This window comes from Roseateles sp. GW835-FHT13E02 (genome assembly GCF_058794035.1).
In genome coordinates this window covers 53,816-100,370 of the sequence record NZ_JBXAGJ010000023.1, presented here as the reverse complement: position 1 = coordinate 100,370, position 46,555 = coordinate 53,816, and the positions used below count along the sequence as shown (strand labels likewise).

Sequence of the window (46,555 nt, the reverse complement as noted above, 5' to 3'; positions counted from 1 at the left end):
CCATCGTCACCGCGCTGGTCAGGCCGCGACCGCCTGACTTAAACCAACAGGCCTCCTCGGAACCCGGGGCGATTCAGAAGTACTGGTTGGGTTCCGGCAGGCCAGCAGCTGACTCCGCCTGTCTAACGGCGGCAGTGCATCGGTTCTTGCCGATTAGGAGCAATTGCAGTCGAGTTCCAGCGGCAATCTCGCGACTCGCCATCAAGATCGTTGACGAACGACCGGTGATTGAGTGAAGCAGTCGGTCGAAGCCGCCGATCTTCAGTGACCAATGCTGGTGGAAACGTTCAATCAGGACCCTGGCCGCGCCTGACTCAGTTCAGCCTAGTGCTGAAGTTCGACGAACTTCGGCTTTGGGCACATTGCTGCCCCACGATTGCCAAATCCGACCAACTGCAATCAACCCGAAGCGAACCTCGCGGCGCCAGCCTTCACCTCCCCCCGACTCCTCGGGCTCTCCGCTGCCCGATGAGATGCAGCAGGCACTGGGAATGTATGCATACCGGGGTGGGTGCGTGCTCAGCCTCGGCTGGGGCCTTGAGTTGAAAAGCCCAACTCGTCAGCTCTGGGAGAAACGGCTTCTTGCAACGGCGATGTACGCGGCACCGCGAGGCATGACACCCAAGATGCCCGTTGATGAAGGGGCAACGCGCAGACCAGCTAGCCCCAAGGACGCAGGGCTCGCTGCATGCCCGACGTGGCCCACACGGTTTGGTCGGGGTAGACCAGCAAGGCCTGCAATTCAGGAGTGCGCCCCAGATAGTCGCGGCTGTAGCCGTGCCCGCCCAGCATGAAGGCCGCACCGAGGCCGTTGACCTGGTCCACATCGCGCGCCCACAAGCTGACGCCACAAGCGCCTTGGCTGGGGCGGCCGGAGCGGGGGCTGAGAATATGGTGCTGCCGCTGGCCGTCTGCGATGAAGTAGCGCTCGTAGTCGCCACTGGCCGCCAGCACGCCCTGGCCTTGCAAATCGAGCACGCCGAGCACTTGCTGCGGCCGCCGCGGATCGCGCAATCCAACCCGCCAAGGGCGACCTTGGTTGCCGCCGCGGTAGAGCACATCGCCGCCGCCATTGATCAAGGCGTTCGCCACACCCCAGTCTTGCAAGCGGCGCATACCGGCCGCCAAGATCGGCAGCTTGGCCACGCCGCCCAAATCCAGCGCCATGCCGGGCCGCAGCAAATGCGCGCGGCCTGCAGCAGGATCCAGGCGCAGGCCCGCGGCATCCACCAAGCTGCGCTCCTGCGCCAAGATGCCTTCATTCGGCACCGCTCCATGCCGACCCGGTTCGAAGCGCCAGCTCTTGAGCGCGCCAACGGTCATGTCGAACCAGCCCTCGGTGCGCCGATGCAGCGCAAGGCCGGTCTGGAGCACGGCCATCAGCTCGCCGGGCACCGCCACGGCGCTGCGCCCCGCGGCCTGGTTGATGCGGCTGAGCGCGCTCTCGGGCTCGTAGCGGCTCATCATGGCGCTCAGCCGCGCCATCTCGCCGAAGGCGCTGTCCATGGCCTCGGCCAGGAAGGCGGCCGAGCCGCCCTCGGCCACCATGTCCACCCGGGTTCCGAGCAGAGGGCGCGAATCGCGGCGCTGCGTGGCCATGGCTCGCGCCGGCTGTGGCAGGGCTGCCGCCGAGGCCAGCAGCGGCAAGGCCCAGGCCAGAGCGCAGCGCCGCGACAGGGCGGCGCCGGAGGGGGCCGGTCGCTTCATGGTCGGATCCTCACTGGGACAAGGCCACCATATGGTCGACCGCGGCCTTGACGTCCTCGTCGCTGAGCGAAGCACCGCCGCCGCGGGCCGGCATCATGCCCTTGGCACCGGTGAAGCCTTCCAGCGCATGCTTGTAGAGCAGGTCCTTGCCCTGGGCGATGCGCGGGCCCCAGTCGGCTTTGTCGCCGGGCTTGGGTGCACCGGCCACGCCGGCCGCATGGCACATGGCGCAGGTCTTGCCATAGATGCTCTTGCCGACGGTGTTCTCGGCCACGGCCGGCGCACTAGGCACCGGTGCCGCCGCGACGGCGGGCGTGGTCGTTGGCGTCGGTTCGGCGGCCTCTTCTTTCTTGCCGCAGGCGCTCAGCAGCACGAGCAGTCCGGCCAGCGCCAGTGTGGTTTTGACAAACTTGGACATAACTAATCTTTCAGGTGGCACCAAAGCGGTGTTCTGCGCAGATTCTAGGAAGCGCGCAGCGCCGGGAGAAGGCCCGGCCAGCGATATCTGCAGCCAAGCCCGCTCTATTTGCTTTTCTTGAACCAGTTCAAGGCGTACAGCGACCCGGGTCGGGATCATCGCTGCAAGCTTTCTGATGCCCAACGCGATCCCCTCCGCCCCATGTGCTCCGCCACCCTCGTCCCCACCTTCAGCCGAACGCTGCGCCGCTGCGCGCTCGGCTGGCTGCTGCTGGCGATGGCGGCGGCCTGGGCGGCACCGCTGATCGAGCACGGCAGGCTGGACCTGGTCTGCTCGGGCTCCGGGCAGATGCGCCTGGTTCAGCTCGGCGATGACGACGGCGCTGGCGGCAATGCCGGCAGCCCCTCGGGCCTGGACTGTCCTAACTGCCTGTTGCTGGGACCCTTGCCCAGCCCTGGCCTCTGGCAGCCAGCCATGCCGCTTACCGGCCCCGGCCTGGCGGACGCAAGCAGGCCGCCCGCCCCTCTCACCTTCCGCGCCGCGCCGCCCCCGGCACGCGGCCCTCCGAACCCACGATTCCACTGAAGAGGACGTCCTCCATGAACGACAAGAAGAGCAAGACACCGGCCGCCATCGAACAGCCCGCACTGGGCCGCCGCCGCTTCGTCAACAGCGCCGCCTTGGCCGGCCTGACCCTTGGCGCCGTCGCTTGCAGCGACAAGCCTGGCACAACCGCTCCGGCGGCCGCCTCCGGCCCGGCGCCGGGTGGCCATGCCGCGGCAGGCAGCGGCGCCGCCAACGCAGCACATCTGAAGCCCGGTGAGCTGGACAGCTACTACGGACTCTGGAGCGGCGGCCACACCGGCGATATGCGCGTGCTGGGCCTGCCCTCGGGCCGCGAGATCACCCGCATCCCCTGCTTCGTGCCCGATGCCCTGGTCGGCTGGGGCCACACCAACGAATCCAAGAAGGTCATGGGCACCAAGGCCGACGGCAGCCTGAAGTACACCGTCGCCGACACTCACCACACCCATGCCTCCTACAAGGACGGCAACTACGACGGCCGCTACGCCTGGATCAACGACAAGATCAACAGCCGCATCGCCCGCATCCGCCTGGACTACTTCGTCTGCGACAAGATCACCGAGCTGCCCAATGTGCAGGGCTTCCACGGCATCTTCCCCGACAAGGCCGACCCGGTGGACCCGAAGATCAACTACACCACCCGCGTGTTCTGCGGCGGTGAGTTCTCCGTCCCCCTGCCCAACACGGCCGGCAACGAAGACGCGAGCACCTATCACTCGCTGTTCACCTGCGTCGATGCCGAGAGCATGGAGGTCCGCTGGCAAGTGCTGATCGACGGCAACTGCGACCTGACCGCCACCTCCTACGACGGCAAGCTGGCCGCCACCAACCAGTACAACACCGAGATGGGCGCCAAGTACGAGGACATGATGTCCTCCGAGCGCGATGCCTGCCTGTTCTTCAACATCGCCCGCATCGAGGCCGCGGTCAAGGCCGGCAAGTTCAAGACCTATGGCGACTCCAAGGTGCCGGTGGTGGACGGCACGCACGCCGCCAACAAAGACCCCAAGACCGCGCTGACCGCCTACGTCTCGGTGCCCAAGAACCCGCACGGTGTCAATGCCAGCCCGGACGCCAAGTACTTCATCTGCGCCGGCAAGCTCTCGCCCACCGGCACCGTGATCGAGCTGGCCAAGGTGCTCGATTACTTCGACGGCAAGCTGGAGTCGCCGGACAAGGCCATCGTCGCCGAGGTCGAGCTGGGCCTGGGCCCTTTGCACACCGCTTTCGACGGCCGCGGCAATGCCTACACCACGCTCTTCCTGGACAGCCAGGTGGTCAAGTGGAATCTTGAGGCTGCCATCAAGTTCCATGCCGGCGACAAGAGCGCCAAGTACGTGGTCGACCGCATCGATGTGCAGTACCAGCCGGGCCACCTGAACGCCAGCCAGTCGGAGACCCGCGCCGCGGACGGCAAGTACCTGGCCGTCGGTTGCAAATTCTCCAAGGACCGCTTCCTGCCGGTCGGCCCCCTGCACCCGGAGAACGAGCAGCTGATCGACATCTCGGGCGAGAAGATGGTGCTGATGGCCGACCACCCGGTGCGCGGCGAGCCGCATGACTTCATCATCTTCAAGCGCGAATTGCTGAATCCGAAGAAGGTCTACGAACTCGACGAGTTCCCCAATGCGGTCAAGGACCCCAAGGAATCGGGCGTGTTCCGCAAGGGCAACAAGGTCGAGGTCAAGATGACTTCGCAAGCCCCGGCCTTCAGCCTGCGCGAGTTCAAGCTGAAGAAGGGCGATGTGGTGACCCTGACCTTGACCAATCTGGACAAGATCGAGGATCTGACGCACGGCTTTGCCATCCCCAAGTACAACGTCAACTTCATCGTCAACCCACAGGAAACCGCCTCGGTGACCTTCGTGGCTGACAAGCCGGGCGTGTACTGGTGCTACTGCACCCACTTCTGCCATGCCCTGCACCTCGAGATGCGCACGCGGATGATTGTTGAAGCCTGAGCGCGCACAGACCGGCGGACTCGAGCCCCGCCGATCTGAGCCCCGGCGCCCACCTGGACCTCAAACAGGCCCGGGCGCCGGACCCCTGAAAGTGACCATGTTCTCCCGATGCCATCTCTTGGCGGCCACACTGAAGCGCAGCTTCTGTCTGGCCGCGTTTTTGCTTGCTTTCACCGCCCTCCTCACCGGCACCGCCAGCGCGAAAGAAGGTGCCTACGAGGCAGAGCTGCCCGCAGGCCTGGCTCAGGCCCGCGATCTCTGCGCCCTGCTGCCCTGCACCCATGTCTTTCCCGGCGCGCAGAGCTTTTCCGAGCGCATGGGCACGCCGCCCTATGTCGAGGCTTACGGCGCCGCCGATGCCGCCGGCAAGAAGCCGCTGCTGGGCTATGTGATGCTGTCCACCGACATCACCGACACGCCGGCCTACTCCGGCAAGCCGGTGGTCACCCTGATCGGCATGGACCGGGCCGGCCGTTTCGTCGGCACCCAGGTGCTCAAGCATTCCGAGCCCATCCTGTTGCTTGGCATTCCCGAGTCCGCGCTGCTGAACTTCAACAAGCAGTACCTGGGCAAGTCGGTGGCCGACAAGATCGAGGTCGGCCAGTCACGCCCCGATGAAGGCGTGCTGGGCCTGGACGCCATCTCCGGCGCCACCGTCACCGTGATCGCGCAGAACCAGGTCATGATGGCCTCGGGCCAGGCCGTGGCCCGCCAGGTCGGCATCCTGCCGCCCACTCTGCGCGAAGCCGCCCGCTACCAGGCCACCGAACCCGCGGGACAGGCGCTCAGCTGGGCGCAGCTGAAGGCGCTGGGCGCTTTGCAGCGCCTGAGCGTGCGCAGCGAGCAGCTGGGCTTGGCGCACAGCGACCAGCCCTTCATCGAACTCTGGTTTGGTGACCTCAACCACCCCGATGTCGCCCGCAGCCTGCTGGGCGAGCGCGGCCGGCAGCAGCTGCAGGCCTCGCTCAAGCCGGGCGAGCATGCCATCTTCGTGGTGCGCAGCGCCGGCGTGGAGTCCTTCAAGGGCTCGGGCTTTGTGCGCGGCGGTCTCTACGACCGGGTGCAGCTCAAGCAAGGCGCCGATGCCTTCACCTTCCGCGACCTCGACTACCTCAATCTCTACGGCCTGCAGGCCGAAGGCGCGCCGGCCTTTGACGAGTCGGCCATCTTCATCGTCCGCAACAAGAGCTTCTCGCCCGCCTACCCCTGGAAGCTGGCCTTTCTGGGCAACAAGGTCGAGCGCGCCACCGGCACGCGCAGCTTCGTCAATTTCGACGCCCAGGTCTGGCTCGATGATCAGCTGCTGCAGGGTGGCCGCCCGACCCTGCCCGAGGCCGCCGCGCCCTGGGTGCAGGTCTGGAAGAGTCGGGCGCTGGAGATCGCGCTCTTCGTCGTCCTGCTGCTGACGGTGACCGTGGTCTATGCCCTGCGCGAGCGCCTGACCCGCCTGTCCACGCACAAGAACAAATGGCCGGTCAATGGCTTCAAGTACACGGCCTGGGCGCTGAGCATCGCCTTCGTCGGCTTCGGCGCCATGGCCCAGCCCTCCATCACCCAGGTGCTGACCTGGTTCCATGCCTTGCTGTTCCAGTGGACCTGGTCGCTCTTCCTCAGCGACCCCTTCATCTTCTGCTTCTGGATCTTCATCATCGCCACCGTCTTCCTGTTCGGCCGTGGCCTGTTTTGCGGCTGGATGTGCCCCTTCGGTTCGCTGTCCGAGGCGATGTACAAACTGGGCAGCAAGCTGGGCCTGAAGCGCTGGCAAGGCCATCTGCCGCAGCGCTGGCACGACCGGCTCAAATGGCTCAAGTACGGCGTCTTCTTCGGCCTGCTGAGCGTGTCCATGTTCTCCATGGGCCTGGCCGAAAAGCTGGCCGAGGTGGAGCCGTTCAAGACCACCTTTCTGGTCGGCATCAGCCATCGCGCCTGGCCCTACGGCCTCTTCGTTTGCCTGATCCTGGGTGTCTCGCTCTTCATCGAGCGGCCCTATTGCAAATACATCTGCCCGCTCGGCGCGGCCCTGGCCATGCCCAGCACCTTCCGCTGGTTCGGCCTCAAGCGCAAGCAGGACTGCAACAGCTGCAAGGCCTGCGCGGTTGGCTGCGGCTCGCTGGCGATCGACGCGGCCGGCCGCATCGACCACCGCGAATGCCTGCACTGCCTGGACTGCATGATTCTCTACACCGATGCCAAGGGCTGCCCGCCCCTGGCCAAGGAACGCAAGCGGCGCGAGCGCGACGGCCTCTTGATCACGCCGATCGGCCGCGACGGCTATTTCATCCCCATCGACTCGGTGCCGGCGATCTCGGCCAAGGTCGCCGCCGGCCCCGACCCGCGCATGCCCAGCGAGGCCGTAAGCCCCGCGCACAAGGCCGGCCGCAGCGGCCTGGCCTGGCTGGCGCGCGAGCTCTGGGACCATCTCTGGCCCTGGAATGCCGGTGCCTTCGCCAGCCAGCGAGCGCTGCAGATCGCCGGCTTCTCCCTGGCCCTGGCCGCCAGCCTGGCCTGGGTGCTGGCCGGCAGTGGGCGGCTCTCGCAGAGCGCCATCATCGCCTGGTGGTTCGGCTGGAGCGTCTACGAGGTGCTGATCCGCCTGGCCGGCAAACGCTATGTCAAGGACGGCCCCTGGTGGAAAGCCAACTACCGCCGCGCCAGCGTGATGGACATGCTCAGCTATGTCGGCTTCAAGAACCTCTTGATCGGTGCCGTGCTCTTCCTCGCGCTCAAGTCCATGGGCGGGCTGTCGGCATGAGGGCAAGCGCAGCCGCCTGGCTGACCTCCCTGCTCCTGATCGCCAGCACAGCCGGTGCCGCCACCTTGCGCGTGCGCCCCGGTGAATCGCTGCAGCAGGCTTTGGATGGTGCCAGCCCAGGAGACACCGTAGAAGTGGAGCGTGCCCTGTACCGCGGCAATTTCACGGTCGACAAGCCGCTGACCCTGCGCGGCATCGGTCGGCCGACGCTGAGCGGTGCCATGCAGGGCGACACGCTGCGAGTGACAGCCCCCGATGTGACGATCGAGGGCCTGATCGTGCGCGACTCGGGCGACAGCCTCAAGGACCAGAACGCCGGCATCTATCTGCGCCCCGGCGCACACCGGGCCGTGGTTCAGAACTGCGACCTGACGTACAACTTGTTCGGCCTGTGGATCGAGAAGGCCAACGATGTACGCATCGAAGCCAACTTGATCACCGGCAAGCGCGAGTACAACAGCTCGCAGCGCGGCAACGGCATCCAGCTCTACAACACCACCGGCGCCCGCATCATCGGCAACAACATCGGCTTTGTGCGCGACGCGCTCTATGTCGATGTCTCGCACCACGCCGTCTTTCGCGGCAACAAGCTGCACCACAGCCGCTACGGCAGCCACTACATGAACTCCTACTACAACCTGTGGGAGGACAACGACAGCTACTACAACCGCGGTGGCCTGGCCTTGATGGAGGTGCGCGACCAGGTCGTGCGCGGCAACCGTACCTGGGGCAATAGCGACCACGGCATCATGCTGCGCACGCTGCAGGACTCGCTGATCGAGAACAACATCATCGCCGGCAACAACCGCGGCTTCTTCATCTACGACGTCGAGTACGCGACGCTGAAAGGCAATCTGATCGTCGACAACCATGTCGGCGTGCACCTCTCGGCCGGCTCGACCCGCAATGTGGTCGAGGGCAATGACTTCATCGCCAACCGCGAGCAGATCCGCTACATCGGCGCGCGCGACGAGGTCTGGGGTTGCCCCTTGCCCAAAGACCGCAAGGATCGTGGCAAACCGGTCCCGCCCGAGCAGTGCGCCGGCAACCACTGGAGCAACTACCTCGGCTGGGACCGCAATGGCGACGGCCGCGGCGACGTGCCCTACGAGGCCAATGACATGGTGGACCGCCTGAGCTGGCGCTACCCCGGCCTCAAGCTGCTGCTGTCCAGCCCGGCCATCCAGGCCCTGCGCCTGGTCGGCCAGCAGTTCCCGGTGCTGCGCGTGCCCAGCGTGATCGACCCCCGTCCGCAGATGCGGGCGGCCCACAAGCAATGGAGTGAATGGCGTGACAAGCACTATCCCGGCCAATGACGGCAGGTCCGGCGAGGGCGGCAGCCCGGCCATCGAGCTGCGCGGCCTGAGCAAGCAGTACGGCAGCCTGCGCGCGGTCGACGGCGTCGACCTGCGCGTGCAGCGCGGCGAGATCTTCGGCCTGATCGGCCACAACGGCGCCGGCAAGAGCACCTTGTTCAAGATGATGCTGGGCCTGGTCGCGCCCAGCTGCGGCGAGGTGCTGATCCAGGGCCGGCCCATCAGCGGTGGCGACTTCCGCGCCATCCGGCGCGGCCTGGGCTACCTGCCCGAAAACGTGGTGCTGTACGACAACCTCAGCGGACTGGAGACCTTGCAGTTCTTCGCCCGCCTGAAGGGCGCAGCGGCCGCGCAATGCCAGCCGCTGCTGGAGCAGGTCGGTCTGGCCGACGCCGGCCACCGGCCGCTGCGCGAGTACTCCAAAGGCATGCGCCAGCGCCTCGGCTTTGCCCAGGCCTTGCTGGGCCGGCCCCAGCTGCTGTTCCTCGACGAACCGAGCAACGGCCTGGACCCGCAAGCCATCCGCGATTTCTACCGCAGCCTGCAAGCGCTGCGCGAGCAGGGCGTGACGGTGCTGATCACCTCGCACATCCTGGCCGAGCTGCAGGAGCGGGTCGACCGCCTGGCCATCATGGCCGCCGGCCGCATCCAGGCCCTGGGCACCGTGCAGTCACTGCGCGAGCAGCAGCAGGCGCCGCTGCACATCGAGCTGAGCCTGGCCAGCGAGGCCGATGTGCTGTTTGCCGGCCAACTGTTGGACAAGCAGGGCTTGCCCGGCCTGGGCTTGCAGCAGCGCGCCCAGGACTGCAGGCTCAGCCTGAGCTGCCCGCGCGAACACAAGATGGCCGCGCTGGCCCTTGCCACCCAGCTGGGCTCGCGCCTGCTGGACCTGAAGATTCTGGAGCCCTCGCTCGAAGACCTGTTCTTCGGCCTCGGTGACGCCGCCCGGAGGCCCGCCTGATGGAAGCCGCACGACAGATCCTGACCCTCGCTGCCAAGGAGTTCCGCGAACGCATGCGCAACCGCTGGGTGCTGGCCGTGGCCCTGGTGTTCACCTTGTTCTCGCTGGCCATCACCTACTTCGGCGGCTCCGCCCAGGGCCAGATCGGGCCGCGCTCGATCGAGTTCATCATCGCCAGCCTGGTCAGCCTGGTCATCTACCTGATCCCGCTGATCGCCCTGCTGCTGGGTTTCGACGCCGTGGTCGGCGAACGCGAGCGCGGCAGCCTGGACCTGCTGCTGGCCCTGCCCATCACCCGGCTGGAGCTGCTGCTGGGCAAGTACCTGGGCCTGGCCGCCGCCTTGAGCCTGTCCACCCTGAGCGGTTTTGCCCTGGTGGCCGGCCTGCTGTGGCAGCAATTCGGCTGGGCCGGGCTCTACCACTACCTGGGCTTTGTGCTCAGCGCCCTGCTGCTGGGCCTGGCCTTTTTGAGCCTGGCCGTGCTGCTCTCGGTGCTGGCGCGCGAGCGCACCCGGGCCTCAGGCCTGGCCATCGCCCTCTGGTTCTTCTTCGTGCTGGTGTTCGACCTGGTGCTGCTGGGCCTGCTGGTGGCCGGCGCCGGGGGTGGCTGGCTGGCCGGCGACGCCCTGGCCTATGCCTTGCTGCTGAACCCGGCCGATGTGTTTCGCATCCTCAATATCTTTTCGCTGGAGGACATGCGCACGCTCTACGGCCTGGGCACCTTGGTGCCGCCGGCCATGGCCAAGCCCTGGTTGATGGGCCTGGTCATGGGGGTCTGGATCGTGCTGCCGCTGGCCCTGGCACGCTGGAGATTCCGTTCATGAAAACACTGCTTGATTCATCCCCCGTGCTGCCGCGCCGCAGCCTGCTGATCGCCGGCATGGCGGGACTGGCGGGCCTGGGCCTGGCCGCCTGCGGCAAATCGGCCGAGGACAGCCAGCAAGCCCTGGTCCCGGCCGAGATCGACCCACGCAGCACCTGCGACCTCGACGGCATGCTCTTGGCCGACTACCCCGGCCCCAAGGCGCAGATCTTCTACGAGGGCACACCGCAGCCCCTGTTCTTCTGCGACACGGTGGAGCTGTTCAACACCTTGCTGCGGCCCGAGCAGGTGCGCGCCGTGCGCGCCGCCTTTGTGCAGGACATGGGCCTGGCCGACTGGGAACAGCCGCGCGGCCACTGGTTCGAAGCCAAGAACGGCCTCTATGTGTTGGGCAGCAAACGCCATGGTTCCATGGGCCCGACCCTGGCCAGCTTCAGTCGCGAGGACCAGGCCCAGGCTTTCATCAAGAGCTGGGGCGGCCGCCTGCTGCGCTATGCCGAGATCCGCCCCGAGATGGTGGACCTCAGCGGCGGCGCCCTGCATGACAGCCGGATGTAGACATCCATGATGCGCTCGCCCTTCGCGCGGCGCCGCCTGCTGGCGGCCGGCCTCGCGGCAAGCGGCCTGCTGGGCGCCGGCCTGCTCTGGGCGCGCCAGCGCTCGCCGGCCGCGGCAGCAGCCCTGCCGGTGGACGATTTCTGCGTGCTGGCACCGCCGCTGGCCTATGAGCCGAGCTCGGGCCTGGGCCTGCTGCAGGCTCGCCCCATCCCAGGCGATGCGCGCTGCCCGGTCTGCGGCATGTTCCCGGCGCGTGCGCCGGAGTGGGCGGCGCAGCTGATCTTCAGCGACGGCGCTACGCAGTTCTTCGATTCGCCGGTGTCCCTGCTGATCTATCTGCAGGACGTCGGCCGCTATGCGCGTGGCCGCAGTGTCACCGAGGTCGCAGCACGTTATGTCCGTGACGCGGGCGGCAACCGTGCCCAGCCAGGCGCCTGGCTGGACGCCGGGTTGGCCGTCTTCGTCAGCGGTTCCGATGCGCTGGGACCGATGCGGGCCGGCAATCTGCCGGCTTTTGCCGACCGCGCGGCGGCGCTGGCCTTCGCGCAGCGGCGCGGTGGGCAAGCGCTGCGCCTGGCCGAGGTGCCCAACGCACTCTTGCGTCGACTCGACCCAAGAGCCCATCTCGGGCATTGAGGCGCCGGAGCGGGGGAAATTGCAGCCCTGTCATGATGGCTGCCATGACTGTCATCCAGCAGCTACGAAACTGGGCCCGTCGTCTCAAGCGCGATGGCCTGAGCCTGTGGTTCGCCGGCCGCCACCCGGGCACGCCCTGGCATGCCAAGGCCCTGGCGGCCCTGATCGTGGCCTATGCCTTGAGCCCCATCGACCTGATCCCGGACTTCATCCCTGTGCTGGGCTATCTCGACGATTTGCTGCTGTTGCCCATCCTGATCCATCTCGGCCTGCGCCTGCTGCCGCCCGAGGTGCTGGCGGACTGCCGGCGCCTGGCCGAGGACTGGCTGCGCCAGGAAAGACGCAAGCCGGTGTCCTGGCTCGGTGCGGCCCTGGTCCTGCTGGTCTGGCTGGCCGCCACGATGGCGGTCTGGCTTGCCCTGTGGCGTTGAGCGGGAAGCCCCCCATCGATAGCGCTGGCAGCAGAGCCGATTTCCTTGTTCCGGTTCAAGGAAGCGGCTGACATAAGTCCCTAGTCTTGCGGCATCTGCAACAGACCCTGAGGACGGACCATCATGAGCCGAGGCTTCACCAGCCAGATGGCGCGCAATATCTTCTACGGAGGCACCTTGTTCTTCGTGCTGCTGTTCGCCGCGCTGATCTTCGACACCGAGCAAAGAATTCCCAAGCGATCCAATGCCGGCGAACTGACGCCGGCCGTGGTGCGCGGCAAGCACATCTGGGAAACCCGCAACTGCATCGGCTGCCACACCCTGCTCGGCGAAGGCGCCTATTTCGCGCCCGAGCTGGGCAATGTCTACAAGCGCCGCGGCCCTGACTTCATCAAGGCCTGGATCAAGGCCCAGCCGACCGGCGCCCCCGGCCGCCGCCAGATGCCCAACTTCCAGCTCGACGACAAGCAGCTCGATGACCTCGTTGAGTTCCTCAGGTGGACGAACGGTGTCGACACCGAAAAGTGGCCGCCGAATCTGGAAGGCTGAGGAGAAGAAACCATGAAACCCATCACCCTCAAATACAAATCCCAGGCCGTCGCCAAGCTCTACTTCATCGGCGCACTGGCACTCTTTCTTGGCCAGATCGTCTTCGGCATCACCCTGGGCCTGCAGTACCTGATCGGGGACCTGATGTTCCCGGCCATTCCCTTCAATATCGCCCGCATGGTGCACACGAATCTGCTGATCGTGTGGCTGCTGATGGGCTTTATGGGCAGCGCCTATTTCCTGGTGCCCGAGGAGGCGGAGACCGAGCTTTACAGCCCGCTGCTGGCCAAGATCCTGTTCTGGGTCTTCCTGGGCGCCGGCGCGCTGACCATACTCGGCTATCTGCTGGTGCCCTATGCCACGCTGGCCGAGATGACCGGCAACAACCTGCTGGCCACCATGGGGCGCGAATTCCTGGAGCAGCCGCTGCCGACCAAGCTGGGCATCGTCGTCGTCGCCCTGGCTTTTCTCTTCAACATCAGCATGACGGTGCTGAAGGGCCGCAAGACCGCCATCACCCTGGTGCTGCTGATGGGCTTGTGGGGCCTGGCCCTGATGTTCCTGTTCAGCTTCGTCAACCCCAGCAATCTGGTGCGCGACAAGATGTACTGGTGGTTCGTGGTTCACCTCTGGGTGGAAGGCACTTGGGAGCTGATCCTGGGCGCGCTGCTGGCCTTTGTGCTGATCAAGACCACCGGCGTGGACCGTGAAGTGATCGACAAGTGGCTGTACCTGATCGTTACCATGGCCCTGGTCACCGGCATCCTGGGTACCGGCCACCACTTCTTCTTCATCGGTCTGCCAGGCTACTGGCTGTGGGTCGGCAGTGTGTTCAGCGCCCTAGAGCCCATCCCCTTCTTCATGATGACCTTGTTCGCCTTCAATATGGTGCAGCGGCGCAAGCGCGAGCATCCGAACCAGGCGGCCGTGCTCTGGGCCGTGGGCTGCGCGGTGATGGGCTTCCTCGGCGCCGGCGTCTGGGGCTTCCTGCACACCCTGAGCCCGGTCAATTACTACACCCATGGCAGCCAGATCACCGCCGCCCACGGCCACCTGGCCTTCTACGGCGCCTATGTGCTGGTGGTCATTGCAATGATCAGTTATGCCATGCCCCTGCTGCGCGGCCGTGAGGCCAACCCGCGCCGTGCCCAGAGCGTGGAGTTGTGGAGCTTCTGGATCATGACCATAGGCATGGGCGTGATGGTGCTGGCCCTGACCGGCGCCGGCATCCTGCAGGTCTGGCTGCAGCGCATGCCCACCGAGGGCGCGATGAGCTTCATGGCCACGCAAGACCAGCTGCGTTTCTTCTACTGGCTGCGCATGGCCGGCGGCGTGATGTTCCTGCTGGGCCTGCTGGCTTATCTGGCCAGCTTCTTCGTCGGCCCCGGCCGGGTCGAAGATGAAGCCCTGCACGAAAGCGCCCCGCAAAACGGCGCCTTGCCCCGCGCGGCCTGAGCATGGAAATGCACAGTGCCAGGCAGTTGCAACAACTGCCCTTCTATGCGCCCCAAGGCGAGGAATGCCGGCTCTTCGAGCAGGCCCATGCCAGCCGCCTGCCCCTGCTGATCAAGGGCCCGACCGGCTGCGGCAAGACCCGCCTGGTCGAGCATATGGCGGCCCGGCTGGGCCGGCCACTGATCACGGTCAGCTGCCATGACGACCTCAGCGCGGCCGACCTGGTCGGCCGCCACCTGATCCAGGGCGGCGACTCGCGCTGGTGCGACGGCCCGCTGACCCGGGCCGTTCGCGAAGGCGCGATCTGCTATCTGGACGAGGTGGTCGAGGCGCGCAAGGACACCACCGTGGTCCTGCACCCGCTGGCCGATGACCGGCGCCAGCTGGCCATCGAGCGCACCGGCGAGCTGCTGCAGGCTGCGCCCGGCTTCATGCTGGTGATCAGCTACAACCCCGGCTACCAGAACCTGCTCAAGGGCCTGAAGCCCAGCACCCGCCAGCGCTTCGTCGCCCTGGGCCTGGACTACCCGGCGCCGGCCATCGAGCGCGCCATCGTCGCCAGCGAGAGCGGCTGTTCGGACGAGGTGGCCGCCCAGCTAGTTCGCCTGGCCCAGGCCCTGCGCCGCCTGACCGAGCAAGACCTGGAAGAAACCGCCAGCACCCGGCTGCTGGTGATGGCGGCGCGCCTGCATGTGGCCGGCCTGGCCCTGCTGCCCGCCTGCCGCGCGGCCATCGTCGACGCGCTGACGGACGAGGCCGACACCGGCGCCGCCCTGCACGAGGTGCTGCGCGCGGTGATCGGCGATGCCTGATCCTGGCCCCGCGACGGGCTCTTCTGTTCAGCACAGCCAGCGGCAGCAGCGCCGCCGGCGCGCCACGCAGTTGGCCTTCTTCGCCCTCTTCCTGCTGGCGCCGGCCCTGAACCTGCTGCGCTTCGACCTCAACGAAACACAGCTTTGGGTCTTGGGCCAGCGCTGGATTCTGGGCATCAGCGCCCTGCAGCGCGGCGAAGTCAGCGCCGATCAAGCGGCCCTGAGCCTGATCCTGCGCGGCATCCTGCCGGGCCTGGCCCTGGTGGCGCTTTTTCTTGGTGTGGCCTGGCGTTGGGGCCGGCTGTACTGCGGCTGGCTGTGCCCACATTTCTCGCTGGTCGAAGGCCTGAACGCCTTGCTGCACAAGGCCTGCGGCAAATTCAGCCTCTGGGACGAGCAGGCCAGCCTGCGGCCGGGCGAGACCGCGCAGCGCCGCTGGTGGCCGGTCTATGCCTTGAGCTGCGCGGGTTTCGGCTTTCTCTGGGCCATCACCCTGCTGACCTATCTGCTGCCGCCGCAAGCGATCTGGGGCGGCCTGCTGCAAGGCACACTGACCGTCAACCAGAGCCGCTTCATCCTGATTGCCGGCAGCGCCTTCACCCTGGAGCTGCTGTTCGCCCGCCACCTGTTCTGCCGCTTCGGCTGCGCCGTCGGCCTGTTCCAGAGCCTGGCCTGGATGGCCAACCCGCGCGCCCTGGTCGTGGCCTTCAAGCGCGAACGCGCCAGCGACTGCCGGACCTGCAGCACCGAGCGTGCGCCCGAGGGCAGCGCCTGCGACCGCGTCTGCCCGATGCGGCTGCGGCCGCGCCAGATCAAGCGCCTGATGTTCTCCTGCGTGCAATGCGGCCGCTGCGTGGACCAATGCGCCGAGTCGCAACAGGCGCAGCCGCAGCTGCCCCAGCCTCAGCTGGAATGGACAGTGGGCGTGGACGCGCTGCGTGAGACGCTGCGTCAATCGCAAAAAAACAGCAACAGAACCGACCCTTGAAGTAGGAAGTTAGACCATGGAAGAGTGGATCGGCGAACGCTGGCATCGCTTCATCACCGGAGCCGCCGAGCGCGGCCATGCCGGGGCCGCCGTGACGCTGCCCGATGTGCAGCAGGCCGCCGGCCTGCTCTACCGCGCCGCCGGCGGCAGCCACAGCCTGCGCATCGTGCCCGCGGCCGATATGCGCATCGGAGGCCCGCGCCACTGGCTGCAGCGCCTGGCCGGCAGCGGCACGCGCGCCGCCCTGCCGCGCTTGGACAGCGAGACCCTGGCCCTGCCGCCGCGCATCACCCTGTTCGAGCAGGCGGCACTGAACCGCGACCTCTACCTCTGGCTGGCCGCCCTGGCCGCCTGTTTCGAACCCGGTGCCACCGGCAGCTGGGCGGGCGACAACCTGGCCGCTTGCCAGCTGGCCCTGCAGCGCTGCCCGGGCCTGCGGCCGCGCTGGCTGCGCTTGCGCGAGGCCCATTTGGCCCAGCGCCGCGCCGAGGCCGTGGCGCTGCGCACGCCCGAGGCGCGGGCGGCCGAGGCGCGCCTGCAGGACCTGCTGCTGGCCGAGCCCGGGCTGACCAGGATCGATGGCAGCATCGATGGCAGCTTCGATGTGGAGGCCCCGCTGCTGGCCCCGGTCTGGCTGTGGCTGCAGGCCCTGCCTGCGGCTGCGGCGGGAGCGACGGGCCAGGCGCGCAGCGCGGCCGCGGGCGGCGGGCAGCAAGCTCGGCAGGAACAAGAGAAAGCGAAGCGCCGCCGCGTCCGCCCGGCCAAGCCGGCATCGCAGCGGGCACCGCTGCTGCTGGCCTCCAAGGCCGAGTCCCTGCGCAGCTGGAGCGAACATGTGCCCCTGGACCGGGCCAGCGAGGACGAGACCGACGAGGACGAGGCACGCGCCGCGGCCGACGATATGGAGGAGCTGACGCTGGCGCGCGAGGGCTCGGCCAGCGCCGCACGCATCAAGTTCGACCTCGACCTGCCCAGCGCCAGCGCCGACGACCTGCCCCTGGGCGAGGGCGAGTCGCTGCCCGAATGGGACTGGAAGCGGCAATGCCTGCTGCCCGAACATTGCCGGGTGCAGACCCTGGTGGCGCGGCCCGGTGGCCCCGCCTTTGTACCGCCAGTCGCCCTGCGCCAGACCGCCCGCCGCCTGCGCCGCCGCCTCGAAACCCTGCGCAGCGCGCCGCAATGGCAGCGCGGCTGCAACGAGGGTGAGATGCTCGATCTCGATGCCTGGGTGCGGCATCTGGGCGGCCTGCACGCCAGCAGCAGCCCCGAGCCGCAAGTCTGGGCCCGGCGCCAGCGCAGCGAGCGCAGCCTGGCCACCTTGCTGCTGGCCGATCTGTCCCTGTCCACCGATGCCTATGCCAACAACGAGCAGCGCGTGATCGATGTGATCCGCGATGCGCTCTATGTCTTCGGCGAGGCCTTGCATGGCTGCGGCGACCCCTTTGCCATGCTGGGCTTCAGCTCGGTGCGGCGCAGCCAGGTGCGCATCCATCAACTCAAGGGCTTCGAGGAAGCCTGGTCCGGCCCGGTGCAGAGCCGGGTCGGCGCGATCAAGCCTGGCTACTACACCCGCATGGGCGCAGCGATTCGCCTGGCCACACGCCGGCTGCAAGAGCGCCCCGAGCGCCAGCGACTGCTGCTGCTGCTGACCGACGGCAAGCCCAATGACCTCGATGTCTACGAGGGCCGCTGGGGTATCGAGGACACGCGCGAAGCAGTGCGCGAGGCGCGCCGCGCCGGCCTGCAGCCCTTTTGCCTGAGCATCGACGAGCAGGCCCAGGACTATCTGCCCCATCTCTTCGGTCACCAGGGCTGGGCTCGCGTGGCCCGCCCGACCGAGTTGCCGCTGCGCCTCGCCGGGGTCTACAGCAGGTTGACGCGCGGCGTCTGAACTGGGCAGCAGGGGCTGTGGGCTTGAGCGATGTCAAGTGGCCGGGCGCGGGTCGTCTCGACAATCGGGCTCTCGACAAGAACCCCAAGATCGGAGCCAGGCCATGGACATGCGCGCGTTTGATCTACCTCGTTACCTCTCTGTGCTGCCCTTGTTCACCGATCTCAGTGCTCCAGAGCTGGCACGGCTGGCGCAAGGCTGCAGCCTGCGTCGTCTGACGCGCGGCGATCCGGTGTTCCGCGTCGGCCAGCCCTGCGAAGAGTTCCACGTCACCGTCACCGGGCAGGTCAAGCTCTTTGCCATCTCTCCGGCGGGGCAGGAAAAAGTGATCGAACTGGTCGGTCCGGGACACAGCTTCGCGGAGGCGCTGATGTTCACGGGCCGCCCCTACATCATCAATGCCCAGGCCCTGACCGACACCTTGCTGCTCTCGGTGTCCAAGCACGCGGTGCTGACCGAGATCGAGCACGACAGCCGCTTCGCGTTGCGCATGCTGGCGGGCATCTCTCGCCGCCTGCACGGTCTGGTCCATGATGTCCAGGCCTATGCACTGCACAGCGGCGTGCAGCGCGTGATCGGCTACCTGCTGCGCGACCAACTGGCCGAGGACCGTGTCAGCGGCGAGATGGTCACGGTGTCCCTGCCGGTGAGCAAAGCCACCATCGCCTCGCGCCTGAGCCTGACGCCCGAGTACTTCTCTCGCGTGCTGCATGAGCTCGAAGCCGCGGGCTTGATCGAAGTGGACAAGCGCGACATCCGCATTCGAGATGTCGCCAGCTTGGCGGCCTACACCGGCGGCCAGCAAGCGGGCTGATGCAAGCACCCATCGTTCGAAAGGAGTATTGACCATCGTTCCGTAGAACTACTGCGTCAGGCCGCTTGATACAGGTCAAATGAGCACCGTCGGCGCTGAACAGAATGGCCCCCGCAAGCCCTTCTTTCCCAGCTCGACAAGGCTCAAGCCATGCCCACTGCCCATCGTTCTACCGCCTCTGAGCTGCCGCGATACATGGCGGTTCATCCCATGTTCCAGGGCCTGAGTGAAGCGGATCTCGGCCTGATCGTGGACCAAGGCAGCAGCCTGATGCGCCTGCCTCGCGGCCAGGCCCTGTTCAGCAGCGGCGAGACCTGCGAACACTTGATGATCATCATCACGGGGCAGGTCAAGGTGTTTGCCTTGGCCACCCATGGCGGGGAAAAGGTGCTGGAGCTGATCGGGCCCGGACAAACCATCGGCGAGTCGTCGATCTTCAACGACCAGCCCCAGGCATTCAATGCGCAGACCCTGACGGAAACGCTGCTGCTGCGCATCCCCAAGCGCGCCATCACGGCCCAGATCAAGCGCGACCCCGGTTTTGCCCTGCGTCTGCTGGCCGACGCATCGCAACGCATCCGCGGCCTGCAGCACGATGTGGAGAGCTATTGCCTGCGCAGCGGTCTGCAGCGTGTCGTCGGCTTCCTGCTGGAAGACCAGCGGCACAGCCCCGAACGGCGCGCACCCCACACGGTGTCGCTGCCCGTCAGCAAGGCGACGATCGCCTCGCGCCTGAGCTTGACCCCCGAATACTTCTCACGGGTGCTGCGCGAACTGGAGGACGAAGGCCTGATTCAGATTTCGCGGCGCGACATCCACATCCTGCAGCCCGAGGAATTGGCGAGTTACACCCTGCAATGAGCAGCTGCTGTTTCAGCACCGGTGCCGGTTTGTGGCTGCGCCATGGCCTGCTCGCTTGCCTGGGTCTTCTCGCCTTGTTGCCCAGTGCATCTGCGGGCGGCGAGGCCAGTCCGCTCGCCGCGGCCGAATCCAAGGCTGAGGCTCTGAACTGTGCCGACCTGCCGCCCCTGCTCGCCTCCAAGGACCGCCAGCTGGTGCTGGCATCGCGAGACGGATGGGTGGCCGTGTTTGACATGAACCCAAGCAGCCTGCGGCAGGAGCGACGGGTCGCCTCCTCGCTCGAAGCCTTGGCCCTGAGCAGCGATGGCCGCTGGCTGCTGGCCAGCACCGATCAGGCCAGCGCCTTGCAGCTCTTCGATGCACGGCTGCAGCGGGTCAAGACGATTGCCTTGCAAAGCCTGGACGGCCGGCAGCGCACACGCGTCGCAGCCATCCGCGACCTTCCGGAACGCCGCAGCTTTCTGGTTGCACTGCAGGACCTGGCTGAGGTTTGGGAGATTTCATACGACCCGCTGGCAGAGGAAGTCCATGACGGTCTGGTCCATGACTACCGCATGGGCGAAGCCCTAGGCAAGCCGGGATATCTGCATCCGCGACGCACACCGCTGGAAGCGCCCGTGCTGGACTGGCTGATGGGCACAGCCGCCCCTCACATCTGGCTCACGCTGCAGCCCAGGGCGGGCGGCGGGCTGCAGCTGCAACTGCTCCACCTCGATGTTCGCCGTGCCATCGCCAGCATGCCGCTCAGCCGCTCCGTGAAGCTGAGCGCGGGCCTGCTCTTTGAACGACAAGGCCATCCCGTCCTGGCCGTTCCGGCGCAGGACCAGGGTCAGGACCGGTTGGAGTTCATCGACCTGCAGCGCCTTCACCCACCGCTTGGCCTGGACCTGCCCAAGATCGCAAACGCTATGGGCCAGGCCCAGAGCGCGTCGCTGACTGACGCACTGCGAAAGTTGCCGTGGAGCCAGCTGAAAGGGCGCTACCCCAGGCCGACCGTTGTGGCTGATGCGGTGGAACCGGCAGACGCCTGCGTCGGCGGCGATGGAGCGGAATCATGAGCATGGCCTCGCCCTGCTTGCTGAGCGCCAAGCAGCTGAGCTGCCAACGCGGAGGCCGCAGCCTGTTCGAGGAGTTCAGCTTGCAGCTGAACGCGGGCGACATCGTCTGGCTTCAGGGCAGCAATGGCAGCGGCAAGACCACCTTGCTGCGCACGCTTGCGGGCCTGCGGCCGGCTGAGCGAGGCGGCATCCAGCATTCGGCGGCTTTGCGCTTTCTCGGCCACAGCAATGGCCTGAAGCCGGACCTGACCGTGCTGGAGGGCTTGCGCTTTCAGGCCCGCTGGCAAGGCCTGGCGGACGATGAGGCCAGCCTGCTGCAGGCGCTGAAGCACTTCGGGCTGGCGCCCATGCGCAGCCGCCGCAGCGCTCAGCTCAGTCAGGGCCAGCAACGCCGCGCCGCCTTGGCATCGCTGGCCCTGCCGCAGGCGGGTGCTTGCTGGCTGCTGGACGAGCCCTTCGATGCGCTGGACGACGACAGCGTGCAGCAGTTGTGCGCTCTGCTGAGCAGCCATGCGGCCGCAGGCGGTGCGGTGCTGTTCACCAGCCACCAGCATCTGCCTGGGCTGGCCAGCCGCCAGCTGCCACTGAGCGGAGGCCGCCCATGACGCCCACGAGCTGGCTGCTGCTGCAGCGCGAGCTGCGCCTGGCGATGCGCCGGCCCGTCGACGCTGGCCTGCCGGTGGCCTTTTTGCTGCTGGCCGCCTGCCTGTTCCCCCTCGGCCTGGGGCCCGAACCCGAGCAGTTGCGGCGCATGGCGCCGGGCGTGCTGTGGGTGCTGGCCTTGCTGGCCAGTCTCTTGTCCCTGCACAGCCTGTATGCCGCCGATGCCCAGGACGGCAGCCTGGACCAGTTGCTGCTGCCGCCGCACTCGGCCTGGCGCCTGGCCGCCGTCAAGGCCCTGGCGCACTGGCTGAGCCATGGCCTGCCCCTGCTGCTGGCCACGCCGCTGCTGGGCCTGATGTACGGCATGCACAGCGACAGCCTCGGTCTCTTGATGCTGAGCCTGCTGCTGGGCACGCCGACCCTGAGCCTGCTGGGCAATCTGGCCGCCGCCCTGACCCTGGGCCTGCGCAACGGCGCCTTGCTCAATCTGCTGATCGTGCTGCCGCTGGCGGTGCCTGTTCTGATCTTCGGCAGCGGCGCCGTCGGCGCGCTGGAGGCCGGCCTGCCTGTTGACGGCCATCTTTCCCTGCTGGCCGCCCTGCTGATCGGCGCCCTGCTGGCCCTGCCCGCAGCCACCGCCGCGGCCCTGCGCATCGCCCTGATCTGATGGGCATGCTGAGCTCGCCCCCACATCCCATGACACGCACGCACCGCTTCTACACCTATGCCGCGCCCTCGCGTTTTTACGCGCTGGCCGGCCGCCTGTTGCCGGGCCTGTGGCTGCTGGCCGCGGGGCTGGCGGCCCTGGGCCTGTTCCTGGCCTTTTTCAAAGCGCCGACCGACGCCACCCAGGGCCAGGCCTATCGCATCCTCTTCATCCATGTGCCGGCAGCCTGGCTGTCCATGCTGCTCTATCTGGCCCTGGCTTTCTGGGCCGCCATCGGCTGGGCCTTCAAGGCACGCATGGCCTCGCTGCTGGCGCGGGCGATCGCACCGACCGGCGCCGGCTTCACCGTGATTGCCCTGCTCAGCGGCGCGCTATGGGGCCAGCCGAGCTGGGGCAGCTGGTGGGTTTGGGACGCGCGCCTGACCTCGGAGCTGATCCTGCTGTTTCTCTACCTCGGCTATCTGGCCTTGGTGCACGCCATCGAGGACCCGCAGCGGGCCGACCCGGCCGGCGCCCTGCTGGCTCTGGTCGGCGTGGTCAATGTGCCCATCATCTATTTCAGCGTGCGCTGGTGGAACACCTTACACCAGGGTGCCAGCATCAGCCTGACGGCCGCGCCGCGCATGGCCGAGACCATGTTGCAGGCCCTGGCCGTGATGAGCCTGGCCTGCTGGGCCTACGCCTTCGCCGTCATCTTCACCCGCGCCCGCGGCTTGATCCTGGAGCGCGAACAAGGCAAGGCCTGGGTGCAGGCCCTGAGCAAGAAAGGACAAGCCGTATGAACTGGCACAGCGCCGCCGATTTCTTCCATATGGACGGCTACGGTTTTTTTGTCTGGGGCAGCTACGGCTCGGCCCTGCTCTGGATGCTGGTCGAGGTGGGCCTGGCCCGGCGCCGCCACAGCCAGGCCTTGCAGCAACTGTCCGAAGAGGACGGCGCATGAAGATCAAAAAAACCCGCCATCGCCGCCTGCTGCTGATCGCTGCCGGCCTGCTGGCCCTGGGCGCCATCGCGGCCCTGGTCATGAATGCCTTCCGCAGCAATCTGGTCTTCTTCTACACGCCCAGCCAGGTGGCCGCGCAAGAGGCGCCGCAAGGCCGCAGCTTCCGCATTGGCGGCCTGGTGCAGCCGGGCAGCGTCCGGCGCGAAGGCGTGCAGGTGCAGTTCGTGATCAGCGACGGCAGCGAGCAGGTGCCCGTCAGCTTCAGCGGTGCCCTGCCTGACTTGTTCAAAGAGGGCAAGGGCGTGGTCGCACAAGGCCAGTTGCAGGGCCGTCAGTTCCTGGCCCGCGAGGTGCTGGCCAAGCATGACGAGAACTACATGCCGCCCGAGGCCGCCGACGCGCTGCAGCGCAGCCAGCAGGCCCGCGAGCGCGCCGCCCAGCCCCTGAAAGGCAGCACGCCGTGATCCCCGAACTCGGACATCTCGCCCTCTGGCTGGCCCTGGGCGTGGCCCTGCTGCTGGCCGGCATGCCGGTGCTGGGCGCACAGCGCCAACGCGCCGACTGGATGGCGCTGGACCGGCCCTTGACCCTGGCCTTGGCGGCCCTGGTCGGCCTGGGCTATCTGGCCTTGACCCAGGCTTTTGTGGCCAGCGATTTCTCGGTCGCCTATGTGGCCCAGCATTCCAACCGCGAGCTGCCCCTGGCCTACCGCATCGCCGCGGTCTGGGGCGGGCATGAGGGCTCGATGTTGCTGTGGGTGGCGCTGCTGGTGGCCTGGACCTTGGCTGTCGCGGCCGCCGGCCGGCAGCTGCCGGCGCCGCTGCGCGCACGGGTGCTGGGCGTGCTGGGCGCGCTGGCGGCCGGCTTCCTGGTCTTTCTGCTCGTCACCTCCAATCCCTTTGCCCGCCTGGTGCCCGGCCTGCCCGAGGGCCGCGACCTCAACCCGCTGCTGCAGGACCCCGGCATGGTGCTGCACCCACCCATGCTGTATATGGGTTATGTCGGCTTCGCCGTGGCCTTCGCCTTCGCCATCGCGGCCTTGGCCGGCGGCGAGCTCAACGCCACCTGGGCGCGCTTCGCCCGGCCCTGGACCAGCGCCGCCTGGGCCTTTCTGACCCTGGGCATTGCCCTGGGCAGCTGGTGGGCTTACTACGAGCTCGGTTGGGGCGGCTGGTGGTTCTGGGACCCGGTCGAGAACGCCAGCTTCATGCCCTGGCTGGCCGGCACCGCCTTGCTGCACTCGCTGGCCGTCAGCGAAAAGCGCGGTGTCTTCAAGGCCTGGACGGTGCTGCTGGCCATCGTCACCTTCTCGCTGTCCCTGCTGGGCACCTTTCTGGTCCGCTCGGGCGTGCTCAGCTCGGTCCATGCCTTCGCCACCGACCCGCAGCGCGGCCTGGCCATCCTGGTCTTTCTGGTGCTGGTGGTGGGCGGCTCGCTGAGCCTGTATGCGGCACGCGCCGGCGCGGTCGGCCTGGGGCCGCGCTTCCACTGGCGCAGCCGCGAAACCACGCTGCTGGCCAACAATGTGATGCTGCTGGCCGCCTGCGGCGCGGTGCTGCTGGGCACGCTCTACCCAATGGCGCTGGATGCCGTCAGCGGACAGAAGATCTCGGTCGGCCCGCCCTATTTCGAGGCGGTGTTCGTGCCGCTGATGGCGCCGGTGATCCTGCTGATGGGCCTGGGCCCGCTGCTGCGCTGGAAGGGCATGGACAGCGCCGAACTGCTGCGTCGCCTGCGTTGGCCGCTGCTGCTGAGCCCGCTGGCCGCCGGCGCCCATGGCTGGGCCACGGCGCAGCTGAGCCTGGCCGCCTGGGGCGGCCTGCTGCTGGCCTGGTGGGTGCTGGTGTCGGTGGCGCTGGAGCTGGGTGAACGCCTGTGGCCAACGCCGGGCCAGGGCTGGTGGGCGCGCGCGCGCGCCCTGCCACGTTCGGCGGCCGCCATGCTGCTGGCTCATGCCGGCGTCGGCGTCTTCATCATCGGCGTCACCCTGGTCGGCAGCCTGGCCCTGAGCCAGGACCTGCCGCTGCAGCGCGGCGAGAGCGCCCGCCTGGGCGAGCACAGCTTCCGCCTGAGTGAGTTGCGGGCCGTGGACGGCCCCAACTACCGCGCCATGCGCGGCACGGTGGAGGTGACACGCGAGGGCCGGACTGTGGCCACCCTGTACCCCGAGAAGCGGCTCTACCGCAGCCAGGAGATGCCCATGACCGAAGCCGGCATCGCCAGTGGCCTGCTGCGCGACCTCTACGTCTCGCTGAGCGAGCCGATCAATGAGCAGGCCGATGCCTGGATCGTCCACATCACCATCAAGCCCTATGTCAACTGGATCTGGGGCGGCTGCCTGCTGATGGGCTTGGGCGGCCTGCTGGCCGCCAGCGACCGACGCTACCGCAGCAAGGGCCAAGGAGCGAGCGCACGCCCATGAAGCTCAAAGCGCTGATCCCCTTGCTGGGCTTTGCCGTGCTGGCCCTGTTCCTGGCGCGCGGCCTGCAGCTGAAGCCGCGCGAGATCCCCTCGCCGCTGATTGGCAAGCCGGTGCCGGCCTTTGTGCTGACACCCTTGCTGGAGGGCGGCGCGCCGCTGAGCTCGGCTGACATGACGGGAAAAGTCAGCGTGCTCAATGTCTGGGCCTCCTGGTGCGGCCCCTGCCGCGAAGAACACCCGCTGCTGCTGGACCTGGCGCGGCGTCGGCCGGAGTTGCAGCTGCTGGGCCTGAACTACAAGGACGAGCCCGCCCAGGCCACGCGCTGGCTGAAAGAGCTGGGCAACCCCTACCGCGCCATCGGCTCGGACACGCGCGGCCAGGTCGGCATCGACCTGGGCGTCTACGGCGTGCCCGAGACCTTTGTGATCGACCGCCAGGGCCTGATTCGCTACAAGCATGTCGGCCCGCTGACGGCCGAGCTGCTGCGCGACACCCTGGAACCCTTGCTGGACCGACTATGAGACCCCTGCCTGCGTGTCTGCTTGCTTGCCTCATGCTGCTGAGCCTCGGCGCCATGTCTTGCGCCCGGGCCGAGGCCAGCACCGCCGAGCTGGACCGCCGCGCCCAGGCCCTGGCCCAGCAGCTGCGCTGCCTGGTCTGCCAGAACCAGACCATCGCCGACTCCCATGCGCCGCTGGCCATGGACTTGAAGGCCCAGCTGCGCGAGCAGCTTCAGGCCGGCCGCCGGGACGAAGAAATCATCCACTACATGACCGAGCGCTACGGCGACTTCGTGCTCTACAAGCCGCCGCTGCAAGCCAACACCTGGCTGCTATGGGCCGGCCCGGCACTGCTGATGGCCGCCGCCCTGGCCGGCCTGGTGCTGAACCTGCGCCGCCGGGCACGCCAGCCCGATGAGGCCTTTGAGGCGGCGCCCGACGAGGAGGGAGACATCCGATGAGCTGGCCCACGCAAGAACAGCAGCAGGAACTGCAAGCGCTGCGCCGCCAAGGCCTGGCCCTGCAAGCCCAGCTGAACGGCAGCGCCACGGCCGGTGAATCTGCAGGCCAGGCCGCGCTGCAAGCCCGGCTGGACCGGCTGCGCCAGGAGATCGCCGACCAGGTGCTGGCGCCGCCGCCCGCGCCGCTGCCGCGTCTCTCCCAGCGCCTGCTGGCTGCCTGCGTGAGCCTGGTGCTGCTCGTCGGCGCGGGTGGCTATGCCTGGAAGGGTCAGCCCGAGGCCATCTCGCCCGAGGCACCGCCGGACCGCACCGAGGCCATGGTCGCGGGCCTGGCCCGGCGCCTGCAGCAGCAGCCCGAGGACGCCGCCGGCTGGGCCATGTTGGGCCGGTCCTACCTGGTGCTGGGCCGCAGCGAGCCCTCGATCGCCGCCTACCGCCGTGCCCTGGCCCTGCGGCCCGAGGATGCCGACCTGATGGCCGATCTGGCCGATGTCATGGCCAGCGGCCAGCAGGGTTCGCTGGAAGGCGAACCGGCGGCCCTGCTGCAGCGCGCGCTGCAGATCGCGCCAGATCACTTGAAGGCCCTGGCCCTGTCCGGCACCCGTGCCATGCGCCAGGGTGACGCAGCCGGCGCCATCCGCCATTGGCAGCGCCTGCAAGACATCGCCCCAGCCGAGCACCCCTTGCGCGAGCTGGCGGCGCAAGGCCTGGTCGCCGCCCGCGCGCAGGGGCCTCGCGCCCCGGCTGCGCCCCCATCAACCCCGGCCGGTACAGCTTCGGCGCCCCGGCCATGAACAGGAGTTCCCCATGAGTGTTCTCGGCGTGGTGCTGCGCATGCGGCCCGAGCATGTATCCCAAGTGAGCGCTCGGCTCGCGACCCTGCCCGGCGTGGAACTGACACACAACCCGGATGACGGCCGATTGGTCCTGGTGATGGAGGACTGCGAGCAGATCTCCGCCGCGGCCCAGCTCGGTGCCATCGCGCTCTGGCCCGATGTGCTGGGCACCTCCCTGGTGTTCGAGTACAGCGGCCCGGATGCCCCCGCGCCGGCCGGCCACGAGGAGCCGGCACAGGGCTGGCGGACCCGTCTCAGCGAGCTGGACAGCGCAAAAACTTGAAGCAGTTCAAGGCGCAAACGCGCCAATTCCAGGACCATGCTTTTCATCTACATCTTCATTTCACGGGCGCCAGCCAAGACGGCTTGCGGCCACGGGAGCACCTCATGCAAGTCGATCGTCGCGACATCCTGAAACTGCAGGCCGCTGCTGCCGCAGCGGCCGCCGCCGGCATCCCCATCACCGTCCACGGCGCGACTGCCAAGGCGCCGACCAGCAACAGCGCCGTACGCTGGGACAAGGCACCCTGCCGCTTCTGCGGCACGGGCTGCTCCGTTGTCGTGGGCGTGCAGGACAACAAGGTGGTGGCCACCCAGGGCGATATCGAGAGCCCGGTGAACCGAGGCCTGAACTGCATCAAGGGCTACTTCCTGTCCAAGATCATGTACGGAAAGGACCGCCTGACCACGCCGCTGCTGCGCAAGAAGAACGGCGTCTACGACAAGGAAGGCGAGTTCACACCGGTCAGCTGGGACGAAGCCCTGGACCTGATGGCCAGCAAGTGGAAAGAGGCCCTGAAGACCGACGGCCCGAACGGCATCGCCATGTTCGGCTCGGGCCAGTGGACGATCTGGGAAGGCTATGCCGCCGCCAAGCTCTGGAAGGCGGGCTTTCGCTCCAACAACTTGGACCCCAATGCCCGCCACTGCATGGCCAGCGCGGTCACCGGCTTCATGCGCACCTTCGGCATCGACGAGCCCATGGGCTGCTACGACGACATCGAGCAGGCCGATGCCTTTGTGCTCTGGGGCAGCAATATGGCCGAGATGCACCCCATCTTGTGGAGCCGCATCACCGACCGCCGCCTCAGCCACCCGGACACCAAGGTGGCCGTGCTATCGACCTATGAGCACCGCAGCTTCGACCTGGCCGACCAGCCCATCATCTTCAAGCCGCAGACCGATCTGGCGATCCTGAACTACATCGCCCACTACCTGATCAAGAACAACAAGGTCAACAAAGAGTTCATCAAGAACCACGTCAACTTCAAGAAGGGCGCCGATGACATCGGCTACGGCCTGCGCCCGGCCCATGCCTTGGAGAAAGACGCCAAGAGCAATGGCTACCCCGGCGCCGATGGCAAGCCCAAGGGCAATCCGAATGACGCTACGCCGATCAGCTTCGATGAGTTCGCCAAGTTCGTCGCCGACTACACGGCCGAAAAAGTCAGCGCGCTGTCGGGCGTGCCGGTCAAGCAGTTGGAAGACCTGGCCAAGCTCTATGCCGACCCCAAGGTCAAGGTGGTGTCCTTCTGGACCATGGGCTTCAACCAGCACACCCGTGGCACCTGGGCCAACAATATGGTCTACAACATCCACTTGCTCACCGGCAAGATCAGCCAGCCCGGCAACAGCCCCTTCAGCCTGACCGGCCAGCCCAGCGCCTGCGGCACGGCGCGCGAGGTCGGCACCTTTGCCCACCGCCTGCCGGCGGACATGGTGGTCACCAACCCCGAGCACCGCAAGCACACAGAGGAAATCTGGCAGTTGCCCGACGGCACCATCCCTGACAAGGTGGGCCTGCACGCGGTGGCGCAGAGCCGCGCGCTCAAGGACGGCAAGCTCAAGTGCTACTGGGTCACGACCAACAACAATATGCAGGCCGGGCCGAACATCAACGGCGAGATCCTGCCCGGCTGGCGCAACCCCAAGGCTTTCGTGGTGGTCAGCGACCCCTACCCCACCGTCAGCGCCATGGCGGCCGACCTGATCTTGCCCGCCGCCATGTGGGTCGAGAAGGAAGGCGCTTTCGGCAACGCCGAGCGTCGCACCCAGGTCTGGCGCCAGCAGGTCAGCGCACCGGGCGAAGCCAAGAGCGACCTCTGGCAGTTCATCGAGTTCAGCAAGCGCTTCAAGATGGAAGAGGTCTGGCCGGCCGAGCTGCTGGCCAAGAAGCCCGAGTACAAGGGCAAGACGATGTTCGACGTGCTCTTCAAGAACGGCAAGGTCAACAAGTTCCCGCTCGCCGATGTCGGCCGCATCAACGGCAAGTACATCCCCGACTACATGAACAGCGAGTCCAAGGAGCTGGGCTTCTACCTGCAGAAGGGTCTGTTCGAGGAGTACGCCGAATTCGGCCGCGGCCACGGTCATGACCTGGCCCCTTTCGACACCTATCACGAGGTCCGCGGCCTGCGCTGGCCCGTGGTCGACGGCAAGGAAACGCTGTGGCGCTTCCGCGAGGGCTACGACCCCTATGTCAAGAAGGGCGAGGGCGTGAAGTTCTACGGCCACAAGGATGGCAAGGCCGTGATCTTCGCCCTGCCCTACCAGCCGCCGGCCGAGAGCCCAGACAAAGAGTACGACCTCTGGCTGTGCACCGGCCGGGTGCTCGAGCACTGGCACACCGGCAGCATGACGCGGCGCGTGCCCGAGCTGCACCGTGCCGTGCCCGAGGCCCTGCTCTACATCCACCCCGACGATGCCAAGGACCGCGGCCTGCAGCGCGGCATGAAGGTCAAGGTAGCCTCGCGCCGCGGCGAGATCACTTGCGCCGTCGAGACCAAGGGCCGCAACAAGGTGCCGCGAGGCTTGGTCTTTGTGCCCTTCTTCGATGAAGGCCGCCTGGTCAACAAGCTGACCCTGGACGCCACCTGCCCGATCTCCAAGGAAACCGACTTCAAGAAATGCGCGGTCAAGGTCGTCAAGGCCTGAACCCGAGCTGAGCCGAGCCGGAGTGAGCACATGAACCTGAGCCGCCGTGCGCTGCTGCAAGGCGCCAGCACCACCGCCAGCGCCGGCCTTCTGGCCGGGGCGGCGGCCGTGCTCTCGCGCCCGACGCAAGCGCACCCGGCCCAGGCCCTGCGGCCGCCGGGCGCGCTGGCTGAGCCCGACTTCCTGGCCGCCTGTGTGCGCTGCGGCCTGTGCGTGCGCGCCTGCCCGCCGCACAACCTCAAGCTCAGCGAATGGGGTGCCGGCCTGGCTGCCGAGGTGGCGATCGGCACGCCTTTCTTCGAGGCGCGCGAGATCCCTTGCGAGATGTGCGAGGACATCCCCTGCGTCAAAGCTTGTCCGACCGGCGCGCTCGACCCCGGCCTGCAGGACATCGCCGAAGCCCGCATGGGCCTGGCCGTGCTGATCGACCATGAGAGCTGCCTGAACTTCCTCGGCCTGCGCTGCGATGTCTGCTACCGCGTCTGCCCGCTGATCGACAGCGCCATTTCGCTGGAGAAACAAAGCAACCCACGCAGCGACCGCCACGCCATGCTGCTGCCCACGGTGCACGCCGAGGCCTGCACCGGCTGCGGCAAGTGCGAGCGCGCCTGCGTGCTGGAGCAGCCAGCCATCAAGGTGCTGCCGCGCGACTTGGCCCAGGGCGAGCTGGGCCCGCATTACCGCAAGGGCTGGGAAGACCAGAACCACCAGGGCAAGCCCCGCTTCGCCCAGCCCGAGCAGCGACTGCCCGAAGGCGGCAGCGACATCGGCCCGCTGCGCAGCGGTGCCCAGCCTTATGCCCCGGCCTCATCGGAGCCGCAGCGATGAGCGGGCCGACTCACGTCCCCTCGCAGCCCGCACGCAGCCGCTGGGCCGCCCAGCGCTGGCTGATCCTGCGCCGCAGCAGCCAACTGGGCGTGATCGGCCTCTTCCTGCTCGGCCCGCTGTTCGGCCTGTGGTGGGTCAAGGGCAATCTGGCTTCCAGCCTCAGCTTCGATGTGCTGCCGCTGAGCGACCCCTTTGTGCTGGCCCAGAGCCTGCTTGCGGGCCTGCGGCACGGGCTCTGGCCCGCCGCCAGCGCCCTGATCGGCGCGGCCATCGTCCTGGCTTTCTACGGCTTGTTGGCGGGACGGGCCTATTGCGCCTGGGTTTGCCCGGTCAACGCGGTGACCGATGCGGCCGCCTGGCTGCGCCGGCGCTTGAAGATCAGCAGCGGTCGCGCCCCGAGCCGCCAGCTGCGCCGCGCCTTGCTGGCCTGCGTGCTGCTGGCCGCCGCGGCCTTGGGCAGCCCGGTTTGGGAGCAAGTCAACCCGGTGACGCTGACCCAGCGTGCGCTGATCTTCGGCGGCAGCCTGGCCTGGGGCGCGCTGGCCGCCGTCTTCCTGTTCGACCTGCTGGTGGCGCCGCGCGGCTGGTGTGGCCATGTCTGCCCCATGGGCGCGGCCTACGCGCTGATCGGCGCCAAACCGCTGCTGCGCGTCTCGGCCGCCCACAGCGGCCGCTGCAATGATTGCGGCGATTGCTTCGCCGTCTGCCCCGAGCCGCAGATCATCGTCGGCCCACTGAAGGCCAAGCAGGACGCCGGCCCCTTGATCCTGGCGCCCGACTGCACGGCCTGCGGCCGCTGCATCGATGTGTGCGACAGCTCCGTTTTCCGATTCACCCACCGCTTTGACACCCGAAGGGACTGACCATGAAGATCCCCCCCCTGCTTCGCCCCGCCCTGAGCCTGCTGCTGGCGTTTTCCGTGTTGGCCGCCGGGCCGGCGGCGGCTGCCGACAAGGCCGCGCCCGTGAAACTGGAAGGGCTGCGCCAAGGCACGCCCCTGAACCAGGACAACCCGCCCGCCAACAACCGCCAGGAGCGCGACCACCCTGTCGGTGATCGTGACTTCGTGCAGATGCCACCACTGATCCCGCACACCATCAGCGGCTATCAGATCACCAAGAACTTCAACAAATGCATGGACTGCCACGCCTGGCAGAAGACCAAGGAGAGTGGTGCCACCAAGATCAGCGTCACCCACTTCAAGACCCGTGACGGCATTGAGCTCGACTCCGTCAGCCCACGCCGTTACTTCTGCACCCAATGCCATGTGCCGCAGAGTGATGCCAAGCCTTTGGTGGCCAACACCTACGAACGTGCCAAGGGCATGAAGTAAACAGGAGGCTGCCGTGAAGAACCTGATTCGCCGCGCCTGGGCTTTTGCCCACACCAGGCTGTTCTGGCTGCTAAGCCTGACCTTTGCAGGCGGGGTCATTTTCTGGGGCGGTTTCAACACCGCCATGGAGTGGACCAACCGCGAGGCCTTCTGCATCTCCTGCCATGAGATGGAGAAGAACGTCTACGTGGAGTACCGCAACACCATCCATTATCAGAACCGCACCGGCGTGCGCGCCACTTGCCCGGACTGCCATGTGCCCAAGGAATGGGGGCCGAAGATGTGGCGCAAGATCCAGGCCTCCAACGAGGTGCTGCACAAGGTGCTGGGCTCGATCGACACGCCCGAGAAGTTCAATGCCAAGCGCGCCGTCCTGGCCCAGCATGAGTGGGATCGCATGAAGGCCAATGACTCGCAGGAGTGCCGCAACTGCCACAACTTCAGCTATATGGACTATGCGGAGCAGAACAGCCGCGCCGCGACCCGGCACCAGACGGCCTTCTCGGCGGGTCAGACCTGCATCGATTGCCACAAGGGCATCGCGCACACCTTGCCGCCGATTGCCCAGCCGATTGGCGCTCACAAGGCCGGTGAAATCACCCTGCCGCCGGCCAGCGCTGCTTCAGGCTCGGCGCATTGAAACCGCGCCCGAGGGGCAGACCCCGACGCAGGCGCCGCAAGCGGTGCAGGCGCTCGGGCTGACCTCGGGCTGGGCCACGCCACCCAGGCGTGGCCTGAAGCGAATCGCAGCGGCGTCACAGGCCTCACCACAGACCCGGCACTCCACCCCTTGTTGGGCCAGGCATTGCGCGCCGATCTGGGCCTGCCAGTCGCGAAACAGCAGCGGCGGGCGCAGTGCCGACACGGTGCAGGCCGGTATGCAGGCCCCGCAGGCGTCACAGCCGGCGCTCCTGAAGTCCATTTCAGGAAAACCTCCATCGCCGCGCCGGATGACGCCGGCCGGGCAGGCCTTGATGCAGGCGTCGCAGCGTGTACAGCTGGCAAGAAAAGCCGGCTCGGCCACGGCGCCGGGAGGCCTCTGGACGGCGGCGCGCGCCATGGAGGGACGGAACAAAAAACGGCGACCAGGATCCATGCGCGCATTGTGCTGCGCACGCGCTCCCGCCGCCTTATACGAAATCAAGCCGAGCACATTCCCATGACTCTTTGCAGCGAGCATCTCCCATGAAAGTTTTCGGCATCGCCGGCCGCTCCGGCATGGGCAAGACCACCTTGCTGGAACGCCTGATTCCAGCGCTGCGCGCCCGCGGCCTGCGTGTTTCGCTGATCAAGCACAGCCACAAGGACATCGAAGTCGACCGCCCGGGCAAGGACAGCTATCGCCTGCGCGAGGCCGGCTGCCAGGAGGTGCTGCTGCTCGGCCGAACGCGCTGGGCGCTGATGCATGAGCTGCGCGGCGATGCCGAGCCGGATCTGGACTACCTCCTCAGCCGCATCCAGGACTGCGACCTGGTCCTGGTCGAGGGCTTCAAGGGCGGCGACTTCCCCAAGCTGGAGGTCTGGCGTGCGGCCGTGGGCAAGCCCATGCTCTGGCCCGAGTGGCCGGGCATCGTGGCGATGGTGGGCGATGCGCCCGACCTCGCCGACGCGCCGCCCCACTTCAGCGCGGCCGAGCTGGCGCCTCTGGTGGAGCTGGTCGTGCAAGAGGCGCGGGAGGTTGGCGCCTGAGCCGGCTGCAAGCACGAAGAAAATGGGCGCCCATAGCTGGCCATGGGCGCCCATCTGGCTGACTGAGGTCTTGGTCAGCTCATTGCTTGAGGATCCACCCCACCCCATCCTTGAGATCAGCATCGCTGATTTTCTCGGGTGGATTGGGCGGCATGGGGATGGGGCCAAAAACGCCCTTGCCGCCGCTGCGCACCTTCTGCGCCAGCACGGCCGCGGCGTCCTGACCCTTGTATTTGGCGGCAATGTCCTTGAAGGAAGGGCCGACCAGCTTCTTGTCCTTGGCATGGCAGGCCATGCAGCCGGCCTTGGTCAGCGACTCCTCGGGCGTGGCCGCGGCGGCGGGCAGGGTCAGGCCGAGGCCGGCCAGCAGTAGTGCAATCGTGCGCATCAGAAGTTCTCCGTTTCAGGCTCATCGAGTCCCTGGACGTAGCTCCAGGGTTCTTCCAACGAAGCCCGAGGATCCGGCTTTGCCGGGCCTGCGGGCGTGCCAATCGGCAAGCATGCCGATCGTCCCTCGATGGGCGAGGCGCAGTCCGCGGGGAGTGCGCCTGTCCCATCTCGGCCCCCTTGAGGGGGAGGCGCGTCAGCGCCTCGGGGGTGGGTCAATAAACGTCGTGCTGGGTGTTGTAGACGTTGAACTTGCCGGTCGGCGTGATCAGGCGCGGGTCCTTGATCACCGCCTTGAGCTTGAGCGTCTTGTCGTCCACCACAACGATGGCGCTTTGCTTGTCCTTGGCCGACCAGACCGAGAACCAGACCTCATCACCGGCCTTGTTGTACTCAGGCTGGACCACGCGCTTGGCGCCGTCGTCCTTGATACCCGCCCACTCGGCGATCGGCAGCACCTTGAAGCCCTTGTCGAGCGCATTGATGTCGAACACCGCCACCGACTGCGAGATCGCGGCATCAGGATTCAACGGCGTGTCTGAGTACAGATGCTTGGACTTCGGGTGCGTCTTGATGAAAAGCGCGCCGCCGCCCTGACCCTTGATCTGCGCCACTTCCTTGAAGGCGTACTGCTTGTGCTTGACCGGATCGGTGGCGACCAGGGAGATGGCCTCGTCACCCAGGTGGCCGGTGCTCCAGACCGGGCCGAACTTGGGGTGAATGAAGTTGGCACCGCGGCCCGGGTGCGGGATCTTGCTGACCTCGACCAGCTTCACCAGCTTGTCTTCCTTGGCGTCCACCACGGCGATCTTGTTGCTCTGGTTGGCGGCCACCATGAAGTAGCGCTTGGTGCTGTCCCAGCCCCCGTCATGCAAGAAGCGAGCAGTGCCGACCTCGATGGTCTTGAGTGCATTCAGATCGGTGTAGTCCACCATCAAGGTCTTGCCGGTTTCCTTGACGTTGACGATGAACTCGGGCCGGTAGTGGCTGGCCACGATGGAAGCCACGCGCGGCTCGGGGTGGTACTCCTGCTTGTCCACGGTGTTGCCGCGGGTGGAGACGATCTTCAGCGGCTCCAGGGTGTCGCCCTTCATGATCACGTACTGGGGCGGCCAGTAGGCACCCGCGATCACCAGCTTGTCCTCATAGCCCTTGTACTTGCTGGCCTCCACCGAACGGGCTTCCAGGCCCATGCGGATCTCGGCCACGTTGTCGGGCTTCTCCATCCACAGATCGATCATATTGATCTTGGCGTCACGACCGATCACGAACAGATAGCGCCCCGAGGCGGAGGTGCGCGAGATGTGCACCGCGTAGCCGGTCTTGACGATGTTGATGATCTGCTTGCTGTCGCCGTCGATCAGGGCCACTTCGCCGGTGTCACGCAGCGTGGTCGAGAAGATGTTCTCGATGTTGTAGTTGTTCATCTTCTTGGTCGGCCGCTTCTCGGGCGGCACCACCACCTTCCACGTGGCCTTCATATCGGCCATGCCGAACTCGGGCGGCGTCGGCGCGTCGTGCTGGATGTAGCGCGCCATCAGGTCCACCTGCTGCTCGCTCATCTCGCCCGAGGTCTGCCAGTTCGGCATGCCGGCGGGCGAGCCATAGGCGATGAAGACCTTCAGATAGTCCGTGCCCTTGCCCAGGGTGATGTCGGGCGTCAAGGGCTTGCCGGTGGCGCCCTTGCGCAGGACACCGTGGCAGCCGGCGCAGCGCTCGAAGTAGATCTTGCGCGCGACATCGAACTCGGCCTGAGTCATGGGCGGCGCCTTGGGGTTGCTGCTCTGCACCATGGGCACATCGCTGAGTGCCGAGGGCGCAGCGTGGTACTTCACATCGCCCGGGCTGATGTCTTTCTTGCCCTCCTGAGCCTGCACGCCCAGGCTCAGCGGCAAGCAGACCAGCAAGGCCAGCTGACCCAGCAGACTCAGGTGGCTCGGATAGCGTAAAGGCCGTGGCAAATGGGTTCGGTTCAGCTTCATGTCATACCTCTCTTCTTCGGGATGGAACTTCAGCAAGCCCTGCGCCATGCAGGGGTTTGCCGGCATGGTCCCGCCGCGCCCGGCCGCCGTCCTTGAACTGGTTCAAGGTCCGGCCATGAAGCCGCTGGCCCGCGTGGCGCCGCCGCCTCAGCCAAGCGCAAACCCGAACTGGGTCAAGGCGCGCCAGCGCCGCTGCACGCAAGCTGAGCTCATCGCACACCGAGTCACCTTGATATGAAGACCCTCCACGCCCACCCTGCCCGCCCCCGCTTCGCCCTTCTTCTGCCTCCAGCTGGCCCACGAGTCCACAGCCGCGCCCTCGCGGCCGCCGCCCTGTGCGCCCTGGTCAGCGGCCTGGCCAGCGCCGATGCCATTCCAGGCCCGGCCGGCGGTCTGGAACAACTGCCTCTGGTGGTGGTGTCGGCCACCCGCCACGCCATGGCCTTGGTGGACGCACCGGCCGCCATCAGCGTCGTCACACAGGAACAGATCGAGCAGCGCGGCGCCGGCAATGTGCTGGAAGCCCTGCGCGGCGAGCCCGGCGTGGCCGTGTTCGGGCGCACCATCAGCGGCCGCAAAACCCTCAGCCTGCGCGGCATGGACGCACGCCACACCCTGTTCCTGGTCGATGGCCGCCGCATCGGCGCCAGCGACGGCGTGATCGGCCACTCGGACTTCCAGATCGACTGGCTGTCGACCGACGACATCGAGCGCATCGAGGTGGTACGCGGCCCGCTCTCGGTGCTCTACGGCGCCGAAGCTCTGGGTGGGGTGGTCAACATCATCACCCGCGCCCCGAGCCTGGCCTGGCAAGGCGCTGTGCGCCTGGAAGGCAGCCAGGCCGAGGGCGGCCGCGGCGGCGACGGCCACCGCATCTCGGCACGCCTTAGCGGCGCCCTGGCACCCGAGCTCAGCGCACGGCTCAGCCTGGCCGACAGTCGCCGTGCCGATGTGGCCGCCGCCAGCGATGCGCGCATCTCGGACATCGAAGGCCGGCATCGCCGCGACGCCGCCCTCGCCCTGCGCTGGACGCCGCTCGCAGGCCATCAATTCGACATTGACCTGCGCAGCGGCGACGAAGACCGCCACGGCCTGGCGGTCGAGCGCAGCGGCAAGAAACGTGTCTACGCCTCAGACACCGCGCTGCAGCGCCGACACCGCAGCCTGAGCTGGGAGGCCGACTGGGCTGCTGGCTTAGGTGAAGGGGCAGGAGCAAGCGTGGACGCAGGGCTGCACAGCTTGCTGCGCCTCTACGACAGCCGCATCGCCATGGAAAACACGCGCAGCAACGGGGTCGCCAGCCTGCGCCCGAACACCTTGAAGGACCAGGTGCTGGAGGGCCAGCTGAGCGGCCGTGTCGGGGCTCAACAGCTGAGCGCCGGCTTCGAGGCCCGCCAGGAGCGGCTGGACAACGAGGGCCTGCCCGGCGGCACCGCCTCGGCCCGCCACCACGCGCTCTACGTGCAGGACGAACTCGAGTTCGGCCGTCAGTTCAGTCTGACCGCGGGCCTGCGCCAGGACCAGCACCAGCGCTTTGGCACCGCCTGGAGTCCGCGCCTCTACGGCGTCTGGCATCTCGCACCCGAGTGGACGCTCAAGGGCGGGGCCAGCACCGGCTTCAAGCCGCCCACGATCAAGCAGATCAGCCCCGGCTACCAGGAAGACGAGGGCCCGTACACCTACGTCTCCAACAGCGCGCTCAAGCCCGAGAAGAACCGCGGCCTGGAGATCGGCCTGGGCTGGGACCGCCAGGACGCCGGAATGCAGGCCATGCTGTTCGACAACCGCCTGCGCGACCTGATCGTGCCCGTGCTGGTCAGCAGCAGCGGCCCACGCAGCACCTTCCGCTTCCAGAATGTGGACCGTGCCCGCCTGCGCGGCCTGGAGCTCAGCGCCCGCGCACGCCTCGGCAGCGGCTTCAGTGCCGGCCTCAACTACCAATACCTCGATACCCGTGACGGCCAGGGTCAGCGGCTTGAAAAACGCCCGCGCCACACCGTGGCAGCCGAACTGGCTTGGGCGCAAGGGCCCTGGCGTGCCCAGATTCGAACGGAGCGCAGCAGCGGTCTGCTGATGGCATCCGCCGTTGTTGGCCAGCCCTTGCAGGCCGTGCCGGCCCTGACCCTGAGCGGTGCCAGCCTGGGCCGCAGCCTGGGCCCCCAGCTCGACCTGGACCTGGGCGTCAGCAATCTGGGCAACAGCGTGCTGTCGCAGCGCTCACCGCTGTTCACCTGGGCCGAGGCGCCGCGCACCTGGCGCCTGAGCCTGCGCGGGCGCTGGTGAGCGATGATGGCGGGCCATGAGTTTTCTTGAGCACCTGTCCGCCCTGCTGCAGCTCCTGCAGTCCCATTACCCGGTCATCAAGCTGGCCCACATCAGCCTGGTCGCCTGCAGCGCCAGCCTGTTCACAGCGCGTGGCTTGGCCGTGTTGGCCGGCGCTGCCTGGCCCATGCAGAAGGTGGCGCGCCGGCTCAGCGTGCTGATCGATGTGGCCTTGCTGGCCGCGGGCCTCAGCCTCTGGACCCTGCTGGGCCTGAACCCTGGCCGGGATCCCTGGCTCGCCAGCAAGCTGAGCCTGCTGCTGCTCTACATCGTGCTGGGCAGCATCGCCCTCAAGCGCGGCCGCAGCCGCGGCCAGCGCGCGGCAGGCCTGCTGGCCGCACTGCTGGTGCTGGGCTTAATGGTGACCGTGGCGCGTACGCACCACCCGCTGGGCCTGTTCCACTGATGCAGGCGCTGCGGTCGCTCAGGTCGGCGGAGCAGCGCGCAGCAGGCTGCCGGACAGGGCTGCCACCACATCCGACTGGGTGACCATGCCGAGCGGTCGCTGCTGCGCATCGATCACGGGCAGGTGATGGTGGCCGCTGCTGGCGAAGACCGGGATCAGCTCGGCCAGATGGCGATCGGCCGAGACCACCCGCACCGAACGCGTCATGATCTGGCCCACCTGCAGGCCGCCGGGCGCCAGAACCGCCGCGGCGTCGAAGCCCGGGCTGCGCAAAAAATCGGCCGGCGTGACGATGCCCACGAGCTCGCCTTGGGCGTCCACCACGGGCATGGCCTTGATCTTGTGCTGGCGGAACAGAGGCCAGGCCTGAGCCAGCGGCCAGCTGCGCGCCACGGTGATGATGTGCGTGGACATGATGTCCCGGGCGCGCAGATCGGCCAGGCGCCGCTGATAGCCCTGCAGCTGGGTGTCTTCAATCAGCGCACGCAACTCGTCGCGACTGATGTCCAGGACCTGGTTGTAGCGCGCCAGCACCTGGTCGAGGTCCAGATCGGCCGCCGGCACGGCCGCGGCCGCACGGTGCGGATAGGGCCGCTTTGTGGCCTGGTTGTAGACCACGCCACAGAGCACCAGCAAGACCGAGTTGAGCAACACCGGCTGCAAGGCAAAAGCGGGGTCGCTGATGCCATTCAAAACCACCAGCAAAGCGCAAGCCCCGCCCGGCGGATGCAGGCAGCGCAGCGCCATCATGGCCGCGATAGCCGCCCCCACCGCAAGCGCTGCGGTCCACTCCGGCCCGACTTGGAGCTGCATGCAGAGCACGGCCACCAGGGCTGACACCGTGTTGCCGCCAATCACGGCCCAGGGCTGGGCCAACGGACTGCCAGGCACGGCGAACACCAGCACCGCGCTGGCCCCCAGGGGCGCCACCAGCCAAGGGCTGGGCTGAGCGCCGGCCAGCGCGTGGCACAGCCAGGCCGTCAAGCCAATACCCAGACTGGCACCAGCCACCACACGCAGGCGCTCGCGGCCGTCGATGCCCAGGGGGGCCGGCAGGAAGGCGCTCAGCCAGGCCAGGCACGCGGCGCGCCAGCCGGCAAGCCCGGCCGACCCAGAGCCTGGGCACGGTGAATTGGAACGATGGGGCACAGCGACTCCCTCAGGCAAGATGGCTTGGGGAGCGGCTCAAAGGCCGCGCTGGCTGGCGAACACGGCCACCTGCACACGCGAGCTCAGGCCCAGCTTGCGCAGGATGTGCTGCACATGGATCTTCACCGTGGTTTCGGCAATGCCCAGGGCGCGAGCGATCTCCTTGTTGCTGGCGCCCTTGGCGATATGGGCCAGGATTTCCTGCTCGCGAGGCGAAATCGAAGGAGCAGCCTGGGCCTCGGACAAGACCGGCTCGGCAGTCGGTGGGGCGCTTGCGGCCGCAGCAGGAGCCTGCCGACCCAGGCTTTGGAACGCGTTGACCAGCTTGCTGGTCATCTCCGGGCTGACGGCCGACTGCCCGGACAGCACCTGCAGCAAGGACTGGATCAGCACATCACTGTCCGTGGTCTTGAGCAGGTAGCCGCAAGCGCCCTGGCGCAAGGCCCGGGCCAAGTCGGCCTCGTCCTCGCTGACGGTCAGCATCAAGACCCGCGCAGCGGGCGCCACTTCCAGCAGGCCAGCCACAGCATCGGCGCCAAGCACGCCGGGCAGATGCTGGTCGAGCAGGATGACGTCGGGCTGGCACTCGGCCGCCCGACGCTGCGCTTCCGCGGCATCGCCGGCCTCAGCCACCACTTCGAAGCGGCCGTCACCGGCCAGCAAGGCAATCAGGCCACGGCGAAACAGGCTGTGGTCATCGACCACCAGGACCTGTGCCTTGGGGTTGTCAACGTTCATGCATTTCCTTTTTGTATACCGGCGTCAGCCGCCACCAAGGGCTCCAGGCTCAGCACCACGCGGCTGCCCTGCCCCGGCACGGAGCTGACCTCGACCCGACCGCCGATGCGGGCCGCTCGCTCCTGCATGATGCGCAAGCCGATATGGGTCTCGTCCCAGGCCGCCGCATCGGGCTGGAAGCCACAGCCGTCGTCACGCACCTCAACACGCCAGAAGGGCCGCTGCTGCACGCTGACCCAGACCCGCCGCGCCTGCGCATGTTTGCGCACATTGGACAGCGCTTCCTGCACCACATGCAGGACCTGCACCTGCACATCGGCCGCCAGCGGCAGGCCGTCATTGGCCATGGAGAGCTCGCTCTGCAAGCCCGACTGCTGCTCGAATTTGCGCAGGGTGCTCTGCAAAGCGGGAAGGATGTCCTCGCCGTTGGTGCGGGTGCGGAAATGCAGCAACAAGGCGCGCACATCGGCCAGGCTCTCGCGCACGCCAGCGTCGAGCTCGGCCACGGCCTGGGCCGCCGCCTCCGGCTGCTGGCGCTCCTGGGCCTGGCGCAAGAGGCTGACCTGGATCTTCAAGAAGGACAGGCTTTGGGCGATGGAGTCGTGCAGCTCGCGTGCCAGCAGGCCGCGCTCCTCGGCCACAGCAGCCTCGCGCTCCATCGCCGACGCACGCAAGCCCTCGATGGCGCCGGCCAGATGGCTGGCCAGGGTTTCCAGCAGCGCGCGTTCGTCCGCCGCCAACTCCTTGGGCTGGCGGTAAAAGAGGTTGAGCTCGCCCAGCATGCGCTCATGCAGGCGCACCGGCACGGTGATGACGGCTTGAAAACCGGCGCGCTCGCAATGACCGAGCATGGCTCTCGCGTCTGCGTCGGGCCCGTCCTGCAGCGGCAGAATCGGAATCACCCGGGTTTCGGCGCTGTCCAGTGTCTGACCACAAAAACAAGCACCCGTCAGCACGCACTGCTCTTCGTCCACCAGGGCTTGCGGCAGGCCGTCGGAGGCCAGCAGCAAGTAACGTCGATTGCCCTCGTCAGACCAGCGCACGGCCGAAGCATCGGCTTGAGCCAAGGCCCGGAGCTGGGTGGCGAAGCCTTGGGCCAGCGTGGACAGGCTGTCGGCCTTGGACACCCAGTCGGCAGCCCGGTAAAGCGCCGCCAGGCGGGTGTTCTGCAGCGCCAGATCCTGGGTCTTGGCGCTCACCTGGGCCTCCAGGTTTTGATACAGGCTCTGGAGGGTGGCGGCCATGGCGTTGAAGCCTTCTGAAAGGGCGCCGAACTCATCGTGCGAACTGACCGACACCCGCGCCTCCAGATCGCCGCGGCCGACCTGAGCCAGGCCCGCATGCAAACGGCTCAATGGCCGCAGGATCAGGCGGTAGCCGGCATACAGCAAGGCAGCGGCCGCCGTCAAAGCCAGGCCGACCATGGCGAACTGCAGCCAGTTGAGAAGCGCAGTCAGGCTCGCCAGCTGCGACTCAATCGCCGACACAAAGTCATCGATATGAGCGACAAACTGCGTCGCTCGTTCCGCGACTTGTTCGGCTTGAGGCGCCGGGCCCGAGGTCCAATCTGAGCGCAAGCGCAACCACTCGTCCTGCACCACGACAAATGCGGCGCGAGTGGCCGGGTCCTTGGGCAGGGCCAGCGGCCGCGTGGGGTCGCCGCGGCTGAGCAGGAGCAAGCTCTGCTCAAACTGATCAAGCTGGCCCGCAATCAGCGCAGGGTTGCCGCCCTCCAGAGATTGAGCCAAGCGCCAGGTCTGCATGCGCATGCGGCCGGCTTCGTTGACCGCCGCAGCCCCGCCGTCCAGCTGCCGGGTGAAAGACATCATCAGACCGATGCCACTGAGGGCCAGCAAGAGCAGGCAAGCGCCAATCAGGTTCAGCTTGGCCCCCAATGACCAGGGCAAACGCGGCGAGGAGAGATTCATGAGCTGTGGCGATGGACTTCGAGTCAGACGGCAGGGTCTAGGAACTTGGATGTCCGTCGAGGCAGCGGCCCATGCCTGAACGGCGAGGCAGCGGGTCCAAGCAGGATCACATGAGGGAAAGGTGCTGGGAAGCGCTGCATTCTTGCACCAGTTCAAGGTCGAGCGGGGGCCATCGGTGTTCGACTAGAGCCCATCACACGCAGGGCCGCATGCAGGCCCGCATGCCGCCCCGGTTTTGCCCTGCAGTCGCCAAAAAGGCCACCATCATGACACTCAGCAGCCATGCATCGCACCCAAGTCAGCCTCGGTCAGGCCCGGTGCTGCTCCCGCCGACACCGACGGGCACAAGCCTCTTGCCAAGCGCGAAGTCAGGAGCGGCCCGCCCGTCCCCTGCCCTGCTCCTGGCTTTGCAGCAGGCATGGCCGGAACTGGCCGGCCATGATGAAATTCTGATCAGGCTGGCCTCACTGGGACGCGGGCACCGCGCGCGGCAAGGCGCGCGCCTTCTGAGCGATGGCGTGCGCAACCAGGCGGGCGGCTTGTGGCTGCTGGTCCGCGGCAAGCTCAGCCTGGGCAGACAGGACAACAAAGGGGTTTGGCGACAGAGCCGGGCGCTGCACGGGGGGCAATGGGTGGACCTGGCCACAGCCTGGACCCAGGCACCCTTCCCCGAGTCCGCCCTGGCCCTCAGCCCTGTGGTGGCCCATGAGTTTCCGGCACTGCCCGTGCTGGATCTCTGCCGCCAGCATCCGGCGCTGCTGGCCACCTTGCTGGACAGCCTGAGTCGAAGCGCTTGCGACGCCCTGGAGTCTCGCCAGGCCCTGGCCACTCAAGATTTCCCGTCTCGGCTCGCCGAATGGCTGCTTCATGAGTTCATGCTGAACGGCCAAGGCGACTGCTTAACCCTGAGCCAGTTCAAACGGGACTTGGCTGCGCAACTGGGCGTGACACCGGAGACCCTGTCCCGCACCCTGCGTCAGTTCCATGAGCAAGGCCTGATCGTGATGAAGCACAGCCAGCTGCGCTTCCCGGATCCCGCGCGCCTCGCCGCCTTGAGCCAGCGTCCAGCCAGCGTCAAGCCAGCGCCCCATGAGCTGAGGTCCGGCCTTTGAGAAGTACTGGGGCACAAGCTCGGGGCAGCCGCATTGCGCTTCATCGTTCACGACCTCTTCCTCTCCCGCTTTGTAGCAGCCACGGCCCATAGCGCAAGCTCCAGGCCAGCGCCAGAACGAGGTAGGCCAGCGCAACAGCAGGCAGCAGGTCTACAAGGCCCGGCCAGACAGGAGCCAGCGTGGCAGCCAAGCGGCCAGCAGTCAGCAACTGCAGCAGGGCTTGCATCAAGCTCTGGCCTCGGTCGACGGCCACGCTTCGACCCTGTTGAACGGCGCTGACCCGGCTGGCCATGGCCAGCAGGGTCGTGCCCATAAATCCGAGCGTCAGCGCATGCAAGGCCGCCATGGCCAGCGCGCGCTGCAGATCCGGACGGCCCAGTCCGGCGCCCCCTTGCGCCAGCGCGTCCAAGGCCAGGCTCAGACCCAGCCACACATAGCCGGCATGAAGCTGGGCGACCAGGGGCGTGCGTCGAGCGGCCAGCAGTTCGCGCCGCTGCGCGTCGCGCAAAACAAACACCGCCAGGCACAGCAGGGCCGCGGCAGCCAACAGGTGAATCGGGGCTGGCAGTGGCCAGGCCCAGAGCGCGGCCAGGTCCAGGCCAGCGCGCAGCAGCAGGCTGAGCAGCAGGCCGATCAAGAGACCTGGCGCGCGTCGGCCTTGCTGGTGCACAAAAGGCGTCAAGCGCTGCAAGGCCAGCATGAAGATGCTGCCGACGCCCAGCCACAAACCCAGGCGCTGCGCCGCCTGCAGCAGCGTGGCCTGCTCGACCAGCACGGCCAGCGCAGCACACAGCTGGCACAGGCCAACCCAGAGCAAGCCGGCGGCGATGCCCCAGGCATGCGCTGAAAAGCGTGCACCGTGCCGGGCACAGCGGCGCAGCAGGACCACTGCGATGCCGAGCATGAACAGGCCCGGCACGGCTGCGAACCCGGCGGCCAGGCCGCGCCGGCCCGCAGCATCGGCCAGCAACAAGCCCAGCCAGGCCAGCCAGGCGGCAACAGCGGGCAGCACGAGCCGACTGCCGTCGAGCGGCTCTTGGTCCAGCCAGCGCGGAAAGCTGGTGCCAGCAAAGCCGGCAATGAACAGCGGCATCATGCCCAGACTCATCAGCCAGCCATGCAGGACCGACACCGGCAGCACACCGGCAGGCAGCAGCCCCAACAAGCACGCGCTCCACCAGAGTGCGCTGCTCAGCCACAGCGCAGCGGCAGCCGCGAACAACGGACGGTGGGGCGACAGCATGTGCAGGCGCCGGCAGAGATCAGCGCGGCAGGTAGAACACGGCCTTGCTGCGGAAGCGGCTGCCGGGGTGGTCGCGATCCTCGGCGACGAAGTAGACGGTATGGGTGCCTGGAGCGAGGCCAGCCTGCTGAGGCAAGCGCAGCTGAACCGGCACGGCGCCGATGGCGGCCGGCGCCAACAGAAACTGGCTACCCCCTTGGGCTTGCAACTGCAGCCCGACCAAACCCTCGGCGCTCAGATTCAGGCGCAAAGGCCGCTCGGTGCGGTTGATCAGTTGCAGGCGGTAGGCGTTCTCGACCACACCGTCCCCGACCTCGCGCGCCATGGTGCTGCGGTCCTTGACCACATCGATCAACAGATCCTGGCGCTGCTGCAGGCTGAAAGCGAAGGCGCCGCTCAGCAAGAACAGGCCCGTCCCATAAATCAAGACCCGAGGTCGCAACACGCGAGCCAGCATCTGCGCGCGGGTCCAATGGTTCTTGATGCCGTTCTCGGTGGCATAGCGGATCAGGCCGCGCGGCGCCCCGACCTTGTCCATCACCTGGTCACAGACGTCAATGCAGGCGGCGCAGCCTATGCATTCGTTCTGCAAGCCATTGCGGATATCAATGCCGGTGGGGCAAACCTGTACGCACAGGGTGCAGTCCACGCAATCGGCGGTCTGGCCAAGCGCGAGCTCCAGCCCCTTGCGCGAACGCGCGCCACGCGGCTCGCCGCGAGCGGCGTCGTAGCTGATGATCAACGAATCGGCATCGATCAGGGCACTCTGGAAGCGCGCATAGGGGCAGATGTACTTGCACATCTGTTCTCGCAAAAAACCGGCGTTGCCATAGGTGGCGCCCGCGTAGAACAGCACCCAGAAACTCGGCCAGGCCGCGAGCTGCAGGTGCAAGAGCTGCTGGCTGAGCTCGCGGATCGGCACGAAGTAGCCGACGAAGCTGAAGCCGGTCAGCAAGGACAGGGCCAACCAGCCTCCGTGTTTGGCGGTCTTGCGCGCCAGCTTCTCAGCCGACCAGGGCGAGCGGTCCAGGCGCATGCGCGCCTGGCGATCGCCCTCGGTATGGCGCTCGATCCACAGAAACATCTCGGTGTAGACCGTCTGCGGACAGCTGTAGCCACACCAGAGGCGGCCAGCCACGGCGGTGAAGAAGAACAAGGCCAGGGCGCTGAGCACCAGCAAGGCAGCGAGGTAGATGAAGTCCTGCGGCACCAACAACAGGCCCAGGACATAGAAACGCCCAGCCTCCAGATCGAACAGCAGGGCCTGGCGTTCATTCCACTGCAGCCAGGGCACGCCGTAGAAGAAGAGCTGAGTCAGCGCGACCATCAGCCAGCGCCAGTTGGCAAAGCGGCCAATGACCGAACGCGGGTAGACCTTGGCCTCGGCCACATACAGCGGAATCACCCGGGGCGCCGTCGAACCCAGCGGTGAGCAGGGGGTGTCAGAGTGGCTCATGGGGCTTTCGGCCGCGCCTTTTGATGGGGACGGGCTGAAT

The 46,555-nt window shown here is 67.3% G+C and carries 47 protein-coding genes (1 of these 47 only partly in view); 36 read left to right on the top strand and 11 right to left on the bottom strand.

What is annotated here, in order from left to right:
* Positions 1-660 precede the first annotated feature (660 nt).
* The gene (locus tag AC1Q6P_RS20215) at positions 661-1,707 is read right to left on the bottom strand and encodes an FAD:protein FMN transferase (protein WP_492665679.1); all 1,047 of its coding nucleotides are present in this window, start codon (positions 1,705-1,707) and stop codon (positions 661-663) included.
* Positions 1,708-1,717: 10 nt separating this feature from the next.
* The gene (locus tag AC1Q6P_RS20210; RefSeq protein WP_492665678.1) at positions 1,718-2,125 is read right to left on the bottom strand and encodes a c-type cytochrome; all 408 of its coding nucleotides are present in this window, start codon (positions 2,123-2,125) and stop codon (positions 1,718-1,720) included.
* Between the two features lie 117 nt (positions 2,126-2,242).
* Between AC1Q6P_RS20210 and AC1Q6P_RS20205 the strand changes: the two genes are divergently transcribed.
* The 32 genes from AC1Q6P_RS20205 to AC1Q6P_RS20050 all read left to right on the top strand — a co-directional run bounded on the left by AC1Q6P_RS20205 (position 2,243) and on the right by AC1Q6P_RS20050 (position 32,743).
* Positions 2,243-2,710, top strand: coding sequence for a DUF2946 family protein (locus tag AC1Q6P_RS20205; RefSeq protein ID WP_492665677.1), 468 nt, complete (start codon positions 2,243-2,245; stop codon positions 2,708-2,710).
* 14 nt (positions 2,711-2,724) lie between these two features.
* The gene (gene nosZ / locus AC1Q6P_RS20200; RefSeq protein WP_492665676.1) at positions 2,725-4,671 is read left to right on the top strand and encodes a TAT-dependent nitrous-oxide reductase; all 1,947 of its coding nucleotides are present in this window, start codon (positions 2,725-2,727) and stop codon (positions 4,669-4,671) included.
* Positions 4,672-4,768: 97 nt separating this feature from the next.
* Entirely contained in the window at positions 4,769-7,423 is a 2,655-nt protein-coding gene (locus AC1Q6P_RS20195) for a 4Fe-4S binding protein (protein WP_492665675.1), read from the top strand.
* Positions 7,420-8,739, top strand: coding sequence for a nitrous oxide reductase family maturation protein NosD (locus tag AC1Q6P_RS20190; RefSeq protein WP_492665674.1), 1,320 nt, complete (start codon positions 7,420-7,422; stop codon positions 8,737-8,739). Before AC1Q6P_RS20195 ends, AC1Q6P_RS20190 begins: the two co-directional genes overlap by 4 nt.
* Complete coding sequence (locus AC1Q6P_RS20185) at positions 8,714-9,700, top strand: ABC transporter ATP-binding protein (RefSeq protein ID WP_492665673.1); 987 nt, start codon at positions 8,714-8,716, stop codon at positions 9,698-9,700. The genes AC1Q6P_RS20190 and AC1Q6P_RS20185 overlap by 26 nt, the downstream gene beginning before the upstream one ends.
* On the top strand, positions 9,700-10,524 hold the full coding sequence (locus AC1Q6P_RS20180; RefSeq protein WP_171829201.1) for an ABC transporter permease: 825 nt from the start codon (positions 9,700-9,702) through the stop codon (positions 10,522-10,524). The genes AC1Q6P_RS20185 and AC1Q6P_RS20180 overlap by 1 nt, the downstream gene beginning before the upstream one ends.
* Positions 10,521-11,081, top strand: a complete 561-nt coding sequence (locus tag AC1Q6P_RS20175; protein ID WP_492665672.1) for a nitrous oxide reductase accessory protein NosL — start codon at positions 10,521-10,523, stop codon at positions 11,079-11,081. Before AC1Q6P_RS20180 ends, AC1Q6P_RS20175 begins: the two co-directional genes overlap by 4 nt.
* Positions 11,082-11,087: 6 nt before the next feature.
* Positions 11,088-11,717, top strand: coding sequence for a nitrous oxide reductase accessory protein NosL (locus tag AC1Q6P_RS20170; RefSeq protein WP_492665671.1), 630 nt, complete (start codon positions 11,088-11,090; stop codon positions 11,715-11,717).
* Between the two features lie 44 nt (positions 11,718-11,761).
* Positions 11,762-12,148 carry a YkvA family protein gene (locus tag AC1Q6P_RS20165; RefSeq protein ID WP_492665670.1) on the top strand — a complete coding sequence of 129 codons (387 nt, stop codon included), beginning with the start codon at positions 11,762-11,764 and terminating at the stop codon, positions 12,146-12,148.
* Between the two features lie 123 nt (positions 12,149-12,271).
* Positions 12,272-12,697 carry a c-type cytochrome gene (locus tag AC1Q6P_RS20160; RefSeq protein WP_492665669.1) on the top strand — a complete coding sequence of 142 codons (426 nt, stop codon included), beginning with the start codon at positions 12,272-12,274 and terminating at the stop codon, positions 12,695-12,697.
* A 12-nt stretch (positions 12,698-12,709) separates the two neighbouring features.
* A complete protein-coding gene (locus AC1Q6P_RS20155) occupies positions 12,710-14,152 on the top strand; it encodes a cbb3-type cytochrome c oxidase subunit I (protein ID WP_492665668.1) in 1,443 nt (480 codons plus the stop codon).
* A gap of 2 nt (positions 14,153-14,154) precedes the next feature.
* Positions 14,155-14,964 carry a CbbQ/NirQ/NorQ/GpvN family protein gene (locus tag AC1Q6P_RS20150; protein WP_492665667.1) on the top strand — a complete coding sequence of 270 codons (810 nt, stop codon included), beginning with the start codon at positions 14,155-14,157 and terminating at the stop codon, positions 14,962-14,964.
* On the top strand, positions 14,957-15,952 hold the full coding sequence (locus AC1Q6P_RS20145; RefSeq protein WP_492665666.1) for a 4Fe-4S binding protein: 996 nt from the start codon (positions 14,957-14,959) through the stop codon (positions 15,950-15,952). Before AC1Q6P_RS20150 ends, AC1Q6P_RS20145 begins: the two co-directional genes overlap by 8 nt.
* A 16-nt stretch (positions 15,953-15,968) precedes the next feature.
* Positions 15,969-17,843, top strand: coding sequence for a nitric oxide reductase activation protein NorD (locus tag AC1Q6P_RS20140; RefSeq protein WP_492665665.1), 1,875 nt, complete (start codon positions 15,969-15,971; stop codon positions 17,841-17,843).
* 103 nt (positions 17,844-17,946) lie between these two features.
* On the top strand, positions 17,947-18,657 hold the full coding sequence (locus AC1Q6P_RS20135) for a Crp/Fnr family transcriptional regulator (protein WP_492665664.1): 711 nt from the start codon (positions 17,947-17,949) through the stop codon (positions 18,655-18,657).
* A gap of 195 nt (positions 18,658-18,852) precedes the next feature.
* Complete coding sequence (locus AC1Q6P_RS20130) at positions 18,853-19,518, top strand: Crp/Fnr family transcriptional regulator (protein ID WP_492665663.1); 666 nt, start codon at positions 18,853-18,855, stop codon at positions 19,516-19,518.
* Positions 19,515-20,576: a cytochrome D1 domain-containing protein gene (locus tag AC1Q6P_RS20125; RefSeq protein ID WP_492665662.1), complete on the top strand. Its 1,062-nt coding sequence runs from the start codon at positions 19,515-19,517 to the stop codon at positions 20,574-20,576. The genes AC1Q6P_RS20130 and AC1Q6P_RS20125 overlap by 4 nt, the downstream gene beginning before the upstream one ends.
* Complete coding sequence (gene ccmA, locus AC1Q6P_RS20120) at positions 20,573-21,181, top strand: heme ABC exporter ATP-binding protein CcmA (RefSeq protein WP_492665661.1); 609 nt, start codon at positions 20,573-20,575, stop codon at positions 21,179-21,181. The genes AC1Q6P_RS20125 and ccmA overlap by 4 nt, the downstream gene beginning before the upstream one ends.
* Positions 21,178-21,846 (top strand): heme exporter protein CcmB, encoded by a 669-nt coding sequence (gene ccmB, locus AC1Q6P_RS20115; protein ID WP_492665660.1) that lies wholly within the window; start codon positions 21,178-21,180, stop codon positions 21,844-21,846. Before ccmA ends, ccmB begins: the two co-directional genes overlap by 4 nt.
* Positions 21,847-21,875: 29 nt before the next feature.
* A complete protein-coding gene (ccmC, locus tag AC1Q6P_RS20110) occupies positions 21,876-22,628 on the top strand; it encodes a heme ABC transporter permease CcmC (protein WP_492665659.1) in 753 nt (250 codons plus the stop codon).
* Positions 22,625-22,789: a heme exporter protein CcmD gene (gene ccmD / locus AC1Q6P_RS20105; RefSeq protein ID WP_102767482.1), complete on the top strand. Its 165-nt coding sequence runs from the start codon at positions 22,625-22,627 to the stop codon at positions 22,787-22,789. Before ccmC ends, ccmD begins: the two co-directional genes overlap by 4 nt.
* The gene (gene ccmE, locus AC1Q6P_RS20100) at positions 22,786-23,253 is read left to right on the top strand and encodes a cytochrome c maturation protein CcmE (protein WP_492665658.1); all 468 of its coding nucleotides are present in this window, start codon (positions 22,786-22,788) and stop codon (positions 23,251-23,253) included. The genes ccmD and ccmE overlap by 4 nt, the downstream gene beginning before the upstream one ends.
* Entirely contained in the window at positions 23,250-25,211 is a 1,962-nt protein-coding gene (locus tag AC1Q6P_RS20095; RefSeq protein WP_492665657.1) for a heme lyase CcmF/NrfE family subunit, read from the top strand. Before ccmE ends, AC1Q6P_RS20095 begins: the two co-directional genes overlap by 4 nt.
* A complete protein-coding gene (locus AC1Q6P_RS20090) occupies positions 25,208-25,732 on the top strand; it encodes a DsbE family thiol:disulfide interchange protein (RefSeq protein WP_102767484.1) in 525 nt (174 codons plus the stop codon). The genes AC1Q6P_RS20095 and AC1Q6P_RS20090 overlap by 4 nt, the downstream gene beginning before the upstream one ends.
* Positions 25,733-25,764: 32 nt before the next feature.
* A complete protein-coding gene (locus tag AC1Q6P_RS20085) occupies positions 25,765-26,172 on the top strand; it encodes a cytochrome c-type biogenesis protein (protein ID WP_492665656.1) in 408 nt (135 codons plus the stop codon).
* A complete protein-coding gene (locus AC1Q6P_RS20080) occupies positions 26,169-26,966 on the top strand; it encodes a tetratricopeptide repeat protein (RefSeq protein WP_492665655.1) in 798 nt (265 codons plus the stop codon). The genes AC1Q6P_RS20085 and AC1Q6P_RS20080 overlap by 4 nt, the downstream gene beginning before the upstream one ends.
* A 13-nt stretch (positions 26,967-26,979) precedes the next feature.
* A complete protein-coding gene (locus tag AC1Q6P_RS20075) occupies positions 26,980-27,291 on the top strand; it encodes a chaperone NapD (RefSeq protein WP_492665654.1) in 312 nt (103 codons plus the stop codon).
* Positions 27,292-27,395: 104 nt separating this feature from the next.
* On the top strand, positions 27,396-29,942 hold the full coding sequence (gene napA, locus AC1Q6P_RS20070; protein ID WP_492665653.1) for a nitrate reductase catalytic subunit NapA: 2,547 nt from the start codon (positions 27,396-27,398) through the stop codon (positions 29,940-29,942).
* Between the two features lie 30 nt (positions 29,943-29,972).
* Positions 29,973-30,770: a ferredoxin-type protein NapG gene (gene napG, locus AC1Q6P_RS20065; RefSeq protein WP_171829180.1), complete on the top strand. Its 798-nt coding sequence runs from the start codon at positions 29,973-29,975 to the stop codon at positions 30,768-30,770.
* Positions 30,767-31,633, top strand: a complete 867-nt coding sequence (napH, locus tag AC1Q6P_RS20060) for a quinol dehydrogenase ferredoxin subunit NapH (protein ID WP_171829179.1) — start codon at positions 30,767-30,769, stop codon at positions 31,631-31,633. The genes napG and napH overlap by 4 nt, the downstream gene beginning before the upstream one ends.
* A gap of 2 nt (positions 31,634-31,635) precedes the next feature.
* On the top strand, positions 31,636-32,103 hold the full coding sequence (locus AC1Q6P_RS20055) for a nitrate reductase cytochrome c-type subunit (protein WP_492665652.1): 468 nt from the start codon (positions 31,636-31,638) through the stop codon (positions 32,101-32,103).
* 13 nt (positions 32,104-32,116) lie between these two features.
* Positions 32,117-32,743 (top strand): NapC/NirT family cytochrome c, encoded by a 627-nt coding sequence (locus AC1Q6P_RS20050; RefSeq protein WP_492665651.1) that lies wholly within the window; start codon positions 32,117-32,119, stop codon positions 32,741-32,743.
* Here the strand turns inward: AC1Q6P_RS20050 and napF are convergent.
* A complete protein-coding gene (gene napF / locus AC1Q6P_RS20045; RefSeq protein WP_223696944.1) occupies positions 32,726-33,163 on the bottom strand; it encodes a ferredoxin-type protein NapF in 438 nt (145 codons plus the stop codon). The genes AC1Q6P_RS20050 and napF overlap by 18 nt on opposite strands.
* Between napF and mobB the strand changes: the two genes are divergently transcribed.
* Positions 33,094-33,792, top strand: coding sequence for a molybdopterin-guanine dinucleotide biosynthesis protein B (gene mobB / locus AC1Q6P_RS20040; RefSeq protein WP_492665650.1), 699 nt, complete (start codon positions 33,094-33,096; stop codon positions 33,790-33,792). The two genes, napF and mobB, sit on opposite strands and share 70 nt — an antisense overlap.
* Positions 33,793-33,871: 79 nt before the next feature.
* Here the strand turns inward: mobB and AC1Q6P_RS20035 are convergent, their stop codons facing one another.
* Positions 33,872-34,180 carry a c-type cytochrome gene (locus tag AC1Q6P_RS20035; RefSeq protein WP_492665649.1) on the bottom strand — a complete coding sequence of 103 codons (309 nt, stop codon included), beginning with the start codon at positions 34,178-34,180 and terminating at the stop codon, positions 33,872-33,874.
* A 214-nt stretch (positions 34,181-34,394) separates the two neighbouring features.
* Positions 34,395-36,161: a cytochrome D1 domain-containing protein gene (locus AC1Q6P_RS20030; RefSeq protein WP_207795923.1), complete on the bottom strand. Its 1,767-nt coding sequence runs from the start codon at positions 36,159-36,161 to the stop codon at positions 34,395-34,397.
* A gap of 234 nt (positions 36,162-36,395) precedes the next feature.
* On the opposite strand from AC1Q6P_RS20030, the gene AC1Q6P_RS20025 reads away from it, so the two are divergent.
* The gene (locus AC1Q6P_RS20025; RefSeq protein WP_492665648.1) at positions 36,396-38,444 is read left to right on the top strand and encodes a TonB-dependent receptor plug domain-containing protein; all 2,049 of its coding nucleotides are present in this window, start codon (positions 36,396-36,398) and stop codon (positions 38,442-38,444) included.
* Between the two features lie 16 nt (positions 38,445-38,460).
* Positions 38,461-38,889, top strand: coding sequence for a SirB2 family protein (locus AC1Q6P_RS20020; protein ID WP_102767497.1), 429 nt, complete (start codon positions 38,461-38,463; stop codon positions 38,887-38,889).
* Positions 38,890-38,907: 18 nt separating this feature from the next.
* On the opposite strand, the gene AC1Q6P_RS20015 is transcribed toward AC1Q6P_RS20020, so the two are convergent.
* Genes AC1Q6P_RS20015 through AC1Q6P_RS20005 form a run of 3 tightly spaced genes read right to left on the bottom strand, consistent with a single transcriptional unit; the run spans position 38,908 to position 42,704 of the window.
* Positions 38,908-40,038: an HPP family protein gene (locus AC1Q6P_RS20015; RefSeq protein ID WP_492665647.1), complete on the bottom strand. Its 1,131-nt coding sequence runs from the start codon at positions 40,036-40,038 to the stop codon at positions 38,908-38,910.
* Positions 40,039-40,074: 36 nt separating this feature from the next.
* A complete protein-coding gene (locus AC1Q6P_RS20010; RefSeq protein WP_492665646.1) occupies positions 40,075-40,776 on the bottom strand; it encodes a response regulator in 702 nt (233 codons plus the stop codon).
* Entirely contained in the window at positions 40,773-42,704 is a 1,932-nt protein-coding gene (locus tag AC1Q6P_RS20005; protein ID WP_492665645.1) for a type IV pili methyl-accepting chemotaxis transducer N-terminal domain-containing protein, read from the bottom strand. The genes AC1Q6P_RS20010 and AC1Q6P_RS20005 overlap by 4 nt, the downstream gene beginning before the upstream one ends.
* 518 nt (positions 42,705-43,222) lie before the next feature.
* On the opposite strand from AC1Q6P_RS20005, the gene AC1Q6P_RS20000 reads away from it, so the two are divergent.
* Positions 43,223-43,816: a Crp/Fnr family transcriptional regulator gene (locus AC1Q6P_RS20000; RefSeq protein WP_492665644.1), complete on the top strand. Its 594-nt coding sequence runs from the start codon at positions 43,223-43,225 to the stop codon at positions 43,814-43,816.
* 40 nt (positions 43,817-43,856) lie between these two features.
* Here AC1Q6P_RS20000 and AC1Q6P_RS19995 read toward each other — a convergent pair whose 3' ends face one another.
* The 3 genes in view from AC1Q6P_RS19995 to AC1Q6P_RS19985 are tightly spaced (at most 19 nt apart) and all read right to left on the bottom strand, a layout consistent with a single transcriptional unit that may run on beyond the window.
* Entirely contained in the window at positions 43,857-45,059 is a 1,203-nt protein-coding gene (locus AC1Q6P_RS19995) for an NnrS family protein (protein WP_492665643.1), read from the bottom strand.
* A 19-nt stretch (positions 45,060-45,078) separates the two neighbouring features.
* Positions 45,079-46,515 (bottom strand): cytochrome c oxidase accessory protein CcoG, encoded by a 1,437-nt coding sequence (gene ccoG, locus AC1Q6P_RS19990; RefSeq protein WP_492665642.1) that lies wholly within the window; start codon positions 46,513-46,515, stop codon positions 45,079-45,081.
* Positions 46,502-46,555, bottom strand: the end of a protein-coding gene (locus AC1Q6P_RS19985; protein ID WP_492665641.1) for an RrF2 family transcriptional regulator. The gene runs 456 nt beyond the window's last position; 54 of the gene's 510 nt are visible here — the last part of the coding sequence; its start codon lies beyond the right edge, outside the window; the stop codon is at positions 46,502-46,504. Before AC1Q6P_RS19985 ends, ccoG begins: the two co-directional genes overlap by 14 nt.

Excerpts from the sequence above, each read along its gene's own strand:
- AC1Q6P_RS20075 (WP_492665654.1), top strand. The coding sequence starts at position 26,980 with ATGAGTGTTCTCGGCGTGGTGCTGCGCATGCGGCCCGAGCATGTATCC.
- AC1Q6P_RS20145 (WP_492665666.1), top strand. The coding sequence starts at position 14,957 with ATGCCTGATCCTGGCCCCGCGACGGGCTCTTCTGTTCAGCACAGCCAG.
- AC1Q6P_RS20215 (WP_492665679.1), bottom strand. The coding sequence starts at position 1,707 with ATGAAGCGACCGGCCCCCTCCGGCGCCGCCCTGTCGCGGCGCTGCGCT.
- ccmD (WP_102767482.1), top strand. The coding sequence starts at position 22,625 with ATGAACTGGCACAGCGCCGCCGATTTCTTCCATATGGACGGCTACGGT.
- AC1Q6P_RS20020 (WP_102767497.1), top strand. The coding sequence starts at position 38,461 with ATGAGTTTTCTTGAGCACCTGTCCGCCCTGCTGCAGCTCCTGCAGTCC.
- AC1Q6P_RS20140 (WP_492665665.1), top strand. The coding sequence starts at position 15,969 with ATGGAAGAGTGGATCGGCGAACGCTGGCATCGCTTCATCACCGGAGCC.
- ccmA (WP_492665661.1), top strand. The coding sequence starts at position 20,573 with ATGAGCATGGCCTCGCCCTGCTTGCTGAGCGCCAAGCAGCTGAGCTGC.
- AC1Q6P_RS20210 (WP_492665678.1), bottom strand. The coding sequence starts at position 2,125 with ATGTCCAAGTTTGTCAAAACCACACTGGCGCTGGCCGGACTGCTCGTG.
- AC1Q6P_RS20055 (WP_492665652.1), top strand. The coding sequence starts at position 31,636 with ATGAAGATCCCCCCCCTGCTTCGCCCCGCCCTGAGCCTGCTGCTGGCG.
- ccmB (WP_492665660.1), top strand. The coding sequence starts at position 21,178 with ATGACGCCCACGAGCTGGCTGCTGCTGCAGCGCGAGCTGCGCCTGGCG.
- AC1Q6P_RS20125 (WP_492665662.1), top strand. The coding sequence starts at position 19,515 with ATGAGCAGCTGCTGTTTCAGCACCGGTGCCGGTTTGTGGCTGCGCCAT.
- AC1Q6P_RS20090 (WP_102767484.1), top strand. The coding sequence starts at position 25,208 with ATGAAGCTCAAAGCGCTGATCCCCTTGCTGGGCTTTGCCGTGCTGGCC.
- AC1Q6P_RS20035 (WP_492665649.1), bottom strand. The coding sequence starts at position 34,180 with ATGCGCACGATTGCACTACTGCTGGCCGGCCTCGGCCTGACCCTGCCC.
- AC1Q6P_RS20180 (WP_171829201.1), top strand. The coding sequence starts at position 9,700 with ATGGAAGCCGCACGACAGATCCTGACCCTCGCTGCCAAGGAGTTCCGC.
- AC1Q6P_RS20005 (WP_492665645.1), bottom strand. The coding sequence starts at position 42,704 with ATGAATCTCTCCTCGCCGCGTTTGCCCTGGTCATTGGGGGCCAAGCTG.
- AC1Q6P_RS20025 (WP_492665648.1), top strand. The coding sequence starts at position 36,396 with ATGAAGACCCTCCACGCCCACCCTGCCCGCCCCCGCTTCGCCCTTCTT.
- AC1Q6P_RS20160 (WP_492665669.1), top strand. The coding sequence starts at position 12,272 with ATGAGCCGAGGCTTCACCAGCCAGATGGCGCGCAATATCTTCTACGGA.
- AC1Q6P_RS20175 (WP_492665672.1), top strand. The coding sequence starts at position 10,521 with ATGAAAACACTGCTTGATTCATCCCCCGTGCTGCCGCGCCGCAGCCTG.
- napH (WP_171829179.1), top strand. The coding sequence starts at position 30,767 with ATGAGCGGGCCGACTCACGTCCCCTCGCAGCCCGCACGCAGCCGCTGG.
- ccmC (WP_492665659.1), top strand. The coding sequence starts at position 21,876 with ATGACACGCACGCACCGCTTCTACACCTATGCCGCGCCCTCGCGTTTT.
- AC1Q6P_RS20165 (WP_492665670.1), top strand. The coding sequence starts at position 11,762 with ATGACTGTCATCCAGCAGCTACGAAACTGGGCCCGTCGTCTCAAGCGC.
- napF (WP_223696944.1), bottom strand. The coding sequence starts at position 33,163 with ATGGCGCGCGCCGCCGTCCAGAGGCCTCCCGGCGCCGTGGCCGAGCCG.
- napA (WP_492665653.1), top strand. The coding sequence starts at position 27,396 with ATGCAAGTCGATCGTCGCGACATCCTGAAACTGCAGGCCGCTGCTGCC.
- AC1Q6P_RS20150 (WP_492665667.1), top strand. The coding sequence starts at position 14,155 with ATGGAAATGCACAGTGCCAGGCAGTTGCAACAACTGCCCTTCTATGCG.
- AC1Q6P_RS20085 (WP_492665656.1), top strand. The coding sequence starts at position 25,765 with ATGCTGCTGAGCCTCGGCGCCATGTCTTGCGCCCGGGCCGAGGCCAGC.
- napG (WP_171829180.1), top strand. The coding sequence starts at position 29,973 with ATGAACCTGAGCCGCCGTGCGCTGCTGCAAGGCGCCAGCACCACCGCC.
- AC1Q6P_RS20135 (WP_492665664.1), top strand. The coding sequence starts at position 17,947 with ATGGACATGCGCGCGTTTGATCTACCTCGTTACCTCTCTGTGCTGCCC.
- AC1Q6P_RS20030 (WP_207795923.1), bottom strand. The coding sequence starts at position 36,161 with ATGAAGCTGAACCGAACCCATTTGCCACGGCCTTTACGCTATCCGAGC.
- AC1Q6P_RS20080 (WP_492665655.1), top strand. The coding sequence starts at position 26,169 with ATGAGCTGGCCCACGCAAGAACAGCAGCAGGAACTGCAAGCGCTGCGC.
- AC1Q6P_RS20190 (WP_492665674.1), top strand. The coding sequence starts at position 7,420 with ATGAGGGCAAGCGCAGCCGCCTGGCTGACCTCCCTGCTCCTGATCGCC.
- ccmE (WP_492665658.1), top strand. The coding sequence starts at position 22,786 with ATGAAGATCAAAAAAACCCGCCATCGCCGCCTGCTGCTGATCGCTGCC.
- AC1Q6P_RS20195 (WP_492665675.1), top strand. The coding sequence starts at position 4,769 with ATGTTCTCCCGATGCCATCTCTTGGCGGCCACACTGAAGCGCAGCTTC.
- nosZ (WP_492665676.1), top strand. The coding sequence starts at position 2,725 with ATGAACGACAAGAAGAGCAAGACACCGGCCGCCATCGAACAGCCCGCA.
- AC1Q6P_RS20130 (WP_492665663.1), top strand. The coding sequence starts at position 18,853 with ATGGCGGTTCATCCCATGTTCCAGGGCCTGAGTGAAGCGGATCTCGGC.
- AC1Q6P_RS20170 (WP_492665671.1), top strand. The coding sequence starts at position 11,088 with ATGATGCGCTCGCCCTTCGCGCGGCGCCGCCTGCTGGCGGCCGGCCTC.
- AC1Q6P_RS19995 (WP_492665643.1), bottom strand. The coding sequence starts at position 45,059 with ATGCTGTCGCCCCACCGTCCGTTGTTCGCGGCTGCCGCTGCGCTGTGG.
- ccoG (WP_492665642.1), bottom strand. The coding sequence starts at position 46,515 with ATGAGCCACTCTGACACCCCCTGCTCACCGCTGGGTTCGACGGCGCCC.
- AC1Q6P_RS20010 (WP_492665646.1), bottom strand. The coding sequence starts at position 40,776 with ATGAACGTTGACAACCCCAAGGCACAGGTCCTGGTGGTCGATGACCAC.
- AC1Q6P_RS20155 (WP_492665668.1), top strand. The coding sequence starts at position 12,710 with ATGAAACCCATCACCCTCAAATACAAATCCCAGGCCGTCGCCAAGCTC.